The sequence below is a fragment of the Enterobacter sp. MGH119 genome, assembly GCF_001037675.1.
Classification (GTDB): Bacteria; Pseudomonadota; Gammaproteobacteria; order Enterobacterales; family Enterobacteriaceae; genus Enterobacter; species Enterobacter hormaechei_C.
Genome location: NZ_KQ089929.1, coordinates 193,866 through 250,482 on the forward strand (window position 1 = coordinate 193,866; position 56,617 = coordinate 250,482).

58 protein-coding genes and 1 tRNA gene (1 of these 59 running past the window's edge) are annotated in these 56,617 nt (G+C 53.8%); 46 read left to right on the top strand and 13 right to left on the bottom strand.

Going from position 1 to position 56,617, the window contains the following annotated elements; genetic code table 11:
• The first annotated feature begins 341 nt into the window (after positions 1-341).
• The 10 genes from SK53_RS22375 to SK53_RS23275 all read left to right on the top strand — a co-directional run bounded on the left by SK53_RS22375 (position 342) and on the right by SK53_RS23275 (position 9,963).
• The gene (locus SK53_RS22375; RefSeq protein ID WP_042713604.1) at positions 342-572 is read left to right on the top strand and encodes a helix-turn-helix transcriptional regulator; all 231 of its coding nucleotides are present in this window, start codon (positions 342-344) and stop codon (positions 570-572) included.
• A 10-nt stretch (positions 573-582) separates the two neighbouring features.
• The gene (locus SK53_RS00895; RefSeq protein WP_048208286.1) at positions 583-1,449 is read left to right on the top strand and encodes a hypothetical protein; all 867 of its coding nucleotides are present in this window, start codon (positions 583-585) and stop codon (positions 1,447-1,449) included.
• A gap of 11 nt (positions 1,450-1,460) precedes the next feature.
• A complete protein-coding gene (locus SK53_RS00900; protein WP_048208287.1) occupies positions 1,461-2,465 on the top strand; it encodes a P2 family phage major capsid protein in 1,005 nt (334 codons plus the stop codon).
• Between the two features lie 107 nt (positions 2,466-2,572).
• Positions 2,573-3,145 carry a host cell division inhibitor Icd-like protein gene (locus SK53_RS00905; RefSeq protein WP_074184667.1) on the top strand — a complete coding sequence of 191 codons (573 nt, stop codon included), beginning with the start codon at positions 2,573-2,575 and terminating at the stop codon, positions 3,143-3,145.
• Positions 3,142-3,381 carry a hypothetical protein gene (locus SK53_RS00910; RefSeq protein ID WP_048208288.1) on the top strand — a complete coding sequence of 80 codons (240 nt, stop codon included), beginning with the start codon at positions 3,142-3,144 and terminating at the stop codon, positions 3,379-3,381. Before SK53_RS00905 ends, SK53_RS00910 begins: the two co-directional genes overlap by 4 nt.
• Positions 3,371-3,781, top strand: a complete 411-nt coding sequence (locus tag SK53_RS00915; protein WP_042713599.1) for a hypothetical protein — start codon at positions 3,371-3,373, stop codon at positions 3,779-3,781. The genes SK53_RS00910 and SK53_RS00915 overlap by 11 nt, the downstream gene beginning before the upstream one ends.
• Positions 3,778-6,465 carry a DUF927 domain-containing protein gene (locus tag SK53_RS00920; protein WP_047721610.1) on the top strand — a complete coding sequence of 896 codons (2,688 nt, stop codon included), beginning with the start codon at positions 3,778-3,780 and terminating at the stop codon, positions 6,463-6,465. The genes SK53_RS00915 and SK53_RS00920 overlap by 4 nt, the downstream gene beginning before the upstream one ends.
• 277 nt (positions 6,466-6,742) lie before the next feature.
• The gene (locus SK53_RS00925; RefSeq protein ID WP_044158864.1) at positions 6,743-7,015 is read left to right on the top strand and encodes an Ogr/Delta-like zinc finger protein; all 273 of its coding nucleotides are present in this window, start codon (positions 6,743-6,745) and stop codon (positions 7,013-7,015) included.
• A gap of 723 nt (positions 7,016-7,738) precedes the next feature.
• Positions 7,739-8,923 (top strand): reverse transcriptase family protein, encoded by a 1,185-nt coding sequence (locus SK53_RS00930; RefSeq protein ID WP_023330997.1) that lies wholly within the window; start codon positions 7,739-7,741, stop codon positions 8,921-8,923.
• Positions 8,923-9,963: a retron Ec48 family effector membrane protein gene (locus SK53_RS23275; RefSeq protein WP_053070158.1), complete on the top strand. Its 1,041-nt coding sequence runs from the start codon at positions 8,923-8,925 to the stop codon at positions 9,961-9,963. The genes SK53_RS00930 and SK53_RS23275 overlap by 1 nt, the downstream gene beginning before the upstream one ends.
• Before the next feature lie 2 nt (positions 9,964-9,965).
• Here SK53_RS23275 and SK53_RS00940 read toward each other — a convergent pair whose 3' ends face one another.
• The 3 genes from SK53_RS00940 to SK53_RS00950 form a co-directional block, all read right to left on the bottom strand.
• On the bottom strand, positions 9,966-11,132 hold the full coding sequence (locus SK53_RS00940) for a tyrosine-type recombinase/integrase (protein ID WP_048209370.1): 1,167 nt from the start codon (positions 11,130-11,132) through the stop codon (positions 9,966-9,968).
• A 160-nt stretch (positions 11,133-11,292) separates the two neighbouring features.
• Positions 11,293-11,367: transfer RNA gene (locus SK53_RS00945), tRNA-Arg, on the bottom strand.
• Between the two features lie 75 nt (positions 11,368-11,442).
• Positions 11,443-12,372 carry a formate/nitrite transporter family protein gene (locus tag SK53_RS00950; RefSeq protein WP_048208289.1) on the bottom strand — a complete coding sequence of 310 codons (930 nt, stop codon included), beginning with the start codon at positions 12,370-12,372 and terminating at the stop codon, positions 11,443-11,445.
• Positions 12,373-12,686: 314 nt separating this feature from the next.
• On the opposite strand from SK53_RS00950, the gene mlaA reads away from it, so the two are divergent.
• A complete protein-coding gene (mlaA, locus tag SK53_RS00955) occupies positions 12,687-13,439 on the top strand; it encodes a phospholipid-binding lipoprotein MlaA (protein WP_003861365.1) in 753 nt (250 codons plus the stop codon).
• A 44-nt stretch (positions 13,440-13,483) separates the two neighbouring features.
• Here the strand turns inward: mlaA and fadL are convergent, their stop codons facing one another.
• Positions 13,484-14,767 (bottom strand): long-chain fatty acid transporter FadL, encoded by a 1,284-nt coding sequence (gene fadL, locus SK53_RS00960; protein ID WP_003861367.1) that lies wholly within the window; start codon positions 14,765-14,767, stop codon positions 13,484-13,486.
• Positions 14,768-15,139: 372 nt separating this feature from the next.
• On the opposite strand from fadL, the gene SK53_RS00965 reads away from it, so the two are divergent.
• From SK53_RS00965 to sixA, 4 genes are all read left to right on the top strand, one after another.
• On the top strand, positions 15,140-15,424 hold the full coding sequence (locus tag SK53_RS00965) for a YfcZ/YiiS family protein (RefSeq protein WP_003861368.1): 285 nt from the start codon (positions 15,140-15,142) through the stop codon (positions 15,422-15,424).
• 228 nt (positions 15,425-15,652) lie between these two features.
• Positions 15,653-16,963: an acetyl-CoA C-acyltransferase FadI gene (gene fadI / locus SK53_RS00970; protein ID WP_032609764.1), complete on the top strand. Its 1,311-nt coding sequence runs from the start codon at positions 15,653-15,655 to the stop codon at positions 16,961-16,963.
• Positions 16,963-19,110: a fatty acid oxidation complex subunit alpha FadJ gene (gene fadJ / locus SK53_RS00975; protein ID WP_048208291.1), complete on the top strand. Its 2,148-nt coding sequence runs from the start codon at positions 16,963-16,965 to the stop codon at positions 19,108-19,110. Before fadI ends, fadJ begins: the two co-directional genes overlap by 1 nt.
• 209 nt (positions 19,111-19,319) lie before the next feature.
• On the top strand, positions 19,320-19,805 hold the full coding sequence (sixA, locus tag SK53_RS00980) for a phosphohistidine phosphatase SixA (protein WP_003861375.1): 486 nt from the start codon (positions 19,320-19,322) through the stop codon (positions 19,803-19,805).
• A gap of 46 nt (positions 19,806-19,851) precedes the next feature.
• Here sixA and smrB read toward each other — a convergent pair whose 3' ends face one another.
• Positions 19,852-20,403, bottom strand: a complete 552-nt coding sequence (smrB, locus tag SK53_RS00985; RefSeq protein WP_022651546.1) for an endonuclease SmrB — start codon at positions 20,401-20,403, stop codon at positions 19,852-19,854.
• A 145-nt stretch (positions 20,404-20,548) separates the two neighbouring features.
• On the opposite strand from smrB, the gene prmB reads away from it, so the two are divergent.
• Genes prmB through SK53_RS01015 form a run of 6 tightly spaced genes read left to right on the top strand, consistent with a single transcriptional unit; the run spans position 20,549 to position 25,100 of the window.
• Positions 20,549-21,481, top strand: a complete 933-nt coding sequence (gene prmB / locus SK53_RS00990) for a 50S ribosomal protein L3 N(5)-glutamine methyltransferase (protein WP_045331045.1) — start codon at positions 20,549-20,551, stop codon at positions 21,479-21,481.
• Between the two features lie 60 nt (positions 21,482-21,541).
• Entirely contained in the window at positions 21,542-22,627 is a 1,086-nt protein-coding gene (aroC, locus tag SK53_RS00995) for a chorismate synthase (protein ID WP_023314595.1), read from the top strand.
• Positions 22,628-22,629: 2 nt separating this feature from the next.
• Positions 22,630-23,454: a penicillin-insensitive murein endopeptidase gene (gene mepA, locus SK53_RS01000; RefSeq protein WP_048208293.1), complete on the top strand. Its 825-nt coding sequence runs from the start codon at positions 22,630-22,632 to the stop codon at positions 23,452-23,454.
• Positions 23,454-24,263 (top strand): sulfite exporter TauE/SafE family protein, encoded by an 810-nt coding sequence (locus tag SK53_RS01005; RefSeq protein WP_003861386.1) that lies wholly within the window; start codon positions 23,454-23,456, stop codon positions 24,261-24,263. Before mepA ends, SK53_RS01005 begins: the two co-directional genes overlap by 1 nt.
• Positions 24,263-24,808 carry an elongation factor P hydroxylase gene (locus tag SK53_RS01010; protein WP_023314593.1) on the top strand — a complete coding sequence of 182 codons (546 nt, stop codon included), beginning with the start codon at positions 24,263-24,265 and terminating at the stop codon, positions 24,806-24,808. Before SK53_RS01005 ends, SK53_RS01010 begins: the two co-directional genes overlap by 1 nt.
• Positions 24,809-24,821: 13 nt before the next feature.
• Positions 24,822-25,100: a YfcL family protein gene (locus tag SK53_RS01015; protein WP_003861391.1), complete on the top strand. Its 279-nt coding sequence runs from the start codon at positions 24,822-24,824 to the stop codon at positions 25,098-25,100.
• Positions 25,101-25,158: 58 nt separating this feature from the next.
• On the opposite strand, the gene mnmC is transcribed toward SK53_RS01015, so the two are convergent.
• A complete protein-coding gene (gene mnmC / locus SK53_RS01020; RefSeq protein WP_048208295.1) occupies positions 25,159-27,156 on the bottom strand; it encodes a bifunctional tRNA (5-methylaminomethyl-2-thiouridine)(34)-methyltransferase MnmC2/FAD-dependent 5-carboxymethylaminomethyl-2-thiouridine(34) oxidoreductase MnmC1 in 1,998 nt (665 codons plus the stop codon).
• A 158-nt stretch (positions 27,157-27,314) separates the two neighbouring features.
• Here mnmC and fabB point away from each other — a divergent pair, with 158 nt between their 5' ends.
• Positions 27,315-28,532: a beta-ketoacyl-ACP synthase I gene (gene fabB / locus SK53_RS01025; protein WP_003861395.1), complete on the top strand. Its 1,218-nt coding sequence runs from the start codon at positions 27,315-27,317 to the stop codon at positions 28,530-28,532.
• 68 nt (positions 28,533-28,600) lie between these two features.
• Positions 28,601-29,779, top strand: coding sequence for an MFS transporter (locus SK53_RS01030; protein ID WP_003861397.1), 1,179 nt, complete (start codon positions 28,601-28,603; stop codon positions 29,777-29,779).
• A gap of 87 nt (positions 29,780-29,866) precedes the next feature.
• Here the strand turns inward: SK53_RS01030 and flk are convergent, their stop codons facing one another.
• Positions 29,867-30,871, bottom strand: a complete 1,005-nt coding sequence (gene flk / locus SK53_RS01035) for a flagella biosynthesis regulator Flk (protein WP_045343749.1) — start codon at positions 30,869-30,871, stop codon at positions 29,867-29,869.
• 111 nt (positions 30,872-30,982) lie between these two features.
• Between flk and pdxB the strand changes: the two genes are divergently transcribed.
• The 15 genes from pdxB (at position 30,983) to hisP (ending at position 45,076) form a co-directional block, all read left to right on the top strand.
• On the top strand, positions 30,983-32,119 hold the full coding sequence (pdxB, locus tag SK53_RS01040) for a 4-phosphoerythronate dehydrogenase PdxB (protein ID WP_023314591.1): 1,137 nt from the start codon (positions 30,983-30,985) through the stop codon (positions 32,117-32,119).
• A gap of 66 nt (positions 32,120-32,185) precedes the next feature.
• The gene (locus SK53_RS01045; RefSeq protein WP_003861403.1) at positions 32,186-33,199 is read left to right on the top strand and encodes an aspartate-semialdehyde dehydrogenase; all 1,014 of its coding nucleotides are present in this window, start codon (positions 32,186-32,188) and stop codon (positions 33,197-33,199) included.
• Positions 33,199-34,011, top strand: a complete 813-nt coding sequence (truA, locus tag SK53_RS01050; protein ID WP_048208297.1) for a tRNA pseudouridine(38-40) synthase TruA — start codon at positions 33,199-33,201, stop codon at positions 34,009-34,011. Before SK53_RS01045 ends, truA begins: the two co-directional genes overlap by 1 nt.
• Before the next feature lie 28 nt (positions 34,012-34,039).
• Positions 34,040-34,699 carry a DedA family protein gene (locus tag SK53_RS01055; RefSeq protein ID WP_003861406.1) on the top strand — a complete coding sequence of 220 codons (660 nt, stop codon included), beginning with the start codon at positions 34,040-34,042 and terminating at the stop codon, positions 34,697-34,699.
• A 154-nt stretch (positions 34,700-34,853) separates the two neighbouring features.
• Entirely contained in the window at positions 34,854-35,759 is a 906-nt protein-coding gene (accD, locus tag SK53_RS01060; protein WP_003861408.1) for an acetyl-CoA carboxylase, carboxyltransferase subunit beta, read from the top strand.
• Between the two features lie 70 nt (positions 35,760-35,829).
• Entirely contained in the window at positions 35,830-37,098 is a 1,269-nt protein-coding gene (folC, locus tag SK53_RS01065) for a bifunctional tetrahydrofolate synthase/dihydrofolate synthase (RefSeq protein ID WP_017692992.1), read from the top strand.
• Positions 37,088-37,774 (top strand): cell division protein DedD, encoded by a 687-nt coding sequence (dedD, locus tag SK53_RS01070; protein WP_048208299.1) that lies wholly within the window; start codon positions 37,088-37,090, stop codon positions 37,772-37,774. Before folC ends, dedD begins: the two co-directional genes overlap by 11 nt.
• Before the next feature lie 253 nt (positions 37,775-38,027).
• Entirely contained in the window at positions 38,028-38,516 is a 489-nt protein-coding gene (gene cvpA / locus SK53_RS01075; RefSeq protein WP_000262116.1) for a colicin V production protein, read from the top strand.
• Between the two features lie 33 nt (positions 38,517-38,549).
• On the top strand, positions 38,550-40,067 hold the full coding sequence (purF, locus tag SK53_RS01080) for an amidophosphoribosyltransferase (protein ID WP_008502595.1): 1,518 nt from the start codon (positions 38,550-38,552) through the stop codon (positions 40,065-40,067).
• A gap of 89 nt (positions 40,068-40,156) precedes the next feature.
• Positions 40,157-40,726 (top strand): UbiX family flavin prenyltransferase, encoded by a 570-nt coding sequence (locus SK53_RS01085; protein ID WP_023314587.1) that lies wholly within the window; start codon positions 40,157-40,159, stop codon positions 40,724-40,726.
• 290 nt (positions 40,727-41,016) lie between these two features.
• Entirely contained in the window at positions 41,017-41,799 is a 783-nt protein-coding gene (gene argT / locus SK53_RS01090) for a lysine/arginine/ornithine ABC transporter substrate-binding protein ArgT (protein ID WP_015572255.1), read from the top strand.
• Between the two features lie 226 nt (positions 41,800-42,025).
• A complete protein-coding gene (hisJ, locus tag SK53_RS01095; RefSeq protein WP_023295090.1) occupies positions 42,026-42,808 on the top strand; it encodes a histidine ABC transporter substrate-binding protein HisJ in 783 nt (260 codons plus the stop codon).
• An 88-nt stretch (positions 42,809-42,896) separates the two neighbouring features.
• Positions 42,897-43,583 carry a histidine ABC transporter permease HisQ gene (locus SK53_RS01100; protein WP_015572256.1) on the top strand — a complete coding sequence of 229 codons (687 nt, stop codon included), beginning with the start codon at positions 42,897-42,899 and terminating at the stop codon, positions 43,581-43,583.
• Complete coding sequence (locus SK53_RS01105; RefSeq protein ID WP_003861424.1) at positions 43,580-44,293, top strand: ABC transporter permease; 714 nt, start codon at positions 43,580-43,582, stop codon at positions 44,291-44,293. Before SK53_RS01100 ends, SK53_RS01105 begins: the two co-directional genes overlap by 4 nt.
• A 9-nt stretch (positions 44,294-44,302) precedes the next feature.
• Entirely contained in the window at positions 44,303-45,076 is a 774-nt protein-coding gene (gene hisP, locus SK53_RS01110) for a histidine ABC transporter ATP-binding protein HisP (RefSeq protein WP_003861426.1), read from the top strand.
• Between the two features lie 140 nt (positions 45,077-45,216).
• On the opposite strand, the gene SK53_RS01115 is transcribed toward hisP, so the two are convergent.
• From SK53_RS01115 to yfcG, 4 genes are all read right to left on the bottom strand, one after another.
• On the bottom strand, positions 45,217-45,717 hold the full coding sequence (locus SK53_RS01115; RefSeq protein WP_048208302.1) for a GNAT family N-acetyltransferase: 501 nt from the start codon (positions 45,715-45,717) through the stop codon (positions 45,217-45,219).
• Between the two features lie 44 nt (positions 45,718-45,761).
• Positions 45,762-46,655, bottom strand: coding sequence for a TIGR01777 family oxidoreductase (locus tag SK53_RS01120; RefSeq protein ID WP_003861430.1), 894 nt, complete (start codon positions 46,653-46,655; stop codon positions 45,762-45,764).
• Positions 46,656-46,668: 13 nt separating this feature from the next.
• Entirely contained in the window at positions 46,669-47,037 is a 369-nt protein-coding gene (gene folX, locus SK53_RS01125; protein ID WP_003861432.1) for a dihydroneopterin triphosphate 2'-epimerase, read from the bottom strand.
• A 75-nt stretch (positions 47,038-47,112) separates the two neighbouring features.
• On the bottom strand, positions 47,113-47,742 hold the full coding sequence (gene yfcG, locus SK53_RS01130) for a GSH-dependent disulfide bond oxidoreductase (RefSeq protein WP_003861434.1): 630 nt from the start codon (positions 47,740-47,742) through the stop codon (positions 47,113-47,115).
• Positions 47,743-47,882: 140 nt separating this feature from the next.
• On the opposite strand from yfcG, the gene yfcF reads away from it, so the two are divergent.
• From yfcF to yfcD, 3 genes are read left to right on the top strand one after another with little or no spacing between them, the layout of a single operon-like run.
• Complete coding sequence (gene yfcF, locus SK53_RS01135; protein ID WP_003861435.1) at positions 47,883-48,527, top strand: glutathione transferase; 645 nt, start codon at positions 47,883-47,885, stop codon at positions 48,525-48,527.
• 56 nt (positions 48,528-48,583) lie between these two features.
• Entirely contained in the window at positions 48,584-49,135 is a 552-nt protein-coding gene (yfcE, locus tag SK53_RS01140; protein WP_017692997.1) for a phosphodiesterase, read from the top strand.
• A gap of 55 nt (positions 49,136-49,190) precedes the next feature.
• Positions 49,191-49,757 (top strand): NUDIX hydrolase YfcD, encoded by a 567-nt coding sequence (yfcD, locus tag SK53_RS01145; RefSeq protein ID WP_003861439.1) that lies wholly within the window; start codon positions 49,191-49,193, stop codon positions 49,755-49,757.
• Positions 49,758-49,760: 3 nt separating this feature from the next.
• Here yfcD and SK53_RS01150 read toward each other — a convergent pair whose 3' ends face one another.
• Entirely contained in the window at positions 49,761-50,780 is a 1,020-nt protein-coding gene (locus SK53_RS01150; protein WP_003861441.1) for a LacI family DNA-binding transcriptional regulator, read from the bottom strand.
• Between the two features lie 236 nt (positions 50,781-51,016).
• On the opposite strand from SK53_RS01150, the gene SK53_RS01155 reads away from it, so the two are divergent.
• From SK53_RS01155 to SK53_RS01175, 5 genes are all read left to right on the top strand, one after another.
• Positions 51,017-51,460 (top strand): PTS sugar transporter subunit IIA, encoded by a 444-nt coding sequence (locus SK53_RS01155; protein WP_022651541.1) that lies wholly within the window; start codon positions 51,017-51,019, stop codon positions 51,458-51,460.
• Between the two features lie 79 nt (positions 51,461-51,539).
• The gene (locus SK53_RS01160) at positions 51,540-51,812 is read left to right on the top strand and encodes a PTS sugar transporter subunit IIB (RefSeq protein ID WP_003861447.1); all 273 of its coding nucleotides are present in this window, start codon (positions 51,540-51,542) and stop codon (positions 51,810-51,812) included.
• Positions 51,813-51,833: 21 nt separating this feature from the next.
• Positions 51,834-53,225, top strand: coding sequence for a PTS ascorbate transporter subunit IIC (locus SK53_RS01165; protein ID WP_022651540.1), 1,392 nt, complete (start codon positions 51,834-51,836; stop codon positions 53,223-53,225).
• Entirely contained in the window at positions 53,222-54,052 is an 831-nt protein-coding gene (locus SK53_RS01170) for a transketolase (protein WP_022651539.1), read from the top strand. Before SK53_RS01165 ends, SK53_RS01170 begins: the two co-directional genes overlap by 4 nt.
• Positions 54,045-54,998 (top strand): transketolase family protein, encoded by a 954-nt coding sequence (locus SK53_RS01175; protein WP_003861452.1) that lies wholly within the window; start codon positions 54,045-54,047, stop codon positions 54,996-54,998. Before SK53_RS01170 ends, SK53_RS01175 begins: the two co-directional genes overlap by 8 nt.
• A gap of 107 nt (positions 54,999-55,105) precedes the next feature.
• On the opposite strand, the gene pta is transcribed toward SK53_RS01175, so the two are convergent.
• Positions 55,106-56,617, bottom strand: partial view of a phosphate acetyltransferase gene (gene pta / locus SK53_RS01180; protein WP_022651538.1) — the 3' portion only. It continues 630 nt past the right edge of the window; the window shows 1,512 of its 2,142 coding nt (coding positions 631-2,142); its start codon lies beyond the right edge, outside the window — the gene reads right to left on this strand; the stop codon is at positions 55,106-55,108.

Consider the following 56,617-nt stretch of genomic DNA (forward strand, 5'->3'; position numbering starts at 1 on the left):
CCTCCAGCCTCCAGCCTCCAGCCTCCAGCCTCCAGCCTCCAGCCTCCAGCCTCCAGCCTCCAGCCTCCAGCCTCCAGCCTCCAGCCTCCAGCCTCTATTTTACAAAATGTTACAAATGCATTCGTCAAATTTGATGATTATCAGTAGTTAACAACCGTTTTCAATGGTTTTCGCTCGTTAACATTCAGTACTCCTCAATATTATTCACCACTTATTCTTATTCAATAAATTTGAATCAATCATCATGGGGCTAACTTTACGAATAAATTCATCTGTGTAAGTATATAAATATCCAATCGAGACCAATAAAGAAGAAATAGTAATTAATAAGTGGGGGAGTTATGAGTTTTATGCTTAACAGTGAACCATCCTATAAAAAATTAAGACTTTTACGGATGTCAGATGTAATTGATTTAACGGGTCTTCCAAAGTCAACTATTTATTTAAAAATGAAAAGCAAAGAGTTTCCTAGACAGGTGTCTATCGGTGCTCGATCTGTAGCATGGGTCGAAGCCGAGATTAATGACTGGATAGAGAAGAATATTCAGAACAGGAAAGATAATTGCTCATAAGAGGTATGAAATGATTAACCCAAGGAATGCTAATAAAATACTCTCAATCAAGAATGAAAGCACATCACTATTAGAAGCATATCAGGTAAGTATATTCAAAGATGGATATAGTGATGCTGCATGTATCGCAAGAATGATTGAGATTTATTTTTTGAATAAACTTCGCAGTAAAGGACAGAAACTATGTTCTTTAACTGGTCTAATGATCCCAGATACAGAGGCGACTGCCGAAGAAACTAATCTCTTACTGAGCCGATTTGAGGTGCTCTGTCACCGTGAAGAAGAAGAGTTATCCTTCCGACAAAGAGAGGTTAAAACTGCCGAGTACGCATTAAAAAATGCAGGGTTGAATGTTAACTCCAGAACAGTTTCTGAAGTAAAAAACAAAAATGCCGTTAAAGGGGCGCGTGATGCTTATGAACGACAGTACCATTCTGCATTTTTACGGCAGAAAGAGCAGCAAACGCGAGTAAGTCTCTTCAGAGGATTCGGAAGTTTGTTACTTGAAGAGGCTGAACATATCGGGAAGAACGTTAGTAAAAAATATCTTAACTCGTTTTCCAGACCGTTAACTTCTCCCGATGAGTTTATTAACGTTTTAAACGATGCGACTTTAGTTCGGGATGTGAGATTTATCTTGGATGCTCTATGCGCACTGGATAATGCTGTTGAGCACATTCTTAAATGTTGCGCATACCCAAATGACCGTTACGAACTGGAAAGAGGTGGGATATGTCGAACTATGGCCTATCGGGAGTACTACCGCGCTGAAAATGCCATTCTTCGCTCCGTAGTAAGCGATCGAGAGTATGCAGAGCATGCTGTGAAATTTAATCAGCTCTCTGAACATAAGAAAAAAATATTTCGTAAACAATAAAAGGATAAATCATGTACGCATTCAAAGCCGAAAGGCCGGACGCTGCACGCCGTTATCACAGTAAATTCGTATCTGGTACAAATTACCAGGAATCTTCAAACAGAAGATTTGCATTAAGTAAACCAACGGAAAATATTTTGCGAAGCTCAATTCTTGAGTCTGGTTGGTTAATCAATAATATCACTTTGCGTGACGTTAATGCTGTTTCAGGTAATGCCATTAATATTGGAGCCAGCGAGTTACATACAGGACGAGTTCATGGTGGCAGATTCAGTAAGATGTTAGCGATAAATGGCACTGAATTTTTTCTGTCCGAAACTGACACGTGTGCACGAATCAGCTATTTAGATATGTCACATATTTTTCATACAGGCGCTCAGGGCGAATTTGATAAATCGGTCAGTGCGTTTTTTAGTCAGGCTTATGCACTTGATATGTTGCGGGTTGGTTTTAATGGAGAGTCTATTGCCGATACGACTGATCCTGAGATCAATAAAAAAGGTGAGGACGTAAATATCGGTTGGCATGCTCTGGCAAAAGATTATCGAGATGGTCAGCAGGTTTTAAGCACCCCTCTAACTCTTGGAGATACCGGGGAATGGAAAAACCTCGATCTGCTTGCTAATCACCTCATTACTGAGTTGATTGCAGAGCCCTATCGGGAAGATCCGCGTCTGGTGGTTCTCGTGGGTGCCGAGCTTGCTGCTAAACAGCGTCTTAAGCTCTTCAACGCGGCTGATCGCCCGGCTGATGTGGAAGCTGCGCAAATGGCAGTCAGTTCGGTTGCCGGACGGTTTGCTTTTATCCCGCCGTTCATGCCGGGAAAACGTCTTGCGGTCACTACGCTGGATAATCTGCACATTTATACCCAGTCCCGAACACGATCATTTCGCGCTGAGTTTGATGATGAGAAAAGTGAATACGTTAATTCTTATCTGCGGAATGAAGGATATGCGCTGGGTGAACCAGAGCTTTATGCGGCTGTTGATGAGAGTGCAGTGACTTTTTCTGACTGAGACTGAAAAACAAAAAGACCCGCAAAAAGCGGGTCTTATGCACAGCAACAGGATAATGAAAAACCGTAACTTCGGTCTGAGGTTCAAGAATGCCTGGGTTTATCTTTATGTTCAACAAACAAAATTCGGTTATAAAATTCTTGCGCCATGCTAATTGCTCGGGCTATATTTGCAGCGTTGTCGCAAAATCGGCAACCGGGCGTAGGAACCCGAGTAATCTAACGGCGACACCACACGCGCCAGGCGTGTTTTTTTGTGTCGTAGCTTTGACTCACCCTTATTTTATGGTGTGGTGGTTAACCGTATCTATTCGTTATTTACGCCACATCATCCAAATTATGGTAGTCCAGGCGGGGCAGCTTTCGGGCTGGCCGGTATCCGTTAGAGCCGGTATTCCTACCCCCGTCTGGGCTACCACCCATGAGCGTAGGAACTCCGGTGGTAGCGTTACCCGCTATCTAACGGAGATTGCCGCCATGGCTACGATCCCTGCTTTGTCTCACCCCCAATATACCTTTGTATTTCTCGCTGTTCGCCGTACTGATTATGCCGCGCGTCCATTCGCTGTGCGTACTGTTGCAACCTGCGAGCGTGCTGCCCGCATGAAACTCGTTGCCGATTTTGTACTGAGCTTCGCCGCACGTATTCCGATGAACAAACTCGGGGAGGTGAGCGCATGAGTCATTTACCCATCCCTAACCACGGTTGCACCTTGACTGAAGCAGGCGAGAACCGTCTTTTACGGGCTGCGCTGGCGAGCGAGTTCCTGGCCGAAGTTCTGTCATTTCCTGCGATGAGTGGGCAGAGAACAGTTTCTGCTGAGGGAGTCGCAGCAATCATGGCCTGTATTGCAGAACAGCTGGAGGGTGTGGTGAGAGAAACTAGTACCATTAAAGGAGAAAAGCATGAACGCTAATCTCGTAGTCCATTCACCTGAGTTTCGGGCGGCATTTCTGCGTTCCTGCATTGCTGATGCCTATATTTCCCTGATGGTGCGAATTAATGGGGAGGCTGTGTATATCGAGGATGGCGAGCGTATCGAGCTTACACCTGATCGCGTGGCCATGAATATTCTTTATCACATTGAAGCGCCATGGATTAACGAATTCGGCCAGGAAGAGGGGCATCGTCTGGCGTGTGACGTTCTGGAGCGAATGCTGTCACCTGGTTACATGGCTGAAAATATTCGCCTTTCCGCATTTGGTGTCTCTGAGCTACGTGAAGTGTACCGGGACATCGTTTTCGGTGCGCCAGATGGAGAAGTACCTCCGGGTTTCAGCATTACCACTGCGGGAGTCGGGGAGGTACTGCTATGAAAGTTCAGTCTGTATCTGCGGTTTCGGGGGCAGCAAACGGGCGCTGGCCACACATCCTTTCCGCGTTAGGGATTAATGTTCCTTCCGCCCGACGCCACGGTGCCTGTCCGGCCTGCGGCGGAAAAGATCGCTTTCGTCTTGATGACAAAGAGGGGCGCGGAACATGGTTCTGTAATCAGTGCGGCAATGGCGATGGCCTTGATTTAGTCCGTCTGGTGACTGGGCGCTCAGTGAAGGAGGTCGCGGGAATGGTCTCTGAGGTTCTGGCCTTGCCTGAAGTACAGGATAAACCCGCTATGCCAGCCAGGAAAAAGGTGGCGGGAAAAGAGACCGGAGCAGACCGCTATCAGAAACTTAAAAAGTTGTCTCAAAACGGTGAATCAGCCTATCTGACCGGAAAGGGATTGCAGGGGTACTCTTTACCGCTTCTTACTGCTGCCATCAATCTGGCGGGGATGACTTTTCCAGCCGGGTCGCTGCTGCTGCCTTTAACTGACATCACCGGGAATGTTACAGGCGGTCAGCTTATTAACTCTGATGGTGATAAAAGTCTTTTACCCGGCAGTCAGCTGTCAGGTGCTTTTATTGCCGTGGCTGATGTTCCGTCTGATGCTCCAGAACAGGTCATTATCACTGAAGGATATGCCACTGCGTTGACGGTCAGCCTCCTGGCTGACGGTTGGATCGTTGCTGCCATTGCGGCCACAAATTTGGTGAAGGTTGCGGAGCAAATCCGCATTCGATGGCCTGACACCCGGATTATCCTGGCTGGAGATAACGATCTTGTTGACGGGAAAGAGAACACTGGCCGGGTATGGGCTGAAAAAGCCGCGAAAGCCGTAGATGGTTGGGTAACGCTTCCTCCGGTACGTCATAAAGCCGACTGGGATGATTATCGTCAGGAAACCGGGAAGGAAAGGGCGCGTGAAGCCTTCAGGGAGGAAATGACGTTGCACGGAAAAGGGCAAACCAGATTGCCGCAGGGGTTCAGGCTCACGAAAGAATATTTGTGGTACGACAAGCTGGTGAACAAATCAGATGGTGATACTGAGATCCGTAATATCAAGATTTGCAGTCCGCTGCGTGTGACTGCTATCACCAGCGATGCTGACGGCAGCAACTATGGCCGACTGCTGGAATGGGAGGACACCAACGGCATTAGCCGAAAATGGGCAATGCCGATGGAAATGCTGGGTGGTAGCGGAGAGGAACTGCGGCGCGTACTGCTGGTCAATGGGCTTTCTTATATCAATATTAACGGGATGGCCAGAGCGCACCTGATGGAATACATCTCCCTGTGCAAGCCCGACAGAAAAGTGACCTGCGTGAATAAAACAGGCTGGCATGGCGGCGTTTATGTTCTTCAGGATGAAGTGATCGGCAGAGAGTCACAGTCTGTCATTCTTCAGACTTCCAGCGTTCAGGGGCGTGATTTTCGTGTTATGGGCACTACGGAAGAATGGCGGGAAAATATAGGCCGCTATTGCGTCAATAATGCCCGACTGGCGTTTGCTGTAAGCCTGGCATTCGCCGCGCCGCTTCTGAAGCTGGTTGGTATCAGTGGCGGCGGTTATCACCTGAAAGGTGAATCTACAGACGGTAAAACCACGACCATGAAAGTTGCCGCTTCGGTGTGTGGCGGCACGGATTTCTGGCACACATGGCGCGCTACCGGGAACGCGCTGGAAGGAACGGCCAGCCGCCGCAATGATGCCACGCTGATGCTTGATGAAATCCGCGAAGTGGACGGCAGAGAGGCGGGAAATATAGCTTACATGCTGGCGAACGGCCAGGGTAAAGCCCGCGCCCGAACAGATGGATCGGTACGTGAAACAAACCGCTGGAATTTGCTGTTTCTCTCCACAGGAGAGCTCTCACTGGTAGAGCACGCCGCCAATGCCGGGGAGAGAACCTATGCTGGGGTTGAAGTGCGCATGATCCAGATCCCGAGTGATTCAGGTAAACATGGTGTATTTGAAGAACTGCACGGCTTCAGCGGTGGTAAAGCACTGGCGGAGCATCTGGAACACGCCGTTATTCATCATCATGGATCACCCTTCCGGGACTGGCTGCATTGTCTGACAGCCGATCTCCCGGAACTGACCAGCCAGGCGAAAGCGCTGCTGAAAGACTACACCCGCAGGCTGACGCCAGCAGATGCAGGAAATCAGGTTGGGCGTGCCGTTACCCGTTTTGCGCTGGTTGCAATGGCCGGAGAACTGGCCACACAAGCCGGGATAACCGGATGGCCTGAAGGTGAGGCGTTCAGGGCTGCTGAATGCTGTCTGGCTTCATGGATGGCTGACCGTGGGCATACTGCGAACCAGGAGGATAAAACCGCGCTGGAGCAGGTTCGGGATTATATGACCCGTAACCAGTTCAGCCGCTTTGCTGACTGGCACGACGACAAGAACCGTCCACTGTCGATGATGGGGTTCAGGAAAGTGGACAAGGGCGACAACGTGACAGAATCCACTGTGACCTTCTACGTATTGCCATCTGGCTGGAAAGAAATTTGTAAAGGGTTCGATTCGCGAAAGGTAGCCAGATTATGTGTCGAGGCGGGCTGGCTGAAAGCCGGGGAAGACGGAAGAACGCAAAACAGCGTTCGCCTGCCAGAAATAGGGCTTAAGCGCGTGTACCAGTTCAATACGCAAGTACTGGGTAGCGCCGATCCCGAATAGTTATCGCGTGAGTCTTATTTTTATGAGGTAACACTGGTAACAGAGGTAACAGGCAGTAATGACGAGGCTTGCCACTGTTACCAGTCAGAAATATCCACTGGTAACAGTGGTAACAAAAATCAGTGTGTTACCACGCGTTACCTCTTGATTTGGCTCACTGGTAACAGATTAATTTCAATTAAATCAACGATGTTACGCGTGTTACCAGTGTTACACGTTCAGAACAAGAGGGAGGGAACCAAAATCCCTTCTTCTGGGAGGCAACAGAGGTTTAGCTATGCGAGTGATGAAAATTTACTGCCCGGAGTGTATGTCTGCGGCAACGGTGAGGAAAACAAACCGAAAGCACCCTAAATTATCAGATGTGTACTGTTATTGCTCAAATGTGGAATGTGGGCATACGTTTGTGATGAACGTTTCCTTCTCACACACGATTAGTCCCAGCGCTTTGAGCGGCCAGGGACGGATTAAAGAGCTAATGGATGCCCTGCCACCGGACGAGCGACAAAAAGCATTAGAACTTCTGTTGGCAGCCAAAGAGAGCCACTGAACGGTTCGCCGGGAGTAACTAAAATTTTCCCGGCTTCGGTTCATTAAATTTCAGTTGCTTAAGAAAAAATGTCTATAAGAATCAGTTTGTTAAATTTTAAGTGTGCCGTCAGTTCCCATGAAAAATCTCACCTAAAATTTTAAATCTCTTTACTATCATTAGCTTAATTCAAGTGGTTACGATGTTTGAGTAAAGCTAAACTGAAAAAAGCTGAAATTCTTTTCACTCTTTTCAGTTCACTGCTCGCTGTAAATCCCCAGTTGTGGCGCGGTCTGGTGCTATCATTTGTAAAAAATCCCAACTGAAAAATTTTTGCGATCTGAAAACCGCAGGCGGGTGCGGTGTAGTGCGATTTTGGTGATCCGATCACAATTTTGGTAGGTACTGAGAAAAATAACTGCAAACCCTTGAAACTCATAACGTCAATGATAATATCTTATCAGCGCAAACGTACCGTTTGCCTGCGGCAGTCAAAGTTTATAGTTTCTTAGCTTCCGCTCTCGCAGTGTACATGTGAGAGCGCCTGTGCAAACGTACAGGCTGGAACGGAACCCCCACAAAGCCTGGCCGGCAACGATGGGGCTGTAGCCGTCCTCAATTGCGTCCGGTCAAAGAATAGGGGCAGTTGCTAAGGGCTTTTGACGAAAGCATCCCTATTCTTTTGCCCTCTTGAGCATGAGGGAGGCCGGATGTAATTTTGATTTCTGAGCATGGAAAGTTATCATGATTACTGATATTCCGATAAAAAAACCAAACACAAATTCTTTGCGATCTTTGCACTCTTTAAGTTCTTGCTTGAATATTTCTCTTTCAGATTTAAATGAAGCTCGTGAGATGCCTTCACATTTGAGATATAAAAAGAAACAAGTAAAAAAAATAAATGGAGATTCTCGAGACGTTTATGACCCTCATCCTTTAATTAGACGTATACAAAAAAGAATTAACAATAGAATATTTAAAGAACTGATCATTTGGCCTGGCTTTATATATGGCTCAGTCCCAACCAACAAAGAAGAGAAAAAAGCAGGCATTGAACGGCATTATATTGCATGCGCAAAACAACATTGCAATGCTAAGACCATACTTAAAGTAGATATTAAGAATTTTTTTGATAACATACATAGAGATATTGTTTATTCCATATTTCAGCGTGTTTTCAAATTTAAAGGCGAAGTTCTTAACTATTTGACGGATATCTGTTGCTATGATCATAAAATCGTTCAAGGAGCGTTAACCTCAAGTTATATTGCTTCATTGTGTCTTTTTGATCTTGAGCATAATGTTGTAAATCGGGCCAGAAGAAAACAATTAGTTTACACTCGGTTGGTTGATGATATTACTGTTTCTTCAAAGTTAGTTGGTTACAATATGAATCAGATATTGGAACATATCAAATCCATGTTGGACGAAAAAGATTTGCCTTTAAATGAGGATAAAACTCAGGTTCATAACATTTCTACTGAGTCTTTGAAAGTTCATGGGTTGCGTATTTCTTTTAATGAACCTCGTTTACCTTCTGATGAGGTAGGGCGAATTAGAGCTTCTGTCCATAATTTAGAGCAGTTAGCGAAAAAAAATAACTCCATTACAAGCATAGCATATCGACTTGAATACAATAGGTGTGTGGGTAGGGTAAATAAGTTAGGGCGAGTCAAGCATGGGAAGTATAAAATACTTTCCGCGAAGTTAAAATTGATACAGCCCAAGGCAGCAAAAAGGGATATTGATAAAATTGAAAGGGCTGTACAATTCTTAGAAAATTCTTATAAAGGTGGGAATTCTCAGAAAGACTATTATAAAAAGAAGTATGACCTGGCATTTTTTAATTTAATCATTCTAAGAAGAACTGCGGGGTTCGTTTCAATCGCAGATGGTTTTAAAAAACGACTTGAAAAGGTTAAGTATTAATGATTGGCTTTAATAAGCTCAGGGATGACTTTAAAGCTATGAATATGTCGTTCTATTTTCTTTATAGAGACATTTCTAGCGTAATATCACAATTACTTAGCAGCATTTGGGGATTTGTCACTTTAATCTTCAAAAGAGGTACAAACCAAGGTTCTTTGATAAGTCTTGAAAGAAGTTGGATTAGAGTCATTAAAAGATTTAAATGTGTATTTAAACGCGTCATAGCGCTCTTTATCACTTTGGTTATTTTTATAGTTAGTACACCTTTGTTTTTGATTAAGTTACCATTAGTATGGCTCGGCAAACTACTTGATCGTATACCATTGGGTGACTTTGGCCGGGATAAAGAGATAAGAGGATTGATTTTAACTATTATCTCTGTATTTGTTATAGTTGTTTTTTGTAGTGCAGTTGTTTCTGTTCTCACTATTTATAGTGAAAAACTCTATCAGAAAGACATTTGTTTTACTGATAAGTGTGTAACAACTTTTTTGACGCATTTTAATAGTGTGTCTATTATTCTTCAGTCTGCTGCATGGTTAATTACATTAATTAGTACTATTGGCGGTATTGGTATTGCATTAATGACTTATAAAACTGGTGTGAAAAACAGTAACTTGACTAATCATATTTCACATTTGAATATGTTCAGGGATTACGTAAATGCTGAAATATCGAAAAGGAAATTTATATCACCAGACAAAGTAAATATATATAAGTGGTACAGTCTGATTTTTCCTTATTCAAAAAAAGGCGATGTCTCTATATCGCTCCAGTATAAAAATAAGATTGAGAAAATAATTGAGGTCATTACTGATGCAAATAATAAGATAACAGATCCATCTGGAAAATATGTCTATACTCATCATCAAGTCAGTATGTTGGATGCTATTGGATTGCTTGGGGTGAAGATTAGTACAGGTCCAAAGAATGAGTTTGTTTTAATAGAAGAACAGGTGTTTGAGTTAATAGATTGTATAAATTTAACATTCACAGATATAAATATTGAATTATCCAGTGTAAAAAGAGCATATGTTTGAAGCTATTTATAAATAGAATCAGCATAAGATTGGAGCATCCTTCGTCTTGCTACTAAATATTGCGCATGATTATAGGTCCCACGTATAGAGTTTTTATCAACATGCGCAAGCTGCATTTCTATCCAGGCGCTTTCAAAACCATGCTCATGCAAAATAGTGCTCATAGTATGTCTAAAACCGTGGCCCGTTAAGCGGCCATGATAGCCGAGTAACTTTATCACTTTGTTGATGCTCGCTTCACTTATTGGTTTCCTGGCATCATTGCGGCCAGGAAAAACGAGGCTGTAATTCCCAGTAATGGCTTGCAACTGCTTCAGAATACCCAGTGCCTGAGTAGATAATGGAACCAGATGAGGACGGCGTTTCTTCATGCGCTCTTTGGGGATTTCCCATAAGGCATTTTCTAAATCAAATTCAGCCCATTCTGCTGCACGCAGTTCGATTGTACGTACACCTGTTAGCATCAGCAGCTGTGTAGCGTACTTGGTTACTAAACTGCCTTGATAGTTCTCCAGATCGCTAACAAAAGCAGGCAATTCACTTTCTGTCAGGAACGGGAAATGTTGCTTTTGGGGCTTGTTGAGCGCAATGGCTAAATCAGGTGCAAAGTTATATTTGGCCCGGCCAGTGGCGACGGCATAACGTAAAACCTCACCACAACGGCGGCGGATCTTACTGGTTTGCTCCAAAGCACCCCTTTTCTGAATCTTTTGCAGAACGGTAAGCAGCTCCAGCGGTTCAAGCTGTTCGATTGGACGTTGGCCGATAAAAGGGAAAATGTCCTTTTCCATGCAATTGAGAACTTCTTTTGCGTACCCTTCTGACCACGTGGCTTTTTTTGAACCATGCCATTCCCTTGCTACAGATTCAAAGCTGTTCTCATGTGCAAACTGCAACGCAATTTTTTCAGCCTTTCTGGCCTCGCTAGGGTTGATCCCTTTGGCCAACATCGAACGAGCTTCATCACGTTTAGCACGCGCTTGTGCAAGCGATACATCGCCGTATACGCCGAAGGAAATCATCTTGGGCTTTCCTGCAAAGCGGTAACGATAGCGCCAACCTTTACTGCCAGTGGTGTCAATAAGTAGTGATAAACCCATACCATCGTTCAATGTGTAGGGCTTATCCTTTGGTTTTGCGCGTTTTATTTGGATGTCAGATAGCTGCATGTGTATAGAAAAAAGATCGAACTCAGTTATACACAATCTTATACGCAAAAATGTATAGATTCCATTAGAGATAATGGCACCTTATTGGACGAGTGATATTAGCTATGGGGTTTTAAATCAGTGAGTTATGGAGTTTCTTAGACTTACTGAGAGTTGGAAATGGTGTCCCCTGCAGGAATCGAACCTGCAACTAGCCCTTAGGAGGGGCTCGTTATATCCATTTAACTAAGGGGACGAAGCGGCAAGAGTATAGCGTTATTTACACTTTTCGTTAAGCGCATTGCCGCCTGACTGGTCAAAGAGTCACCGTTCACGCCGATTTTTCGGCAGTTTTATCCTTTTTTTCCTGAGCCTTAAACTCGGCCTTACGCTTGTTGGACATGTCGTTACGGATTTGCGCATGGCTCAACAGCGCAAAGATAAAGGTCCCGCCACAAATGTTGCCTGCGAGGGTTGGCAGGGCGAACGGCCAGAAAAAGTCGCTCCAGTGGAGTGTGCCGTTAAATACCAGATAAAGGATTTCAACGGTTCCGACAACAATGTGCGTGGTATCGGCGAGTGCGATAAGCCAGGTCATCAGGATAATCACCACGATTTTCGCGCTGCCCGCTGAGGGGAACATCCACACCATAGTGGCGATGATCCAGCCGGAAATTATAGCATTAGAGAACATTTCAACCGGCGTGTTTTTCATCACATCCATGCCAATTTTCACAAATGCGTCGCGGGTCGGTTCATCAAATATTGGCATATACTCGAACGCCCAGGCGGCTATACCCGTACCGATGAGGTTCCCCAGCAGCACGACGCTCCACAGGCGCATCAGTAAACCGAAATTACCGAGGGTCGGATTTTGCATGACGGGCAGTACGGCAGTGACGGTATTCTCCGTAAAAAGCTGCTGTCTCGCCATAATGACGATAATAAAGCCGAACGTGTAGCCTAAATTTTCCAGCAAAAACCCGCCCGGTACGCCTTCCAGCTGAACGTGAAATATCCCTTTGGCGAGCAAAGAGGCGCCCATTGACAGACCGGCTGCAATGGCTGACCACAGCAGGGCCATCGCGTCGCGCTCCATCTCTTTTTCCCCGTCCTGGCGAATATGCTCATGAATAGCCATGGCGCGTGACGGCAGGCGATCTTCATCGACTTCTATCTCTTCTCCCCGGTCTTTCTCCTCACTTTCAATCTCAAGTTCTTCATTGTTCTCGCCAATTTTTTCTTCGTTAATGTCTTTCATAACAGCTCCTTCGGGGTAATTGCTCATTTAAGCGTAGCGGCTTTTAGCGCCTTGCCCGTGGGGATGCTCTTAAATTGCTGTAAATGGCAATAAAGGTGAGACATCTCTTTCAAAGCCAATATAAAATTGCCAGCGAAACGAATTCTGAAAGACAGGCTATGCTGAAATTAGCGTGATGACGCGAGCGGGTCGTCATTGTCCTCGTAGACATCGGTAAGCGTGCTGTTACAATCACTTGCACGTTTCAGGCGGAGCATCACCGGCTCCGTCACAGATGGCATTCAACGATAGCCATATTGAACAGGGAGAAATTTATGAAGCTTCGGCTGTCGGCGCTTGCGCTGGGCGTAACAATGCTTGTGGGCTGCGCCAGCTCTGGCGAGCAAACGGGACGCTCCGATCCTCTCGAAGGATTTAACCGTTCAATGTACAGCTTTAACTATAATGTGCTGGATCCGTATCTGGTTCGTCCGGTTGCCGTGGCATGGCGTGACTACGTTCCGCAGCCGGCGCGTAACGGGCTGAGCAACTTTACCAGTAACCTGGAAGAGCCAGCGGTTATGGTCAACTACTTCCTCCAGGGCGACCCGTATCAGGGGATGGTGCATTTCACCCGCTTCTTCCTGAACTCCCTGCTGGGTATGGGCGGCTTAATTGATGTCGCGGGCATGGCGAACCCGAAATTACAGCGTGAACAGCCGCACCGTTTCGGCAGCACGCTGGGGCATTATGGCGTAGGTTATGGGCCGTATGTGCACCTGCCATTCTACGGCAGCTTTACCGTGCGTGATGATGGCGGCGACATGGTGGATACGTTGTATCCGGTGCTGTCATGGCTCACCTGGCCGCTGTCGATTGGTAAATGGACCGTGGAAGGAATTGAAACACGTGCGCAACTGCTGGACTCTGACGGTCTGCTGCGTCAGTCTTCCGATCCGTACATCATGGTCCGCGAGGCCTACTTCCAGAACCATGACTTTATAGCCAACGGCGGTAAGCTGAAGCCGGAAGATAATCCGAACGCGAAAGCCATCGAGAACGAATTAAAAGATATCGATTCGGAATAAATAAAAAAGGTGAGCGATGCTCACCTTTTTTAATCGTGTTGGAATTAGAACGCGTAGTTGAAGTTGGTACCAAACAGCCAGGCTTTACCTTCAGAGGTAAACTCGTAAGGGCCTTCCTGGAAGGTCACTTTCTGTCCATGCATGTACGACACGCCCGCGTCGATAGAGGCATTCTCGTTGAACGCGTAGGTTGCCCCCGCACTCACCCAGAAACGGTCCTGATCCGGAATGGAGATAGAACGCTTATCTGCCGGTACCGGGCTGTCATCAAATGCCACGCCAGTACGGAACGTCCAGTTGTCATCCATATAATAGGTCGTACCAAGTGCGATACGGTAAGCATCGTGGAAGCTTTCGTCTTTATAGAACAGCGTCTGGCCGTTGCTGCCGGTGGCTTTCAGCTCCTGGAACTGGCTCCAGCTGGTATACGCGAGGCTATAGTGAATAGCCCACTGCGGCGCAACGCGGTTATAACCTGACACTTCCCACATTTCTGGCAGATGCAGTGACAGTGAACCCGGTACGGTTTGATTCGAGGTACCCCATGGAATGGTGGTGCCTGCGCCCGGTACCATACCGTTGACTGGGCTCAGGATGCCGCTTTTGTAATCGCCATCGAAGTCAATCTTCACTTCTGAGCGGTAGGTCAGACCCCAGCGGTTGTTTTTATCCAGTTCATACAGGATACCGGCGTTCCAGCCGTAGCCCCATTCATCGCCTTTCAGGCTGGCAATTTTATTGCTGTTTTTCGGCAGCGCAGCAGTTTGCTCCCCGGAGTAACGCTCGATTTTTGCATCGGCGTAGACAGCATCAAAGCCCAGACCAAAGCTCCAGTTATCGTTCAGACGATATGCGCCGCTCAGGTTGAGGTTCAGGGTCGTCAGGTCGGTTTTACCGCCGTATTCCCCGGCCGGATAGTTGTTATTGAACTCCGTTGCCAGGCCATAGTTAGAGGTGACAGAGGCACCCCAACCAAACTGTTCATTGATTGGCGCAACAAAGTGCAGGTTAGGCACCCACGCGGTCGGCGCAATGTTATCCGCCTTCAGATCTGCGCCGGTGAACTGAGATTTGCCAGAAATATTGACATCAGGATCGATGTAAACCGCACCGGCAGAGAAGGTAGGGCGATCAAACATCATGATCAGCGCCGGGTTACGGCTCGCGTTGCCTGCGTCATCGGCAATCGCACCTTCCCCGGAATACGCACGGCCAAGGCCAGAGGAAGAAAATTCGTTTAACTGGAAGCCCGCTGACCAGGCGGACGTTGAGACGATTGCCACTGCAACTGCTAAAGCAGTTTGTTTGAACAGGGTTTTCTGGCTCATGACCATAACCTCATTGAGTTATTTTTATTCAATAATTGTTACATACCGTAACAGGAGCGCGAAGTGTAGGGTCTGAGGTATGACTTACAAATCAGACCAGTGGCGAGAGTATAGGTCTGACCAGCTGGGATGTTGCAAGTTTGTTTATTAATATTTTCAGATATGTTTCTTGAAACGAGATCTGGTTGGCAAAATTGTGACCAGTGCGATTCCTCTGAAAAGGGGAATTTTGTTTTAGATCATTTTTTAGTGTGATATTGCTCACTTATCCGATTTTGCGCCATTAACGGCTGGAGGGGGCTCGTCCGGGGGCGTAAAATAGACGCATCGTGTTTATCTCGCGCCCTGCGCGAATACAGAGGAAATTGAGCTATGAGTAAATGCAGTGCTGATGAAACCCCGGTTTGCTGCTGTATGGATGTTGGCACCATTATGGACAACACCGATTGCACCGCCTCTTACAGCCGCGTATTCCCTAACCGTGCTGAAGCGGAAGAGACGCTGGCCGCGCTGAGCCAGCGCGCGCGTGAAGTCGAATCCGATCCGTGTGAAATCAAATCCACCTTCACGGAAGTGGAAGGCGGCGTGCAGCTGGATATCGACTTTGTGTTCGCCTGCGAAGCAGAAACGCTGATCTTCCAGTTAGGCCTGCGTTAATACTTTTTGCACGGGCCTATGATCGTGTAGGCCGGGTAAGGCAACGCCGCAACCCGGCAACAAATCTCACAAATGCCTCTGCCATGCAGGGGCATTTTCTTTTTCTTCTCTGTGCCTTAGCTCGCAATTTTTCGCTTCCCCGATTGGCTCAATGTAAAAAAATAGTTAAGACTGTTATCAGGTCAGACCACTTAATGTGCGCGCAAAATTTTTTTACAGGGGAGTGTTATGAGTCAGGCATTACCGCTTATCACCCGACACGGTGACCGCATTGCCATTATCAGCGGGTTACGTACGCCGTTTGCGCGTCAGGCAACCGCGTTTCACGGTATACCGGCAGTCGATCTGGGAAAAATGGTAGTGGGGGAGATGCTGGCTCGCAGCGAGATCCCGCCAGAGGTTATTGAGCAACTGGTTTTCGGCCAGGTGGTGCAGATGCCGGAAGCGCCCAATATCGCGCGTGAAATCGTGCTGGGCACCGGCATGAATGTTCATACCGACGCCTACAGCGTCAGCCGCGCCTGCGCCACCAGTTTCCAGGCGGTGGCGAACGTGGCGGAAAGCCTGATGGCGGGGACCATTCGCGCGGGGATCGCCGGCGGCGCGGATTCCTCCTCCGTGCTGCCCATCGGCGTCAGCAAACAGCTGGCCCGCATCCTCGTGGATGCCAACAAAGCTCGCACTACCGGTGCAAAGCTTAAACTCTTCTCGCGTTTACGCCTGCGTGACCTCATGCCCGTGCCACCTGCCGTTGCTGAATACTCCACCGGCCTGCGTATGGGCGACACTGCCGAGCAGATGGCAAAAACCTACGGTATTACCCGCGAACAGCAGGATGCACTGGCGCATCGCTCGCATCAGCTCGCTGCGAAGGCCTGGTCGGAAGGCAAACTTGCCGACGAGGTTATGACGGCTTATATCCCGCCTTTCCGCGAACCGCTGGTGGAAGATAACAATATCCGTGGCACCTCGACGCTGGAGGATTACGCAAAACTGCGCCCGGCGTTTGATCGTAAACATGGCACCGTTACGGCGGCCAACAGTACGCCACTGACGGACGGTGCCGCCGCCGTGATCCTGATGACGGAATCCCGGGCGAAAGAGCTTGGCATCACACCGCTGGGCTATTTGCGTAGCTACGCCTTTACCGCCATTGATGTCTGGCAGGACATGCTGCTCGGTCCGGCCTGGTCCACGCCCCTGGCGCTGGAGCGTGCGGGGTTGACGCTGGCTGACTTAACCCTGATCGATATGCACGAAGCCTTTGCCGCACAAACCCTGGCAAACATTCAGCTGCTGGCAAGCGAGCGCTTCGCGCGCGATGTACTGGGCCGCGCCCACGCGACCGGCGAAGTGGATCAGAGTAAGTTTAACGTGCTTGGCGGATCCATCGCCTACGGCCATCCATTTGCGGCGACCGGCGCGAGAATGATAACCCAGACTTTGCACGAGCTGCGTCGCCGCGGCGGCGGTTTTGGTCTCGTTACCGCCTGTGCGGCGGGCGGCCTGGGTGCAGCAATGGTTCTGGAGGCTGAATAATGGAAACGACATCTGCATTTAACCTGGCTGTTCGCCTTGATAACGTGGCTGTTATCACCATTGATGTACCCGACGAAAAGATGAACACCCTGAAGGCCGAGTTCGGCGTTCAGGTGCGTGCGATGCTCAGACAGATCCGCGAAAACAAAGCGATACGTGGCCTGGTATTTATCTCGGCAAAGCCGGATAACTTTATTGCCGGGGCCGATATCAACATGATTGCCCGGGCGAAAAGCGCTCAGGAAGCAGAAGACCTGGCGCGTCAGGGGCAGCAGGTAATGGCGGAGATCCATGCGCTGTCGATACCCGTTGTCGCTGCGATCCACGGGGCCTGCCTGGGCGGTGGGCTTGAGCTGGCGCTGGCCTGTCACAGCCGCATTTGTACCGACGATGCGAAAACGGTACTCGGACTGCCGGAGGTACAGCTTGGATTGCTGCCCGGTTCAGGTGGCACGCAGCGCCTGCCGCGTCTGGTGGGCGTCAGTACGGCGCTGGAGATGATTTTAACCGGTAAACAGCTGCGCGCCCGTCAGGCGTTAAAGGCGGGTCTGGTTGATGAGGTCGTTCCGCACGCCATCTTGCTTGAGGCCGCCGTTGAGCGGGCGCTGAAAGGTCGTCAGGCGAAACGCCCTCTGCCGGTGCGCGAGCGTATCCTCGCCGGGCCGCTGGGGCGCACGCTGCTGTTCAATATGGTGGGTAAAAAAACCGAGCAAAAAACCAAAGGGAACTATCCGGCAGCGACGCGCATTCTGAAGGTGATTGAAACCGGTTTATCGCAGGGCAGCAGCAGCGGTTATGCTGCGGAAGCGAAAGCCTTTGGCGAGCTGGCGATGACGCCGCAGTCGCAGGCGCTGCGCGGCATTTTCTTTGCCAGCACGGAGGTTAAAAAAGATCCGGGCAGTGAAGCTGAACCGGCTCCGCTGCGCGCCATTGGCGTTCTGGGTGGTGGGCTGATGGGCGGCGGCATCGCATTTGTCACCGCCAGCAAAGGCAAATTGCCCGTACGTATCAAAGATATCAACCCTAAGGGTATCAACCACGCGTTGCAGTACAGCTGGCAGAACCTTGATCGCAAAGTGAAACGCCGCCATATCAAGGCCAGTGAGCGCGATAAAACCCTCGCGATGATCACTGGCGCCACCGACTACAGTGGGTTTGCACACCGCGATCTGGTGATTGAAGCCGTGTTCGAAGATCTGGCCCTTAAGCAGCAGATGGTGGCGGACGTTGAACAGCACTGCGCGCCGCACACCATTTTCGCGTCAAATACCTCGTCTTTGCCGATCGGCGACATCGCGGCGAAAGCCGTGCGCCCGGAGCAGGTGATAGGGCTGCACTATTTCAGCCCTGTCGAAAAAATGCCGCTGGTGGAGGTTATCCCACATGCCACAACCAGCCCGCAAACTATTGCCACCGTGGTGAAGCTGGCGAAAAAACAGGGCAAAACCCCGATTGTGGTCGCGGACAAAGCCGGCTTCTACGTCAACCGCATTCTGGCGCCGTACATTAACGAAGCGATGCGGTTGCTGACGGAAGGGGAGAAAATTGAGCACGTCGATGACGCTCTGGTGAAGTTTGGTTTCCCCGTCGGCCCAATCCAACTTTTGGATGAGGTAGGAATTGATACGGGGACTAAAATTATCCCTGTGCTGGAAGCGGCTTATGGCGATCGTTTTGCGCCGCCTGCAAACTTTGTTTCTGCAATTTTGAAGGACGATCGCAAAGGCAGAAAAAATGAACGCGGTTTCTATCTTTACGCCGCGAAAGGGCGTAAAAGCAAGAAACAGGTCGACCCTTCGGTTTATGCGCTTATTCCTGTCACGGGTCAGGCAAAATTGTCGGCGGTTCAGTGTGCTGAGCGCTGCGTAATGATGATGCTCAATGAAGCGGCGCGCTGCTTTGGTGAGCAGGTGATCAAGAGCGCACGCGACGGCGACATCGGCGCCGTGTTTGGTATCGGTTTTCCGCCATTCCTTGGCGGTCCGTTCCGGTATATGGATACCCTCGGGGCGGGTGAAGTGGTTGCGATTCTGCAACGTCTGGCCTCGCAATATGGTCCACGGTTTACACCTTGTGACGAATTATTGCAGATGGCGGAACGGGGTCAGACATTCTGGCCCGTAAGGGAAACTGATTGCGTAAACTGAAGTCAAAGAAGGGTAAATCCTGAGGTGATGGAACCTGTTCTGGCGAAATTGTAAACAGAGATTGACTATACTTACGCCATTGAGGTAAAAAACAGCGTTTCATTCACCGAATGGATCAGGCACAATGCCCGGCCATCGGGTTTTCTACCTCAGAGCATTAATCGCGGGTAGTTAACGCCGGTGATTCTGGTTAACAAAAGCGGTGCAATATGCAAGTTTTTATCATGCGTCACGGCGACGCGGCACTCGATGCCGCTAGTGACTCAGTACGTCCTTTAACCGTCTGTGGCTGCGACGAATCCCGTCAGATGGCGACATGGCTTAAAGGTCAAAAAGTGGACATTGAACGCGTTCTGGTGAGTCCGTTCCTGCGGGCAGAACAGACGCTGGATGTGGTAGGGGAGTGTATGAACCTGCCATCCAGTGTGGATGTGCTCCCTGAACTTACGCCGTGTGGCGATGTTGGCCTTGTCAGTGCTTATCTTCAGGCGCTGTGCAATGAAGGTGTCGCTTCCGCACTGGTCATTTCCCACCTGCCGCTGGTCGGCTATCTGGTATCTGAGCTGTGCCCGGGCGAAACGCCACCGATGTTCACTACGTCCGCCATTGCCAACGTCACCCTCGACGAAACCGGCAAAGGGGTCTTTAACTGGCAAATGAGTCCGTGCAACCTGAAGATGGCAAAAGCCATCTGACGTGACGTGCGATATGGCGGGGTGCAGCGTGCCTCCCGCCATCCTGTCAGGGCAACTCTGGCGGCTGCCACTCCTCCACTTCAATCAATACCAGCAATGCGGCATCTCCGCCGTACTCTTTGGGTGCCTGATGAAACGCCATCACGTGCGGGTGCTGAGCCAGCCACAGCGGTGTCTGTTGCTTAAGAATATGTTTGCCGTGGCCGTGCATTACGCAGGTGCAAAAAACATGCTCGCGACGACATGCCGCGATCAACGCCCCCAGCTCCTGTTTCGCCTGCATCTGGGTCAACCCATGCAGATCGAGGAACAGCTCCGGCGAGTAATCTCCCCGGCGTAATTTTTTCAGTTCAAAATGGCTGACGTCTTCGCGCACGTATTTCACCGCACCCTGAGTATTGAGCAGCGGCTGAAACTCATCTGAAAAATAGTGGCTGTTATCGGCCTGCTCCTGGAGCAGACGTTTGACCGGAACCTCGCTGACTTTTTTACGCTGCGGGCGATGGACAATGGTGTCGTGCGTGATTTGACGCGTCCCGGTCATCAGCTGGCGGAAGAGAGCCTGATCCTCCTCGCTGAGCGATGTTTTCTTTTTCATTCGTCATTCTCATCTCGTATTTCCGATAGTGTACCCGACTAAACGCATTTTTTAACCTCAAGCGACACGCGTCATTGCTGATTTATCGCCGTCTTCATGGCAAACTAGCCGCCGAAAATTATGCGAGCATGCCCTGGAGGAAAGAGTGGATAAAATTTTTGTCGATGAAGCAGTAAACGAGCTGCATACCATACAGGACATGTTGCGCTGGTCGGTTAGCCGCTTCAGCGCCGCCAATATCTGGTACGGCCACGGTACGGATAACCCGTGGGATGAGGCCGTTCAGCTGGTGCTGCCGTCTCTCTATCTGCCGCTGGATATTCCGGAAGACATGCGCACCGCGCGCCTGACCTCCAGCGAAAAACACCGCATCGTTGAGCGCGTGATCCGTCGCGTGAACGAGCGCATTCCGGTGGCTTACCTGACCAACAAAGCCTGGTTCTGCGGCCATGAGTTCTATGTTGATGAACGCGTGCTGGTGCCGCGCTCGCCGATTGGCGAGCTGATCAACAACCACTTTGACGGCCTGATTAACCATCAGCCGCAGCACATTCTTGATATGTGCACCGGCAGCGGCTGCATCGCCATTGCCTGCGCGTACGCCTTCCCGGAAGCGGAAGTGGACGCCGTCGATATCTCCACCGACGCGCTGGCCGTCACCGAACACAACATTGAAGAGCACGGGCTGATTCATCACGTCACGCCTATCCGCTCTGACCTGTTCCGCGACCTGCCGACGCTGCAATACGACCTGATCGTCACTAATCCGCCGTACGTGGATGCAGAAGACATGTCCGACCTGCCGAACGAGTACCGTCACGAGCCGGAGCTGGGTCTGGCGTCCGGCTCTGACGGGCTGAAGCTGACCCGCCGCATCCTGGCGTGCGCGCCGGATTATCTGACCGACGACGGCATTCTGATTTGTGAAGTGGGCAACAGCATGGTACATCTGATAGAGCAGTACCCGGATGTGCCGTTCACCTGGCTTGAGTTCGACAACGGCGGTGACGGCGTCTTCATGCTGACCAAGGCGCAGCTGCTTGATGCACGCGAATACTTCAGCATTTACAAAGATTAATCCAGCGGGCTTCGGCCCGTTTCACAACGCTCAAACACAAACAACAACATCGGAGCCGTGATGGCAGGAAACAGTATTGGACAGGTATTCCGTGTGACCACCTTTGGCGAGTCGCACGGTCTGGCACTGGGTTGTATCGTTGATGGCGTCCCGCCAGGCATCGAACTGACCGAAGCCGATTTACAGCATGACCTTGACCGTCGGCGTCCGGGTACCTCTCGCTACACCACGCAGCGTCGCGAGCCGGACCAGGTCAAAATTCTCTCCGGCGTATTTGAAGGCCGTACCACCGGGACCAGCATTGGTCTGCTGATTGAAAACACCGATCAGCGTTCTCAGGACTACGGCGCGATTAAAGACGTCTTCCGTCCGGGCCACGCTGATTACACCTACGAACAAAAATATGGCTTTCGCGACTATCGCGGCGGCGGACGTTCTTCCGCACGTGAAACCGCGATGCGCGTGGCGGCAGGGGCGATTGCCAAAAAATATCTCCAGCAGAAATTCGGCATCGTTATCCGCGGTTGTCTGACCCAGATGGGCGACATTCCGCTGGCTATCAAAGACTGGGAGCAGGTAGAACTTAACCCGTTCTTCTGCGCCGATGCCGACAAGCTGGACGCGCTGGATGAGCTGATGCGTGGCCTGAAAAAAGAGGGCGATTCCATTGGTGCGAAAGTCACCGTGGTAGCCGACGGCGTGCCGGCTGGCTGGGGCGAGCCGGTATTTGACCGCCTTGACGCCGACATCGCCCACGCGCTGATGAGCATCAACGCGGTGAAAGGCGTTGAAATCGGCGACGGTTTTGACGTGGTTAAGCTTCGCGGCAGCCAGAACCGCGACGAAATCACGAAGGCGGGTTTCCAGAGCAACCATGCGGGCGGCATTCTGGGCGGCATCAGCAGCGGGCAGCAAATTATTGCCAATATCGCGCTGAAGCCCACGTCCAGCATTACCGTGCCGGGCCACACGATTAACCGCGCTGGCGATGAAGTTGAGATGATCACCAAAGGGCGTCACGATCCGTGCGTGGGGATCCGCGCGGTACCGATCGCAGAAGCGATGCTGGCGATCGTGCTGATGGATCACTTCCTGCGCCAGCGCGCGCAGAATGCGGATGTGACGACCACCATTCCACGCTGGTAACTATGAAAAAAACCGCAATCGCTCTGCTGGCGCTGCTGGTCAGTGGAGCAAGCCTGGCCGCTACGCCGTGGCAGAAAATCACCCATCCGGTAGCGGGGAGCGCGCAGTCCATTGGCGCTTTCTCCAACGGGTGTATCGTCGGCGCGCAGGAACTTCCGCTGCAATCGGATACCTATCAGGTGATGCGCACCGACCAGCGCCGTTATTTCGGCCATCCTGACCTGGTGCTTTTTATTCAGCGTCTTGGCAACCAGGTGCATAATCTGGGGCTGGGCACGATGCTGATTGGCGATATGGGGATGCCTGCCGGTGGCCGCTTTAACGGCGGTCACGCCAGCCACCAGACCGGACTGGATGTGGATATCTTCCTGCAATTGCCGAAAACGCGCTGGAGCTCAGCGCAACTGCTGAAACCGCAGGCGCTGGATCTGGTCTCGGCCGACGGTAAACGTGTCGTCGCCTCGCGATGGTCGCCGGAAATTTCCAGCATGATTAAGCTGGCGGCAAAGGATAACGACGTCACGCGGATCTTTGTTAATCCGGCCATCAAGCAGCAGCTTTGCCTGGATGCGGGAACGGATCGCGACTGGTTGCGTAAAGTGCGCCCGTGGTTCCAGCATCGTGCCCATATGCATGTTCGCCTGCGCTGCCCGGCGAACAGCCTGGAATGTGAAGATCAGCCGCTGCCACCGCCTGGCGATGGTTGTGGTTACGAACTGCAAAGCTGGTTTGAACCAGCCAAGCCTGGAATCTCTAAGCCTGAGAAGAAGACACCGCCTCCGTTGCCGCCTTCCTGCCAGGCGCTACTGGATGAGCATGTACTTTAATGGATAATTTCGTCGACCTGTTCATGGTGTCACCGCTGCTGCTGGCGGTGCTCTTTTTTGTTGCAATGTTAGCCGGATTTATCGATGCCCTGGCGGGCGGCGGCGGGTTGCTCACCGTTCCGGCGTTGCTGGCGGCAGGCATGAGCCCTGCCCAGGCGCTTGCCACCAACAAACTCCAGGCATGCGGCGGTTCGCTCTCCTCGTCGCTCTATTTCATTCGGCGTAAAGTTGTGAATCTCGCCGATCAGAAGCTCAATATCCTGATGACGTTTATTGGCTCAACGGCGGGCGCGCTGCTGGTCCAGCACGTACAGTCCGACATTCTGCGCCAGATCCTGCCGCTGCTGGTTATCTGTATCGGCCTCTATTTCTTACTCATGCCAAAGCTCGGGGAAGAAGATCGACAGCGTCGCCTTCACGGCCTGCCGTTTGCGCTGATCGCCGGTGGCTGCGTCGGTTTTTACGATGGCTTCTTTGGCCCGGGGGCAGGCTCGTTTTACGCGCTGGCATTCGTGACGCTGGCCGGGTTCAACCTCGCCAAATCCACCGCCCACGCCAAAGTCCTCAACGCGACCTCCAACGTTGGCGGTCTGCTGCTGTTTATCATTGGCGGCAAGGTTATCTGGGCAACCGGGTTTGTGATGATGGCAGGGCAGTTTTTGGGCGCGCGCGCAGGCTCGCGTCTGGTATTAAGCAAAGGGCAAAAGCTGATCCGCCCGATGATTGTTGTCGTCTCGGCGGTGATGAGCGCCAAACTTCTTTATGACAGCCATGGACAGGAGATCCTCACCTGGTTGGGGATGAACTAATGAACAGTACGCATAACTACGAACAGCTGATTGAGATCTTCGATAGCTGTTTTGCTGATGATTTTAATACCCGTCTGATTAAAGGCGACGACGAACCGATCTATCTTCCAGCTGATGACGAGGTTCCGTATAACCGCATCATCTTTGCCCACGGCTTTTACGCCAGCGGTTTGCACGAAATTTCGCACTGGTGTATCGCCGGGAAAGCGCGTCGCGAGCTGGTGGACTTTGGTTACTGGTACTGCCCGGACGGGCGCGACGCCGCCACCCAGGGGCAGTTTGAAGATGTGGAGGTGAAACCCCAGGCGCTGGAATGGCTGTTCTGCGTGGCGGCGGGTTTCCCGTTCAACGTGAGCTGTGACAACCTCGAAGGCGACTTCGAGCCAGACCGTATCGTCTTCCAGCGCCGCGTTCATGCGCAGGTGATGGAATATCTTGAGAAAGGCATCCCGGCACGTCCGGCACGCCTGATCGAGGCTTTACAGAATTATTACCACACGCCGGAGATCACGGCGGAACGCTTCCCGTGGCCGGAAGATCTTTAACAGAGGAAAGAAGATGATCGCAGAATTTGAATCACGCATTCTGGCGTTAATTGATGACATGGTGGAACACGCCAGTGATGATGAGCTGTTCGCCAGCGGTTATCTGCGTGGTCACCTGACGCTGGCGGTAGCCGCGCTGGAAGCCGGGGACGATCACTCTGCCGACGCCGTTCACGCGGAAGTCACTCGCAGCCTGGAAAACGCTATTCAGGCCGGGGAACTCTCTCCGCGCGACCAGTCTTTAGTGCTGGGCATGTGGGATAATTTGTTCCAGCAGGCGAAAGCGAAGTAAGTGTATCACCGCCCTCTCCCACAGGGAGAGGGCCGGGGTGAGGGCACCAGACCGCACCCTACTTGACCATTTTCCCCTTCAGCAATTTCCGCACCCACAGTCGGTTTGGATTCAGCCCCGCGAGCGTAACCCTGTCCAGCGGAACCGGCTCGTCGCTCATTTGCGCGGCTAACGCTTCAGCCAGCAGCGGCGCGGAGCACAATCCCCGCGAGCCTAAGCCACCCAGCATAAACAGCTCGGGGTGAACGGGCGCACTTACCGCCGTTTCTTTGCTGTCTGCAAGATCCTGATAGACTTCAAGCGTGGCGTCATAGTCCGGCACGTTTCCCGCCATCGGCAGGTGATCGCGGGTCGCGCAGCGTACGCCGCAGCGCGCCTGACCCTCACTGACATCAACCTCTTTCGCCCACGACGCATCCGGAAAACTGTCGACCAGGCGCTGGCGGTTTTGCTGCTGATCCGCTTCGCTGTAATGCATATCTGTTTCACCGCGATGGTAGCTGGCGCCGATGCAGTGATGGCCGTTGGAGGGATTTTGCGGCGTCAGGTAGCCGTCGTAACACAGCACCTGACGCAGTTTGCTCAGTTGGGGCGCGGTCGGGATATGGCTCACCTGGCCGCCGACTGGATAAACCGGCAATGATGCTGTCTGGGTAAACTGGCTGATATGATGTCCGTTGGCCAGCACAACGCTGGCATGCTGGGCCTCTTTACCGTCAGCGAAACGCAGTTCCCAGTGCGCAGTGCGGCTTAGCGATTGAACCTTATGGGCATAATGCACTGTCAACCCACGCGACTGCCCGAGGGCTATCGCCGCAGAAGTCAGTTCAGCCGGACACAGCCAGCCGCCGAGTGGATACTGAATACCCCCGCAGCCGGTGTCGACGCCAGTGGTCTCTGTAACCTGCTGTGCCGTCACTGCATGGGCGATGTCCTCCGGCAGCCCCAGCGACAGCATTTGGGTGATTTTCTGCTGGCTCTTCTCGTCCCAGCCGAGCTGCGTCACGCCGCACCAGTCGTGGTCGAACGCAACCGGCAGGCTGTCGTAAAGGCGGCGAGCAAACGTAAACGCCGCCGGGAAGAACTGGAACAGTGCCGGATCGTGTGCACTTAATAAGGGATAAAGCGCGCCCTGACGGTTGCCTGATGCGCCCGTCGCCGGCCCCTCGTCAGCGCAGTAGAGCGTCACCTGCCAGCCACGGTGCAGCAGCGCCAGCGAGAGCAGAGCGCTGGCAATACCCCCGCCCACAATAGCGACCTCACGCGAGGTGCTGGCGCGGCGGGCAAACCAGGGGGCCTGCGCCGGGATCGCCAGATCCTGTTCCATCACCCCGACCAGCATGTCGCGTTTGCGGCCAAAGCCTTTGGTTTTCCGCATGGTAAACCCCGCCTCCTGCAACCCACGACGGACAAAGCCCGCGGAGGTGAAGGTAGCAAGCGTCGCGCCCGGGCGCGCCAGACGTGCCATGGCGCTAAACAGGTGCGGGCTCCACATGTCCGGGTTTTTAGCGGGCGCAAAACCGTCCAGGAACCAGGCGTCCACTTTCTGATTCATTGAGTCATCAAGCTTATCGGTCAGGTCGTTAATATCGCCCAGCCACAGGTCGAGGGTGACGCGTCCGTCATCCAGAATCAGACGATGACAGCCGCCGATAGCCGGTGGCCACTGGGTCTGAAGCTGTTCCGCCCAGTGGGCAAGCTCCGGCCAGCTCTGATGGGCAAGCCGCAGATCGTGCGCGGTAAGCGGAAATTTTTCGAAACTGATGAAATGTAATCTTTGTAAGGTAGCCTCGGGGTATGCAGCGCGAAAACAATCGAATGCCTGCCAGAGGGTCAGAAAATTCAGCCCGGTGCCGAAACCGCTCTCCGCCACGACGAACAGACTGCGCGGATGCTCAGGGAAGCGGGTGCCGAGATGATTTCCGTCGAGGAAAACATAGCGCGTCTCTTCCAGTCCGTTATCATTAGAAAAGTAGACGTCATCAAAATCTCGGGAAACAGGTGTACCCTCAGCGTTGAATTCGAGGTTGGCAGGTTGTATGGCGTTTTGTTTCACGTAAGTTACTCGTCCGACAGGCAGTGGCACGATCTTAGCGATGTGAGCCCATCGGTGCAAATTTCCACAGAAAATGGCTGATCGGACTTGTTCGGCGTACAAGTGTACGCTATTGTGCGACTCGAAACTTTTTATAGTGCGACTTACAGAGGTATTGAATGAAACGTGCAGTGATTACTGGCCTGGGCATCGTTTCCAGCATCGGTAATAACCAGCAGGAAGTCCTGGCATCTCTGCGTGAAGGACGCTCCGGGATCACTTTCTCTGAAGAGTTTAAAGATTCTGGAATGCGTAGCCACGTATGGGGTAACGTTAAACTGGACACCACCGGTTTAATTGACCGTAAAGTGGTTCGTTTCATGAACGATGCCTCTATCTACGCCTATCTTTCCATGCAGGAAGCGATCAAGGATTCTGGTCTGAGCGAAGACGTTTACCAGAACAACCCACGCGTGGGCCTGATTGCAGGTTCCGGCGGTTCTTCTAAAGCTCAGGTGTTCGGTGCTGACGCCATGCGCAGCCCGCGCGGCCTGAAAGCGGTCGGTCCATATGTTGTGACCAAAGCCATGGGTTCAGCGGTTTCCGCGTGCCTGGCAACGCCGTTCAAAATCCACGGTGTGAACTACTCCATCAGCTCCGCATGTGCGACCTCCGCACACTGTATCGGTAATGCGGTTGAGCAGATCCAACTGGGCAAACAGGACATCGTATTTGCTGGCGGCGGCGAAGAGCTGGGCTGGGAAATGGCCTGTGAGTTCGACGCGATGGGCGCACTGTCCACTAAATACAACGAAACGCCAGACAAAGCGTCCCGTACTTATGATGCACACCGCGACGGTTTTGTTATCGCTGGCGGCGGCGGTATGGTTGTGGTTGAAGAGCTGGAACACGCGCTGGCGCGTGGCGCGCACATCTATGCTGAGATCGTGGGCTACGGCGCAACGTCTGACGGCGCTGACATGGTTGCTCCATCCGGTGAAGGCGCGGTGCGCTGCATGAAGATGGCGATGCACGGTGTTGATACTCCAATCGACTACCTGAACTCCCACGGCACCTCAACGCCGGTAGGCGACGTGAAAGAGCTGGGTGCGATCCGTGAAGTGTTCGGCGACAACAGCCCGGCTATCTCTGCAACCAAAGCCATGACCGGTCACTCTCTGGGTGCGGCGGGCGTGCAGGAAGCGATCTACTCTCTGCTGATGCTGGAAAACGGCTTTATCGCGCCAAGCATCAACATCGAAGAGATGGACGAGCAGGCGGCTGGCCTGAACATCGTGACTGAAACCACCGAACGTGAGCTGACGACCGTTATGTCCAACAGCTTCGGTTTCGGCGGCACTAACGCCACGCTGGTGATGCGTAAGCTGAAAGCGTAAGCGTTTGAAGGTATAGTAGAAGGGAGCCGCGCGGCTCCCTTTTTTTATGCCTGAGCACGGAGTTATGCATGAAGGCTGTTACCCCTGAGAAGAGCGCTCCTTCCGGGAACCTTTCCCTTTTCCGCATCGCCTTTGCGGTGTTTCTGACCTATATGACCGTTGGCCTGCCGCTGCCGGTGATCCCCTTGTTCGTTCACCAGGAGCTGGGCTATGGCAACACCATGGTCGGCATTGCGGTGGGCATTCAGTTTTTAGCGACAGTATTAACCCGGGGCTACGCCGGTCGCCTGGCGGATCAGCACGGCGCAAAACGCTCGGCGTTGCAGGGCATGTTTGCCTGCGGGCTGGCGGGGGGAGCCTGGCTGCTGGCGGCGCTGTTGCCAATAGATGCAGCGTATAAATTCGCGCTGCTGGTGGTAGGGCGCCTGATCCTCGGCTTTGGCGAAAGCCAGCTGCTGACCGGCACCCTGACCTGGGGAATGGGGCTGGTGGGACCTGCGCGTTCCGGAAAAGTGATGTCCTGGAACGGGATGGCGATTTACGGCGCACTGGCGGCAGGCGCGCCGCTGGGGCTGCTGATCCACAGCCAGTTTGGTTTTGCGGCGCTGGCAGGCACCACCATGGTATTGCCGCTGCTGGCGTGGGCGTTTAACGGTTCGGTGCGTAAGGTGCCCGCCCATAAAGGCGAGCGTCCTTCGCTGTGGAGCGTGGTGGGGCAAATCTGGCAGCCGGGGCTTGGGCTGGCGCTTCAGGGGGTGGGCTTCGCGGTTATTGGTACCTTTGTCTCCCTCTATTTCATGAGCCGCGGCTGGGCGATGGCGGGCTTTACGCTGACGGCCTTTGGCGGCGCGTTTGTATTGATGCGCGTGCTGTTTGGCTGGATGCCGGATCGCTTTGGCGGCGTGAAGGTGGCCGTGTCGTCACTTGTCATTGAGACCGTGGGTCTGGTACTGCTCTGGCAGGCGCCCTCTGCATCCGTTGCGCTGCTGGGTGCGGCGTTAACCGGCTGCGGCTGCTCGCTGATCTTCCCGGCGCTGGGCGTTGAAGTGGTGAAGCGCGTGGCTCCGCAGGTGCGCGGCACGGCGCTGGGCGGCTATGCGGCGTTTCAGGATATCTCATACGGCATCACCGGGCCGCTGGCGGGGCTGCTTGCAACGTCGTTTGGCTATCCTTCCGTATTTCTCGCCGGTGCGGTGTCAGCGGTGGTGGGGATTGTGGTGACGATGGTGGCGTTTCGCAAGCGGTAGTATGTTGCCGGGTGGCGGCTTCGCCTTACCCGGCCTACGGTTCGAGCCGTTGTAGACCCGGTAAGCGAAGCGCCACCGGGCAAATCCTCACGCAACCAGCCAGAAAATCGCCAGCGCAATCACCAACGCGATCAACATCAATCCCGGACGGGCAGAAAGCGTTTTGAACGTATCAACTACGGGGGCAAACAGCGGGTTGTAGATCGGCTGAATGTTTCTTACCTCCGGCACGCCGCCTTCCCGCTCGGCGCGGCGAACGAAGATCTGATTGAGCACATCCTGCACCTGGGCGGTGGTCAGCACCGTTTGCGGCGTAGCCTGCCAGCTCTGCTGAGCGTAATCCCGGATCGTATCGAACTCGTGCGGTTCCAGCGGTTGTTTCAGCGCCGCCTGTACGCTGTGCAGGGTCGGGGCGCTCTGGGTGCTGAGCGTCTGACGCGCCTGGAGCCAGGTGACCAGATGGGTAAACTGTTTTGCCGGGATCATCTCGCCCGCTTTCACACCGGAAAGTTCCAGCATGGATTGCCAGATAAGCTTTGTTGGTTCGCCGGTTGCGGCAGCCAGCTTAGTGACCATCTGCTTGAGCGTATTATGCTCCGCAGGCTGCAATGGCCGTTCTGTAGACGGGCGCTGTTGCGGCTGCGGGATAGAAAGCTGATTGCTTTGCAGCAGGGTCAACACGGTTTTCAGCTGTTCCGGCGAAAGCTGGCTCAGGGCGGTATGACCGTACTGTTGACGGATAAAATCACTCACCGCCTGACGATTATTCCCCTGGCCCAACAGCTCGGTCAGCTGCGAGATAATCTGGCGGGTGGTATGTTGCTGCTGTGCGCTGGTAAGACGCTGGTTCAGGTTTTGTTCGGCGGCAGGGAAATGGCGCGACTGTAGCTGCGCATCGTTTCTGACGCCCAAATCGTGCTTCACGCCGGCCCACACCTCTGCGTTTTGCTGTGAGGTCAACGCAATAAGACGCGTGATCAGACGCTCCAGTACGGTGCGTTGCTGCGTGGAGAGCGGTTGTTCGCCTGGCGTGTTGGGCGTTACGGGGCCTTCACCCGGAGGGCGCGGAGGCGTACCTGAAATGGGCTGCATCGTCAAAAATCCTTAAAGTCAAACTCTGCGTAACCGGGCGGAGATATATGCCCGGCGGCGAGATTATGGCACACTTGGTAGGTTTACTTCCTCTCAAACAGGTACTCAGACGTGAAAATCCTCGTTGATGAAAATATGCCTTACGCCCGTGAGCTGTTCAGCCGCCTGGGTGAGGTTAAGGCTGTCCCTGGTCGCCCGATTCCGGTCAGCGAACTGGACGATGCAGACGCCCTGATGGTGCGCTCGGTGACTAAAGTAAATGAGGCGCTGCTCACCGGCAAAGGGGTTAAATTTGTCGGGACGGCAACGGCCGGGACCGATCATGTGGATGACCAGTGGCTTAAGCAAGCGGGGATTGGTTTTTCCGCGGCGCCAGGCTGTAACGCCATTGCCGTCGTGGAATATGTTTTCTCCTCGCTATTGATGCTGGCCGAGCGCGATGGTTTTACGCTGAAAGACCGCACCGTCGGGATTGTGGGGGTGGGCAACGTGGGCGGACGTCTGCAAAAGCGTCTGGAAGCCTGGGGAATCCGCACCCTGCTGTGCGATCCGCCGCGTAAGGATAACGGTGATGAAGGCGACTTCCGCACACTGGATGAGCTGGTCGACGAGTGCGACGTCATCACCTTCCATACGCCGCTCTTTAAAGAGGGGCCGTATAAGACCCTGCACCTGGCCGACGAAAAGCTGATCCGCCGTCTGAAGGCTGGCACTATTCTGATAAATGCCTGCCGGGGACCGGTGGTGGATAACGCGGCGCTGCTGGCATGTCTCGACGAAGGACAAGAGCTTAGCGTCGTGCTGGACGTCTGGGAGCCAGAGCCTGATCTCAACGTCGCATTGCTGGATAAGGTAGACGTGGGTACCGCACATATCGCGGGTTATACCCTTGAAGGCAAAGCGCGTGGCACAACCCAGGTGTTTGAGGCTTACAGCGCCTTTATCGGCCATCCGCAGCAGGTGGCGCTGGATACGCTGCTGCCCGCCCCGGAATTTGGCCGCATTACCCTTCATGGCCTGCTGGATGAGGCAACGCTGAAAAGACTGGTGCATTTGGTGTATGATGTGCGCCGCGATGACGCGCTGCTGCGTAAAGTGGCGGGTATTCCGGGTGAGTTTGACAAGCTACGCAAAAATTACCTTGAGCGCCGCGAGTGGTCTTCCCTGTATGTCATGTGCGATGACGCGTCAGCGGCGGGGCTGCTGCATAAACTGGGATTTAACGCCGTTCACCACCCGGCACGTTAATGTCTTCTTAATGCTCCCTGTCGGATGTTCCGGCAGGGACGCTTTTTATTTCTGGAGTAAACCACCATGTCTGAAGGCTGGAACATTGCCATTTTGGGTGCCACTGGCGCCGTGGGCGAAGCCCTGCTTGAAACCCTTGCTGAGCGTCAGTTCCCGGTGGGTGAGATTTACGCACTGGCGCGTACCGACAGCGCAGGAGAACAGCTGCGTTTCGGCGGGAAATCCTTGATGGTGCAGGACGCCGCCGCGTTTGACTGGACGCAGGCTCAGCTGGCGTTTTTTGCCGCAGGTGCGCAAGCCACGGCGTCTTACATTGAAGAAGCGACAAATTCAGGCTGTCTGGTGATCGACCTGAGCGGCCTGTTCTCCCTGGAGCCGGATGTGCCGCTGGTGGTGCCGGACGTCAACCCGTTTGTGCTGGCTGACTACCGCAACCGCAACATCATTGCAGTACCGAACAGCCTCACCAGCCAGCTGCTGACCGCGCTGAAGCCGCTGATCGACGACGGTGGCCTGTCGCGTATTTCCGTGACCAGCCTGCTGTCAGCCTCCGCTAACGGCAAAAAAGCCGTAGACGCACTGGCAGGGCAGAGCGCGAAGCTGCTGAACGGTATCCCGATCGACGAAGATGATTTCTTTGGCCGCCAGCTGGCGTTCAACATGCTGCCGCTACTGCCGGATCGTGAAGGTTCGGTGCGGGAAGAGCGTCGTATCGTCGATGAAGCACGCAAAATTTTGCAGGATGACGGGCTGATGATCTCCGCGAATGTCGTGCAGTCTCCGGTCTTTTACGGCCACGCGCAGATGGTCGGGTTTGAAGCCCTGCGTCCGCTGGCGGCTGAAGAAGCCCGCGACGCGTTTGGCCGCGGAGAGGACATTGTCCTGTCCGAAGAGAGCGAATTCCCGACGCAGGTGGGCGACGCCACCGGCAGCGCGCATCTCTCTGTGGGCTGTGTGCGTAACGATTACGGTATGCCTGAGCAGGTGCAGTTCTGGTCTGTTGCCGACAACGTGCGTTTCGGCGGCGCGCTGATGGCGGTCAAAATCGCGGAAAAACTGGTGCAGGAGTATCTGTACTGATGTCAGATGTGGAACAAAAGCCGGTCCACAGAATTGCCCTCGGCATTGAATACGATGGCAGTAAATACTATGGCTGGCAGCGGCAGAATGAGGTGCGCAGCGTCCAGGAGAAGCTGGAGAAAGCGCTCTCTCAGGTAGCGAATGAACCGATAAGCGTCTTCTGCGCGGGCCGCACCGATGCCGGCGTTCACGGCACGGGGCAGGTGGTGCATTTTGACACCACCGCCGTGCGCAAAGACGCGGCCTGGACGCTGGGTGTAAATGCGAATTTGCCTGGTGACATTGCCGTGCGTTGGGTGAAAGCTGTGCCGGATGATTTTCACGCGCGTTTCAGCGCGACGGCGCGGCGCTACCGTTATGTCATCTATAACCAGCGCCTGCGCCCGGCGGTGTTAAGCCTGGGCGTGACGCATTTTTATGAACCGCTGGATGCAGAACGTATGCAGCGTGCGGCGCAGTGTCTGATTGGAGAGAATGATTTTACGTCGTTTCGTGCGGTGCAGTGTCAGTCCCGTACGCCGTGGCGTAACGTCATGCACATTAACGTCAGTCGGTATGGCGCGTATGTGGTGGTGGATATCAAAGCCAATGCCTTTGTACATCATATGGTGCGGAATATTGTGGGCAGCCTGATGGAAGTGGGCGCCGGACACCAGCCGGAGAGCTGGATTGCAGAACTGCTTGCAGCGAAGGACAGAACGCTTGCGGCAGCAACGGCGAAAGCGGAAGGGCTGTATCTGGTTTCGGTGGATTATCCGGACCGGTTCGACCTGCCAAAACCGCCAATGGGCCCGCTGTTTTTAGCGGACTAAACAAAGGTGCAATTAGGGCTTAGACAATATGGACGTAATACGTTTTCTGATTGATTTCATCCTGCATATTGATGTTCACCTGGCGGAGCTGGTCGCGCAGTACGGCGTCTGGGTTTACGCCATTCTGTTCCTCATTCTGTTCTGTGAAACCGGCCTTGTGGTTACGCCGTTCCTGCCGGGAGATTCACTGCTGTTCGTGGCGGGCGCGTTATCCGCACTGCCAACGAATGACCTCAATGTCCATCTGATGGTTGTCCTGATGATCATCGCCGCGATTGTTGGTGATGCGGTCAACTACACCATCGGGCGGGTGTTTGGCGAGCGGTTGTTCAGTAATCCGGACTCGAAGATTTTCCGCCGCAGTTATTTAGATAAGACCCATGCGTTCTATGAGCGCCATGGCGGTAAGACCATTATCCTTGCCCGTTTTGTGCCTATTGTGCGTACATTTGCACCGTTTGTGGCGGGAATGGGTCACATGTCCTATCGTCATTTTGCTATGTACAACGTGGTGGGCGCGCTGCTGTGGGTGCTGCTGTTCACCTATGCAGGCTATCTGTTTGGCGATCTGCCGGTGGTTCAGGAAAACCTTAAGTTACTGATTGTAGCGATTATTGTGCTTTCCGTACTGCCTGGCGTCATCGAAATTATCCGTCACAAACGCGCGGCGGCAAAGCAAGCGAAGTAAATGCACGCTGGCGGTTCGACCACTTTTTTATCCAAAGTTTCGGGCTGTTATGTTTTAATGTGCAACATTCATGGTCTGTTGGAGGCAAAAATGGCATTATTCGCCTCTTACAGCAAAACTGGCATACGACCAGGTTCAGGCAGAAAGGTTATCAATGAGCTGGATTGAACGAATTAAAAGCAACATTACCCCAACGCGTAAAGCGAGCATTCCTGAAGGGGTATGGACGAAGTGTGATAGCTGCGGCCAGGTTCTGTATCGCGCAGAGCTGGAACGCAATCTTGAGGTGTGTCCGAAGTGTGACCACCACATGCGTATGTCGGCGCGCAACCGCCTGCATAGCCTGCTGGACGAAGGTTCTCTGGTAGAACTGGGCAGCGAACTGGAGCCAAAAGATGTGCTCAAGTTCCGCGACTCCAAAAAATACAAAGATCGTCTGGCCTCTGCGCAGAAAGAGACCGGCGAGAAAGACGCGCTAATCGTCATGAAGGGCACCCTGCATGAAATGCCGGTGGTTGCCGCTGCGTTTGAGTTCTCCTTTATGGGCGGCTCAATGGGCTCCGTGGTCGGCGCGCGTTTCGTGCGTGCCGTTGAGCAGGCGCTGGAAGACAACTGCCCGCTGATCTGCTTCTCCGCCTCCGGTGGCGCACGTATGCAGGAAGCGCTGATGTCCCTGATGCAGATGGCGAAAACCTCTGCGGCGCTGGCGAAAATGCAGGAGCGCGGTCTGCCGTACATTTCGGTACTGACCGACCCAACCATGGGCGGCGTTTCTGCAAGCTTCGCCATGCTGGGCGACCTGAACATCGCGGAGCCAAAAGCGCTGATCGGCTTTGCCGGTCCTCGCGTTATCGAGCAGACCGTACGTGAGAAACTGCCGCCGGGCTTCCAGCGCAGTGAGTTCCTCATTGAGAAAGGCGCTATCGATATGATCGTCCGCCGTCCGGAAATGCGCCTGAAACTGGCCAGCATTCTGGCGAAGCTGATGAATCTGCCAGCGCCTAACCCGGACGAGCCGCGCGAAGGCGTGGTGGTACCGGATCAGGAACCCGAGGCCTGATAACTGAAAAGGGCAGGGCCGAATGGCGCTGCCCTTTTGCTTTCTAAACCGTTAATGACAACCGGGCATCATGGAAAATAAAAGCATTCCTCAAGCCACGTCGCCCCTGGCCGCGTGGCTTTCTTATCTGGAAAACCTGCACAGTAAAACTATCGACATGGGTCTTGAGCGCGTAAGCCAGGTTGCCGCGCGTCTTGACGTGCTGAAACCCGCGCCTTTCGTGTTTACCGTCGCCGGCACTAACGGTAAAGGCACCACCTGCCGCACGCTGGAATCTGTCCTGATGGCGGCGGGGTACAAAGTTGGCGTTTACAGCTCGCCGCATCTGGTGCGCTATACCGAGCGCGTGCGGGTGCAAAACACCGAGCTGGCGGAATCGGCCCATACGGCGTCGTTTGCCGCTATCGAAGCGGCGCGCGGCGAAACCTCATTAACCTATTTCGAATATGGCACCCTGTCGGCGCTGTGGCTGTTTAAGCAGGCGCAGCTGGACGTGGTGATCCTGGAAGTGGGGCTGGGCGGGCGTCTGGATGCCACCAATATGGTGGATGCGGATGTCGCCGTCGTCACCAGCATCGCGCTGGATCACACCGACTGGCTGGGCCCGGACCGCGAGAGCATTGGCCGTGAGAAGGCCGGTATTTTCCGGGCCAATAAGCCTGCCGTGGTAGGCGAACCGGACATGCCACATACCATCGCTGAGGTAGCGAAAGAGAAGGGCGCTCGTCTGCTGCGTCGCGGCGTGGACTGGCAGTATGAGGTGCAGGACAACGGCTGGCGCTTCAGCGATGCGCAGGGCGTGCTGGAGAGTCTGCCCCTGCCGCAGGTGCCACAGCCTAACGCGGCGACTGCGCTGGCAGCCCTGCGCGCCAGCGGATTAGCGGTAAGCGAGCAGGCAATCCGCGATGGCATTCAGAACGCACTGTTACCAGGACGTTTTCAGATTGTGAGTGAGTCACCGCGTCTGATTCTGGATGTTGCACATAACCCGCATGCGGCGGCGTACCTCGCAGGACGTCTCAAATCGTTACCAAAAACCGGGCGCGTGCTGGCGGTTATCGGTATGCTTCATGATAAAGATATCGGCGGCACGCTGGCCTGCATGGAGAGTGTGGTCGATAGCTGGTATTGTGCTCCTCTGGAAGGGCCGCGCGGCGCGACTGCTGAGCAGTTGATGGAACATCTCGGCAAAGGCGAAATCTACAGCAGTGTGGTTTCGGCCTGGCGTGCCGCGATGGCGGAGGCTAAACCAGAAGATACCGTGCTGGTGTGTGGGTCATTCCACACGGTGGCACATGTCATGGAAGTAATGGACGCGGGGAGAACCGGTGGCGAGTAAGTTTCAGAACCGTTTAACAGGAACCATTGTGCTGGTCGCGCTCGGGGTGATTATTCTCCCGGGATTTCTCGACGGGCAGAAAAAGCATTACCAGGATGAATTTGCGGCCATTCCGCTGGTACCCAAACCGGGCGATCGCGACGAGCCCGATATGTTGCCAGCGGCAACGCAGGCGCTGCCTGCCCAGCCGCCAGAAGGCGCAGCGGAAGAGGTGCGCGCAGGTGATGCAGCCGCGCCGTCGCTCGATCCCTCGCGCCTGGCGACGAACAATAACATCGAGATTGATCCGGTGCCGGTAGAACAGCCTAAGCCTGTTGAGAAGCCGAAACCGGTGGAGAAGCCGCAGCCGAAACCGCAGCGGGATAAAGCGGCCGAGCAACTGGCAGCCGCTTCAGAAACGCCACCGCAGGCAAAACAGGACGCGGCCCCTACCGGCAAAGCCTATGTCGTTCAGCTCGGTGCGTTGAAAAATGCAGATAAGGTCAATGAGATCGTGAGTAAACTGCGCGGCGCGGGATACCGTGTTTATACTTCACCCACCACGCCGGTACAGGGTAAAATTACGCGTATCCTCGTGGGGCCGGATGCGTCGAAAGATAAGCTAAAAGGTTCGCTTGGCGAGCTGAAGCAAATCTCCGGCCTGAGCGGTGTGGTGATGAACTACAGCGCCAACTGATAGAAATTATCCCCTCACCATGGCCCTCTCCCCAAAGGGGCGAGGGGTCGGTTTACTCCCTCTCCCTTGAGGGAGAGGGCCGAGGTGAGGGGGAGGCAGACGTTCACAGAAACGTCAAAGGTGCGGGGCGTTGAGCATTTTTTCAGCGCCTTTTTTATTTACGCGTGGGAAGGAAATCCCTACGCAAACGTTTTCTTTTTCTGTTAGAATTCGCCCCGAACTGGATGACAGGGCGTTTAATCGTGGGACACATATGGTCTGGATTGATTACGCCATCATTGCGGTGATTGGTTTTTCCTGTCTGGTTAGCCTGATCCGTGGCTTTGTTCGTGAAGCGTTATCGCTGGTAACCTGGGGTTGTGCTTTCTTTGTTGCCAGTCATTACTACACTTACCTGTCTGTCTGGTTCACGGGCTTTGAAGATGAACTGGTCCGAAACGGAATCGCCATCGCGGTGCTGTTTATCGCGACGCTGATTGTCGGCGCTATCGTCAATTATGTGATAGGTCAGCTGGTCGAGAAAACCGGTCTGTCAGGAACGGACAGGGTACTCGGCATCTGTTTCGGCGCGTTGCGAGGCGTGCTCATTGTGGCCGCGATCCTGTTCTTCCTGGATACCTTTACCGGGTTCTCCAAAAGTGAAGACTGGCAAAAATCGCAGCTCATTCCGGAGTTCAGCTTCATCATCAGATGGTTCTTTGACTATCTGCAAAGCTCGTCGAGTTTCTTGCCCAGGGCATAAACCCTGAGATGTGGCTTAACGAGGAAAAGACGAATGTGCGGTATTGTCGGTATCGCCGGTTTCATGCCGGTAAACCAGTCGATTTATGACGCGTTAACGGTGCTTCAGCACCGTGGGCAGGATGCTGCGGGTATCATCACCATTGATGCTAACAACTGCTTCCGTTTACGCAAGGCGAACGGCCTGGTAAACGATGTATTTGAAGCCCGCCATATGCAGCGTCTGCAAGGTAATATGGGGATCGGTCACGTTCGTTATCCTACTGCTGGCAGTTCCAGCGCCTCTGAGGCCCAGCCTTTTTACGTTAACTCTCCGTATGGCATCACGCTTGCCCACAATGGCAATCTGACCAATGCCCACGAGCTGCGTAAAAAGCTGTTTGAAGAGAAACGTCGCCACATTAACACCACCTCTGATTCTGAAATCCTGCTCAATATCTTTGCCAGCGAGCTGGATAACTTCCGCCATTATCCGCTGGAAGCAGACAACATTTTTGCTGCCGTTGCCGCGACTAATCGCCAGATCCGTGGCGCGTATGCTTGCGTGGCGATGATCATCGGTCACGGCATGGTAGCCTTCCGCGATCCAAACGGCATTCGCCCGCTGGTGCTCGGCAAACGTGATCTCGGCGATGGCCGTTCCGAGTACATGGTTGCCTCCGAAAGCGTGGCGCTGGATACTCTGGGCTTCGAATTCCTGCGTGATGTCGCGCCAGGCGAAGCGGTCTACATCACTGAGAAGGGCCAGCTGTTTACCCGTCAGTGCGCCGACAATCCGGTGAGCAACCCGTGCCTGTTCGAATACGTTTACTTCGCGCGTCCGGACTCGTTCATCGACAAGATTTCCGTTTACAGCGCGCGCGTCAATATGGGGACGAAGCTGGGCGAGAAGATTGCCCGCGAGTGGGACGATCTCGACATCGACGTCGTCATCCCAATCCCTGAAACCTCCTGTGATATCGCGCTGGAGATTGCCCGTATTCTGGACAAGCCGTACCGTCAGGGCTTCGTGAAAAACCGCTACGTGGGCCGCACCTTTATCATGCCGGGCCAGCAGCTGCGTCGTAAGTCAGTACGTCGTAAGCTGAACGCTAACCGCGCCGAGTTCCGCGACAAGAACGTGCTGCTGGTGGACGACTCCATTGTGCGCGGCACGACGTCTGAGCAGATCATCGAGATGGCGCGTGAGGCCGGGGCGAAGAAAGTGTATCTTGCCTCCGCAGCGCCGGAAATTCGCTTCCCGAACGTGTATGGCATTGATATGCCAACCGCTAACGAGCTGATTGCTCACGGTCGTGAAGTAGACGAAATCCGGCAGATCATCGGTGCCGACGGTCTGATTTTCCAGGATCTGAACGATCTGATCGACGCGGTGCGCGCCGAGAACCCGGATATTCAGCAGTTCGAATGCTCAGTATTCAATGGGATCTACGTGACGAAAGACGTTGACCAGCAGTATCTCGACTATCTGGATTCTCTGCGTAACGACGATGCGAAAGCCGTCCAGCTGCAAAACGATCTCGAAAGCTTAGAGATGCACAACGAAGGTTGATGCGTATGCAGGTGAGGGCGCTCGCCCTCACTTGCAACTCCCAGTAAAATCCTGCACAGTCTGCCCTGAAATCAGCAAGGGCGAAAATCATGAAACGACTCATTGTAGGGATCAGCGGTGCCAGCGGCGCGATTTATGGCGTCCGTCTGTTACAGGTGCTGCGTGACGTTGCAGGCGTAGAAACCCATCTGGTGATGAGCCAGGCGGCGCGTCAGACCCTCTCTCTTGAAACCGATCTCTCTCTGCGCGACGTTCAGGCCCTGTCTGACGTTGTCCACGATGCCCGCGATATCGCCGCCAGCATCTCTTCGGGCTCGTTTAAAACGGCCGGCATGGTTATTTTGCCCTGTTCGATTAAAACCCTTTCCGGCATTGTAAACAGCTATACCGACACGCTGGTGACGCGTGCAGCGGATGTGGTGCTGAAAGAGCGTCGTCCTCTGGTGCTCTGCGTGCGGGAAACGCCGCTGCACCTGGGACATCTGCGTTTAATGACGCAGGCAGCCGAACTGGGTGCCGTGATTATGCCGCCGGTCCCCGCGTTCTATCATCGTCCGCAAACGCTGGATGATGTCATCAACCAGACCGTTAACCGCGTGCTGGATCAGTTCGATATCGACCTGCCGGAAGATCTCTTTACCCGCTGGCAGGGGGCGTGAAGCTGTGCACAAACAAGGTGCATGAAAAGACAATTTGCCCTGTTTCAGGGCAAAACTGCAACCGCGATCATATCCTCGACATTTAATTCGCTTTTTCCCTTTTTCTCTTTCCGGTTCGTTCGGCAGACCTGCTATCTTTCACCATTAAGGCAGTATCGCAACGTTTTATTAACATATTTAACGTCGTAGTTTTATCCCGACGACAATGTGGCATAAGACCTGCAAGAGCAGCCTGTAACACAACACACAACATAAACCATAATAAAATCACGGTTCTTGAGGGTAAATGTATGAAGAAGACGGTTCTGGCTCTGTCTTTGCTCGTGGGCTTGAGTGCGGCAGCAAGTAGCTATGCAGCGCTTCCACAGACAGTTCGTATCGGTACAGACGCAACCTACGCGCCATTCTCTTCCAAGGATGCGAAAGGCGACTTCGTGGGGTTTGATATCGATCTGGGAAATGAGATGTGCAAACGCATGGAAGTGAAATGCACATGGGTGGGCAGTGACTTTGACGCGCTGATCCCGTCGCTGAAAGCCAAGAAAATTGATGCCATTATCTCTTCTCTCTCCATCACGGAAAAACGTCAGCAGGAGATTGCCTTCTCTGAGAAGCTCTACGCTGCCGACTCACGTCTGATTGCCGCGAAAGGCTCGCCAATCCAGCCGACCATCGACTCGCTGAAAGGCAAACATGTTGGCGTGCTTCAGGGCTCGACCCAGGAAGGTTACGCCAATGCTAACTGGCGCGAGAAGGGCGTCGATGTTGTGGCTTACCAGAACCAGGATCTGATCTACTCTGACCTGGCGGCAGGCCGTCTGGATGCCGCGTTTCAGGATGAAGTCGCCGCGAGCGAAGGCTTCCTGAAACAGCCTGCGGGTAAAGAGTACGCCTTTGCCGGCCCGTCGGTAAAAGACAAAAAATACTTTGGCGACGGTACCGGTATTGGCCTGCGTAAGGATGATACCGAGCTGAAAGCCGCCTTCGACAAAGCGTTTAATGAGCTGCGTAAAGACGGTACCTACGACAAACTGGCGAAGAAATACTTCGATTTCAACGTCTACGGTGATTAATGCCTGAATGAGATGCACTGAAGTGGTGCATCTCTGTGGGGTTGTGTTCCAGTATGGTGCAACGCATGCACCATGCTGGATCGCTGTGTGCATAGTTAAGCATTTATAATGCAAAAATTCCCGTACAAAGGCATTAATCTTTGCCTGAATGAGGGGATTAATGGCACATTAACAACACCCCGTCGTCGTAAAAATCTCGTATTAAGACAGTTTGTTGAGGACAGATATGAAAAAACTGGTGTTGTCACTTTCTCTGGTACTGGCTTTTTCCAGCGCCACCGCGGCATTCGCAGCAATTCCGCAGAAAATTCGTATTGGAACTGACCCAACCTATGCACCTTTCGAATCGAAGAATGCGAAGGGAGAACTGGTCGGTTTTGACATCGATCTGGCTAACGAGCTGTGCAAACGCATTAAAGTGCAATGTACCTACGTTGAAAACCCGCTGGATGCGCTGATCCCGTCCCTGAAAGCGAAGAAAATTGACGTGATCATGTCCTCCCTGTCCATCACTGAAAAACGTCAGCAGGAGATTGCCTTCACGGACAAACTCTACGCGGCGGACTCACGTCTGGTGGTGGCGAAATCCTCTGACATTCAGCCAACCCTTGAATCTCTGAAAGGCAAACGCGTGGGCGTGTTGCAGGGTACTACGCAGGAAACCTACGGCAACGAGCACTGGGCGCCAAAGGGGATTGAAATTGTCTCTTACCAGGGCCAGGAAAACATCTACGCAGACCTGACGGCAGGCCGCATTGATGCAGCATTCCAGGATGAAGTGGCGGCAAGCGAAGGTTTCCTGAAACAGCCTGTGGGTAAAGATTACAAGTTCGGCGGTCCGTCCATTAAGGACGAAAAACTCTTTGGCGTTGGCACCGGTATGGGCCTGCGTAAAGAAGACAACGAACTGCGTGAAGCCCTGAACAAAGCGTTCGCCGAGATGCGCGCGGACGGCACCTATGACAAGCTGGCGAAAAAGTACTTCGATTTTAATGTTTACGGCGGCTAATCGCCCCGTCTGATAACGTGCGGCCCCTCCCGTTCCGGGAGGGGAAAAGACACGGTTCCACCACTCACGAGACGACAGGGCACGCGGTATGCTGTACGGATTTTCTGGCGTTATTTTACAGGGCGCGCTTGTCACCCTTGAGCTGGCTATCAGCTCCGTGGTGCTGGCGGTGCTGATAGGCCTGGCGGGCGCGGGGGCTAAATTATCCGCCAACAGACCGCTGGCGCTGATATTTGAAGGCTATACCACGCTGATTCGCGGCGTGCCTGACCTGGTGCTGATGCTGCTGATCTTTTACGGCCTGCAAATCGCACTTAACGGCGTGACGGATGCCATCGGCATGGAGCAGATCGATATCGACCCGATGGTGGCCGGTATTATTACCCTTGGTTTTATCTACGGTGCCTATTTCACTGAGACTTTCCGCGGCGCTTACATGGCCGTGCCGAAAGGGCATATTGAAGCGGCGACCGCCTACGGTTTTACCTCCTCACAAACGTTTCGCCGGATCATGTTCCCGGCCATGATGCGCTACGCGCTGCCGGGCATCGGGAACAACTGGCAGGTTATTCTCAAGGCAACGGCGCTGGTCTCCCTGCTGGGTCTGGAAGATGTGGTGAAGGCCACGCAGCTGGCAGGTAAAAGCACCTGGGAACCGTTCTATTTTGCGGTGGTTTGCGGCGTAATCTATCTGGTCTTTACGACCGTCTCCAATGGTGTGCTGCTTCTGCTCGAACGTCGCTACTCCGTGGGTGTGAAGAGGGCTGACCTGTGATTGAGATTATTCAGGAGTACTGGAAATCCCTGCTTTGGACAGATGGCTACCGCTTTACTGGCGTGGCGATCACGCTGTGGCTGCTGATCTCCTCGGTGGTAATGGGCGGCATTCTGGCGGTGTTTCTCGCCATTGGCCGCGTGTCGAACAATAAATTTATTCAGTTCCCTATCTGGCTGTTCACCTACGTGTTTCGCGGTACGCCGCTGTACGTACAGCTGCTGGTGTTCTATTCCGGGATGTACACGCTGGAGATCGTGAAAGGCACCGAGATGCTGAACGCGTTCTTCCGCAGCGGTCTGAACTGTACGGTGCTGGCACTGACCCTCAATACCTGCGCCTATACCACCGAGATCTTCGCCGGGGCCATCCGTTCTGTGCCGCACGGTGAGATCGAGGCGGCGCGCGCGTACGGCTTCTCGTCCGTGAAGCTCTACCGCTGTATTATTCTGCCTTCGGCGCTGCGTATTGCGCTGCCGGCGTACAGCAACGAAGTGATTTTAATGCTGCATTCGACGGCACTGGCGTTTACCGCCACGGTACCGGATCTGTTAAAGATTGCCCGCGATATTAACTCTGCCACCTACCAGCCGTTTACGGCGTTTGGCATTGCAGCAGTGCTCTATTTGATCATTTCTTACGTCCTGATCAGCCTGTTCCGTAAGGCTGAAAAACGCTGGTTGCAGCATATAAAACCGTCGACGCACTGAGAATTTATGATGGCTGAGAACAAATTAAACGTAATTGATTTGCACAAGCGCTACGGCGAACATGAAGTGCTGAAAGGGGTGTCGCTGGAGGCTAACGCGGGCGACGTGATCAGTATTATCGGCTCATCAGGTTCGGGTAAAAGTACCTTCCTGCGCTGCATCAACTTCCTCGAAAAGCCGAGCGAAGGGTCGATTGTGGTGAGCGGACAGAACATCAACATGGTCCGTGATAAAGACGGCCAGCTTAAAGTGGCGGATAAAAACCAGCTGCGCCTGCTGCGTACACGCCTGACGATGGTGTTCCAGCACTTCAACCTCTGGAGCCACATGACGGTGCTGGAGAACGTGATGGAAGCGCCGGTTCAGGTGCTCGGCTTAAGCAAGCAGGAAGCCCGCGAGCGTGCGGTCAAATACCTGGCGAAAGTGGGTATCGACGAGCGGCAGCAGATCAAATATCCGGTGCACCTGTCAGGGGGGCAGCAGCAGCGTGTTTCTATCGCCCGTGCGCTGGCGATGGAGCCGGAAGTGTTGCTGTTTGACGAACCGACTTCCGCGCTGGATCCTGAACTCGTTGGCGAAGTGCTGCGCATCATGCAGAAGCTGGCGGAAGAGGGCAAAACGATGGTGGTGGTGACGCACGAGATGGGCTTCGCCCGTAACGTTTCTAACCACGTTATCTTCCTGCATCAGGGCAAGATAGAAGAGCAGGGGCATCCGGACGAAGTGCTGGCGAACCCGCAAAGCCCGCGTTTGCAGCAGTTCCTGAAAGGCTCGTTGAAGTAGGTTTGGCCTTTCTCCCTCTCCCTGTGGGAGAGGGCCGGGGTGGGGGCATCAGGCCGCAGAGCCGCCCAATTGCCCGGTGGCGCTTCGCTTACCGGGCCTACAAAAACCGTAGGCCGGGCAAACGCAGTGCCGCCCGGCATTCAACACTTGAGCCGATACACCCAGTCGTCATACCGTACGCCGTTAATCTCGTACGCCTTCTCCAGCACCTGCGTGCGCACAAAACCCGCTTTCTCAAGGACCCGCACCGACCCGACGTTATCCGCCAGCACGTACGCGTTTATCGCCTTCACGCCCGTCTGGTTAAATGCATACTCACACACCGCGCGCAGCGCTTCGCTGGCAATGCCTTTTCCCTGCGCGGCAGGCACAACCGTGTAGCCAATATCCGCCTCTTCACGGTTCGCCGCACTGATTTGCAGGCCGATATCCCCGAGCGGCTTAACGTCGTTATGCAGACGGATTACAAAGACATGCTCCGCCATCAGGCGTGCGGCAAATACGCGGCGCGTCTCTTTTTCCGGTGTAATAGCGGCCATATAGCGCATGATGGCGGGGTCTTCGCGCAGAGAGCGGAAGAATGCCCAGTCAGAAGGTTCGAAAGGGGTGAGGTTAAGCCGGGTTGTGGTGATGGTTGCCATAGTTACGCCATATCATCCAGACATGGCGTATAACTCTAACATATTCACTGCACCACATCCCCCAGCGCCTCTTCCAGGTCATACCAGCGGAACGTAAACCCGGCCGCTTCCAGCCGTTTTGGCAGCGCGCGCTGCCCGCCCAGTACCAGCACCGAAGACTCACCCATCAGCAGACGAATCGCCGTCGCAGGCACGCGCAGCACCGCCGGGCGATGCAGGGCATGACCCAGGGCATGAGCAAATTGCTCATTACGTACCGGATACGGAGAGACCATGTTAAACGGCCCACGCAGGTCGTTATCCAGCAGCCAGAGAATACCGTTGACCATATCGTCGATATGGATCCACGCCAGATACTGACGACCGTTTCCGATGGGCCCGCCAAGCCCCATTTTAAACGGCGGCAACATTTTACCGAGAATACCGCCTTTCGGAGCAAGCACCACGCCGGTGCGCAGCAGGCAGACGCGGGTGTTATCGCTCTGCGCCCCGCAGGCGATACGCTCCCATTGGGCGCAGAGTTTATGGGTAAACTCGTTGTGCGGCGGCTCTTCTTCGGTCACCACCACTTCACCAAGATCGCCATAGTAGCCTGTAGCAGAGCCTGAAATCAGCACCGAGGGCGGCGTCTCGCTGTTGCGAATCAGCTCAACCAGCCTTTCGGTCATATTCCAGCGACTGCTGCATAAACGCTGTTTTTGCTCTTCGGTCCAGCGTTTATCGGCGATTGGTTCGCCTGCAAGGTTGATGACGGCGTCAAAGCCGTTCAGATCCTGCCTTTCCGCCAGGCCTTTCCAGATCTCAACGCCGGTGCCCAGCACCTGGCGCGCTTTCTCCGGGCTGCGCGTGACCACGGTAATGTCGTGATGCAACGCCTGCAAACGTGGAATGAGATGGCGACCAATCAGGCCCGTACCGCCGGTGAGCAGGATCTTCATACAACCTCCAGGTTTACGCCTGGCGCTGCCAGCTTAACGTCATGGAGACGGAGTCGGCGTAGCGCAGTGCGTGAAGTTTATCGATCTCCACTTCAGCATAAGTGACCCAGTGGTGTTCGCGTGCGATGTCGAGCACATCCTGAGTTAATTTTTCCAGTAGCGCAAAACGGTTGTTCTCTACGTACTGGATGATGCTTTTGGTGATCGTGCGATAGTTCAACGCGTCATTGATGTCTTCGCTGGCGCGCGCCTTGTCTGCCGGGTAGTGGATCACCACATTCACCACGATATCCTGGCGATTCGCGATCTCCTCCTCTTTGATACCAATGAACGTGCGTAAGCGTAAGTTTTTTATACGAATAATAGCGTCATGCTGGGACATTGCAGGTCTTCTCCGTGTCAGTATTTTCACCTCATCATACATGAGGAGAACACCTGCACCCAACGGGGCGCAGGATCAAATCTGATGGATTTTTTGCATGGCGCGTTCGGTGGCCGGGCGGGTCCGGATGCGCTCAAACCAGTTGTTCACCGCCGGATAAGTGGCCAGGTCGATCCGGTGGCGTTCATGGGTGTTGATCCACGGCCAGCAGGCGATATCTGCGATGCTGTAATGCTCACCTCCCAGCCACGGTGATTTTTCCAGCCGACGGTTCAGTACCCCGTACAGGCGCTGGGTTTCGACCTGATATCGCTCAATGGCGTAAGGGATCGTCTGCGGCGCATAGGCCGTAAAGTGGTGATTCTGCCCCAGCATCGGCCCGAGGCCGCTCGACTGCCAGAATAACCATTGCAGCGTGTGATGACGCTCGCGCAACTCACCGCTCAGGAGCTTGCCGGTTTTCTCTGCCAGATAGAGCAAAATCTCTCCGGACTCAAACAGGCTTAACGGTTTGCCGCCGTCAGAGGGCAGGTTATCAATGATGGCCGGAATTTTATTGTTGGGCGAGATGGCCAGAAAAACGGGGCGGAACTGGTCGCCTTTACTGATATCCACGCGAATGATCCGGTAGTCCACTTCGGCTTCTTCAAGAAAGAGTGTGATCTTATGGCCATTAGGGGTGGGGGCATAATAGAGATCTATCATTCTCAACTCCTGTCAGTGCGAATAGTGTTGCCATGAAAAATCAGTATAGGTGCTTGTTGTAAATCGTGAGTTTTCATCAAGTGACAGCGAGGCAAAGAGATTATATGTTGAGTGAAAACCGATCAGCCGAAGAGGATGTTATGAGCCAGCCTGTAATAACGTTGTGGTCCGATGCGAACTTTTTTTCTCCTTATGTCATGAGCGTTTATGTGGCGCTGGCAGAAAAGGGGCTTACTTTTACTCTGAAAACCGTTGACCTGGACAGCGGCGAACACCTGAAGCCTCAGTGGCAGGGCTACGCGCTCACTCGCCGAGTCCCTGTGCTGGAGATCGACGGTTTTGAGTTGAGTGAATCTTCGGCGATTGACGAGTACCTTGAGGACCGCTTTGCCCCGCCTGAGTGGGAACGCATCTATCCTCACGATCTGCAAAAGCGCGCCCGCGCCCGCCAGATCCAGGCGTGGCTGCGTAGCGACCTGGTGCCGATTCGCACAGAACGCTCTACGGACGTGGTGTTCGCTGGCGTCAAAAAGCCCGCCCTCAGTGAGGAAGGCTTATCCAGCGCCCGGAAGCTGATCGAAACTGCGTCATCGCTGCTGGCGCAGGGTAACCCCAACCTGTTTGGCGAGTGGTGTATTGCCGACACCGATCTGGCGCTGATGCTCAATCGCCTGATCCTCAACGGCGATGACGTCCCGCAGCTGCTGGTGGATTACGCCACATTCCAGTGGCAACGCGCGTCGGTACAGCGCTATCTGGCACTCTCTGCTAAGCGCGCGGGCTGATAAGACGGGACGCTTGAGGTATGATAGGGGCAGTCTGTATTCCCGAGGAGTAACTGATGAAACTGATGTTTGCGTCGGATATTCATGGATCGCTGCCCGCGACCGAACGCGTGCTTTCTCTGTTCGCCCAAAGCGGGGCGCAGTGGCTGGTGATCCTGGGCGATGTGTTAAACCACGGCCCACGCAATGCGTTGCCGGAAGGCTATGCTCCCGCGCAGGTGGCGGAAAAACTTAATCATTTTGCCTCGCGCATTATCGCCGTTCGCGGCAACTGTGACAGTGAAGTTGACCAGATGCTGCTGCATTTTCCCATTACCGCTCCCTGGCAACAGGTGTTGATGGAAAACAGCCGTTTGTTCCTGACCCACGGGCACCTGTTCGGCCCGGATAACCTGCCGTCACTCGCCGCTGGCGATGTCCTGGTTTATGGTCATACTCATATTCCGGTGGCGGAAAAGCGCGGGGCGTTTTATCACTTTAACCCCGGGTCTGTCAGCATTCCTAAAGGCGGCAACCCGGCAAGCTACGGCATGTATGAAGACGGGACATTAAGCGTTATCGCACTTAATGATCAGCAAGTTATTGCGCAGATAGCGATTAATCCGTAAGTTACACCACAACTGCAAACGCGCCGAAAGAGCGCTTAGACGAGAAGGTTTCCCGATGGTGGAGCAGAATCATTTGGCAAGTACTGAATGGGTTGACATTGTCAGCGAAGAAAATGAAGTGATCGCGCAGGCCAGCCGCGAACAAATGCGTGCGGAGCGTCTGCGTCACCGCGCGACGTACATCGTTGTTCATGACGGCATGGGCAAGATTCTGGTCCAGCGTCGCACCGACACCAAAGATTTTCTTCCTGGTATGCTGGATGCCACAGCGGGTGGCGTCGTGCAGGCCGATGAAGTGCTGCTGGATTCCGCGCGTCGTGAAGCGGAAGAAGAGTTAGGTATCGCTGGCGTGCCGTTTGCCGAGCACGGGCAGTTTTATTTCGAAGATGAGCATTGCCGCGTCTGGGGCGGGCTGTTTAGCTGCGTTTCCCACGGTCCGTTCGCCTTGCAGGAAGAGGAAGTGAGCGAAGTCAGCTGGATGACGCCGGAAGAGATCACCGCGCGTTGCGACGAATTCACTCCGGATTCCCTTAAAGCACTGGCGCTGTGGATGACCCGCAACGCCAAAAACGAATCCGCTAAACCGGAAAATAAGGCGGAAAAAGAGGAAGAGGCTGAGTAAGCCTTAACAGCTTTCCCGCAGACACAGGCTGGACGCGATGGGTTTATGGTCGCGCCAGTCTCCGTCATTAAGACGTTCCAGTAACGCTTTCCCGGCTTCAATCCCAATCTTGCGATGCGGTACTGCCATCGTCGTCAGCGGCGGCTGACAGACGCGGCTGACGTCGCTGTCGCCAAAACCTACGACCGCTAAATCGTCCGGCACCTTGATGCGCCGACGCTGGCACTCATATAGCGCGCCGCAGGCCAGTTCATCTGATACGCACACCAGCGCATCCAGCTCCGGCCACGCCAGCAGGAACTCTGGCAATTGTGCCGCGCCGGTGGAGAAGTTCGGCGGCATGGCGGCATTAATCACTCTGTTCGGCGCCAGGTGGTGGCGCAGCATCGCCTTGTACCAGCCCTGCAAATGCTGCTGAAAAATCCACTGTTCCTGGTTAGCGCACAGCAGGCCGATATTCTGGTAGCCGCGCTGAATCACCATCTCGGTAAGTTCATACATGGCGGCGACGTTATCAATCCCGATATTCATATCAATCGGATCGGCACGCATTGCACCCATTTCCATCACCGGGATAGAGGCGTTTTTTAGCCAGTGTCGCACGGTATCGGAGTGCTCGACGCTGAGCAGTATCGCCGCGGCGATGTTCGAGGCCAACAGCGTTTCAAGCAGTTTCTCTTCCTGTTCAAGACGATGCTGAGATTCCGCCAGCATGATCTGATATCCGGCTGGCTGGAGCACCTGCTGTAGCCCGGCGAACATCTCGGAACAGCCAGCTTCGGAAAGATTGGGTACAACCATCGCAATCGTCCATGACGATGCCGATGCCAGTGCGCTGGCGGCAAGATTGGGCATGTATCCCAGCTCCTGCACCGCGGCTTCAATTTTTTCACGCAGTTTATCGGAAACCTGTTCGGGCGTGCGGAGGGCACGGGAAACAGTCATCGTGCCGACGCCGGCAAGCTGCGCGACATCCGCGAGCGTTACTTTTCCGGTACTGCGCCGTTTTCGGGTTAAAGACATACATCTTCCTGCTGACAGGACGCGATTCAGTTTCATCCTTCATTTTACGTGACAGGCAGTATACGCCTTAAATCCCTTTTTTTGCTGTGATTTCGCACCATGATAGTAAATTGATAGCGCTATCACAGTTCTGCATGTTAGTTGTTGGTAGCGCTATCTTTGTGATCGCGATCGCAGTCATTAATTGATGGGTTGAATAGAGTTTGCCCATGTCTTGTCTTTAGCGGGAGTGAAAAATGCTCAAAAAGTGGATATATGATACAACCATCATCCTACAGGATAGCGTTGAAAGCTGGCCCCAGGCGCTGGAACTGTGCGCGAAACCGCTGCTGGATTTGCAGGTCATTGCGCCGGAATATGTCACGGCTATCATCGAGCAGCATCACACGTTAGGTCCCTACTATGTGCTGGCTCCAGGGCTGGCAATGCCCCATGCGCGACCGGAAGAAGGGGCGAAAGGACTTGGCCTGTCATTATTAAAACTGAAACAGGGTGTCTCTTTTGGTGCCGGTGAGTTTGACCCCGTCGATGTGATTGTGATGCTGGCGGCGCCGGACAAGCATAGCCATATCGAAATGATCTCAGCCTTAGCGGAATTATTTTCCAGCGACGAAGATATGGCTGAATTACATCGGGCGAATACGCTGGAGGAGATAAAAACCATCATCGATCGCTTCTGATTTAATTATTTAACCCGATTCATCTCAACATTACGCATCAGCGTGATGGGGCGTACTCTACTCAAAAAAGGGGATAACAATGAAAATCATGGCTATTTGCGGCTCCGGCCTGGGCAGCAGTTTTATGGTCGAAATGAATATTAAAAAGGTGCTCAAAAAACTGGAAATTGAGGCCGAGGTTGAACACTCCGATCTCTCCTCGGCTACGCCGGGCGCGGCGGACCTGTTTGTAATGGCGAAAGACATTGCCGCCAGCGCCAGCGTGCCGGAAAGCCAGCTGGTGGTGATCAACAATATCATCGATATTAACGAACTCGAAGCGCAGCTGCGCGCCTGGTTCGAAAGACAATAATCCTGATAAGGCGAGGTGGATATGTTTATCCTTGAAACGCTGAACTTCGTTGTTGATATTTTAAAAGTCCCTTCAGTGCTGGTCGGTTTAATTGCCCTGATTGGTCTTGTGGCGCAGAAAAAAGCCTTTTCGGATGTGGTAAAAGGCACAATTAAAACCATTCTCGGCTTTATTGTACTGGGCGGCGGCGCAACCGTGCTGGTGGGCTCATTAAATCCGCTCGGCGGTATGTTTGAGCACGCCTTTAATATTCAGGGCATTATTCCCAACAATGAAGCTATTGTGTCGATTGCCCTGGAAAAATATGGCGCTTCCACCGCGCTCATTATGGCCTTCGGGATGGTGGCGAATATTATTGTTGCGCGCTTTACCCGCCTGAAATACATCTTCCTCACCGGGCATCACACCTTCTACATGGCATGCATGATTGGCGTGATCCTGACGGTTGCAGGCTTCGAGGGGGTCGGGCTGGTCTTTACCGGCTCGTTGATCCTCGGCCTGATTATGGCCTTCTTCCCGGCGATTGCGCAGCGCTATATGAAGCGTATTACCGGCAACGATGAGATCGCCTTCGGTCATTTCGGCACGCTGGGCTACGTGCTGTCCGGCTGGATTGGCAGCAAGGTCGGTAAAGGTTCGCGCTCCACCGAAGAGATGAACCTGCCGAAGAACCTTAGCTTCCTGCGTGACAGTTCAATCTCCATCTCCCTGACCATGATGATTATCTACCTGATCATGGCGGTGAGCGCCGGACGTGAGTACGTGGAGGCCACCTTCAGCGGCGGCCAGAACTACCTGGTGTACGCCATCATTATGGCCATCACCTTCGCGGCAGGCGTGTTCATCATCTTGCAGGGCGTGCGCCTGATTCTGGCGGAAATCGTCCCGGCCTTTACTGGCTTCTCGGAAAAACTGGTGCCCAATGCGCGGCCTGCGCTGGACTGTCCGGTAGTCTACCCGTATGCGCCAAACGCGGTGCTGATTGGCTTCCTGTTTAGTTTCCTCGGCGGGATTGTGGGCTTGTTCATCTGCGGTCAGTTTAGCTGGGTGCTGATCCTGCCGGGCGTCGTGCCGCATTTCTTCACCGGTGCAACGGCGGGCGTGTTTGGTAACGCCACCGGTGGACGCCGCGGGGCAATGATTGGCGCCTTTGCTAACGGCCTGCTGATCACCTTCCTCCCGGTCCTGCTGCTGCCTGTTCTGGGCGCAATTGGCTTTGCGAATACGACCTTCTCGGACGCTGATTTTGGTGCGGTCGGGATTGTGCTGGGCAACCTGGCGCGCTTCCTGTCGCCGTTTGCCATCACCGGACTGGTTGTTGTGTTGTTCGCGCTGCTGGTGGCCTACAACGTCTTCGCTAAAAACAAACCTGCCAGCGGTAACGCGCAGGAAAACCCCGGAGCCAAATCATGAATGAGAATGAAATAACCGAACTGGCGCGTCAGATTCGCCTTGAGACGCTGAAATCCCTTACGCAGCTGGGTTTTGGGCACTACGGCGGCAGCATGTCAGTCGTTGAAACGCTGGCGGTGCTGTACGGCGCGGTGATGAAAATTGACCCGGCCGATCCGGACTGGCCAGAGCGCGATTACTTTGTGCTGTCGAAAGGCCATGCGGGCCCGGCGCTGTACAGTACGCTGGCGATTAAGGGCTACTTCCCGATTGACGAGCTGAGCACGCTGAACCAGAACGGGACGCGTCTGCCAAGTCACCCGGATCGCCTGAAAACACGCGGCGTGGATGCCACCACCGGATCACTGGGGCAGGGGATCTCCATTGCTGGCGGCATGGCGCTGTCGCACAAGCTGGCAGGAAGGCCAAACCGGGTGTTCTGCATCGTCGGTGACGGGGAGCTGAACGAAGGACAGTGCTGGGAAGCCTTCCAGTTTATTGCTCACCATCGACTGAACAACCTGACGGTATTCGTGGACTGGAACAAACAGCAGCTCGACGGCGAGCTGGACGAAATCATCAGCGCCTTCGACCTGGAAGGCAAATTCCGCGCCTTTGGTTTTGACGTGGTAACGGTGAAAGGGGATGACATTCCGGCGCTGCTGGAGGTGACCGCGCCGATCCCTGCGGCCGATGCGCGTCCGCGGGTGGTGATCCTCGACAGCATCAAAGGGCAGGGGGTGCCATACCTGGAACAGCTCAGCAACTCGCATCACCTGCGATTAACTGAGGAGAGCAAAGCGGCGCTCAACGAGACGATTCGCCAACTGGAGGCTTCACATGATTAAGGTTGCACCGACAGGACAGAAAGATGCCGTTGAGATGCGTAAGGTCTACGCGGGTTTTGTGGCAAAACAGATTGAGGCCGGGAGCGAGATTATTGCGCTCGAAGCGGATCTGATGAGTTCGATGGCGATGGACGGCGTAGCGCGTGATTATCCACAGCACGTCATCAACTGCGGCATTATGGAGGCTAACGTGATTGGGACGGCCGCCGGGCTGTCGCTCACCGGACGTAAGCCGTTCGTCCATACCTTTACCGCCTTTGCCAGCCGTCGCTGCTTCGACCAGCTGTTTATGTCCCTGGACTACCAGCGCAATAACGTGAAGGTGATTGCCTCGGATGCGGGCGTGACGGCCTGCCACAACGGCGGGACGCATATGTCGTTCGAGGACATGGGCATCGTGCGCGGTCTGGCGCATTCAGTGGTGCTGGAGGTGACCGATGCGGTGATGTTCGAAGATGTGCTGCGTCAGCTTATCGACCTGGAAGGCTTCTACTGGGTGAGGACCATCCGTAAACAGGCCCCGAGCGTGTATGCCCCGGGGTCAACCTTCACCATCGGCAAGGGCAACGTGCTGCGCGAGGGAACCGATATTACCTTGATTGCTAACGGCATTATGGTGGCGGAAGCGCTGGAGGCGGCGCGCCAGCTGGAGCAGGAGGGGGTAAGCGCAGCGGTCATCGACATGTTTACCCTGAAGCCTATCGATCGGATGCTGGTGAAAAACTATGCCGAGAAAACCGGGCGTATTGTGACCTGCGAAAACCACAGCATTCACAACGGGCTGGGGTCGGCGGTGGCGGAAGTGCTGGTGGAAACCTGTCCGGTGCCCCTGCGTCGGGTGGGGGTGAAGGAACGATATGGTCAGGTGGGCACGCAGGACTTCTTGCAAAAGGAGTATGGCCTGACGGCACATGACATTGTGTCGGCGGCGCGGGAGCTGTTGTAATAAAAAAAGGCGACCGTGTGGTCGCCTTTTTGTTGCCCGGTGGCGCTGGCGCTTACCGGGCCTACGGTCCTGTAGGCCGGATAAGCGAAGCGCCATCCGGCAAAACATTACTGCTGCTGCGAAGACTGGATCGCCGTCAGCGCGATGGTGTAGACGATATCGTCAACCAGCGCACCACGGGACAGGTCGTTCACAGGTTTGCGCATGCCTTGCAGCATTGGCCCGATGGAGATCAGGTCTGCTGAACGCTGTACCGCTTTATAGGTGGTGTTACCGGTGTTCAGATCCGGGAAGATGAACACGGTAGCACGACCTGCAACCGGCGAGTTTGGCGCTTTGGATTTCGCCACGTCAGCCATTACCGCGGCATCGTACTGGAGCGGGCCGTCGATCATCAGATCCGGACGTTTTTCCTGCGCAATGCGGGTCGCTTCACGGACTTTCTCTACGTCACTGCCTGCACCAGAGGTACCGGTGGAGTATGAGAGCATCGCGACGCGCGGTTCGATACCGAAGGCAATCGCGGAGTCCGCAGACTGGATAGCGATTTCTGCCAGCTGCTCTGCGGTTGGATCCGGGTTGATCGCGCAGTCGCCGTAAACATAAACCTGTTCAGGCAGCAGCATGAAGAACACGGAGGAGACCAGAGAGCTGCCCGGTGCGGTTTTGATCAACTGCAACGGTGGACGGATGGTGTTCGCGGTGGTGTGAACCGCACCGGAAACCAGACCGTCAACTTCGTCCTGCTCCAGCATCAGCGTACCCAGCACGACGTTGTCTTCCAGCTGCTCGCGCGCAACGGCTTCGGTCATGCCCTTGTTCTTACGCAGTTCAACCAGGCGAGCAACGTAGCTTTCGCGAACCACTTCCGGGTCAACGATCTCAATGCCAGCGCCCAGCTCAACGCCCTGAGACGCCGCAACGCGGTTGATCTCATCCGGGTTACCCAGCAGCACACAGGTCGCGATACCGCGTTCTGCACAGATGGCTGCCGCTTTAACGGTACGTGGTTCGTCGCCTTCTGGCAGAACCACGCGTTTGCCCGCTTTACGCGCCAGCTCGGTCAGCTGGTAACGGAAGGCTGGAGGAGACAGACGACGGCTGCGCTCGGAGGTCGCCGTCAGGGATTCGATCCAGTCCGCATTGATGTAGCCCGCAACGTATTCCTGAACTTTCTCGATACGCTCGTGGTCATCAACCGGCACTTCGAGGTTGAAGCTTTGCAGGCTCAGGGAGGTCTGCCAGGTGTTGGTGTTCACCATGAAGACTGGCAGGCCAGTGGCGAACGCACGCTCGCACAGCTTGCTGATACGCGCGTCCATTTCATAGCCGCCGGTCAGCAGAATTGCACCGATTTCCACGCCGTTCATTGCAGCCAGGCACGCTGCAACCAGCACGTCTGGACGGTCAGCAGAGGTCACCAGCAGTGAACCTGCGCGGAAGTGTTCCAGCATGTGTGGAATGCTACGTGCGCAGAAGGTTACGGACTTCACGCGGCGGGTGTTGATATCGCCTTCGTTGATCACGGTGGCGTTCAGGTGACGCGCCATATCGATTGCACGGGTGGCAATCAGATCGAAGCTCCATGGCACCGCGCCCAGAACAGGCAGCGGGCTGGA

Excerpts from the sequence above, each read along its gene's own strand:
- SK53_RS22375 (WP_042713604.1), top strand. The coding sequence starts at position 342 with ATGAGTTTTATGCTTAACAGTGAACCATCCTATAAAAAATTAAGACTT.
- SK53_RS00895 (WP_048208286.1), top strand. The coding sequence starts at position 583 with ATGATTAACCCAAGGAATGCTAATAAAATACTCTCAATCAAGAATGAA.
- SK53_RS00900 (WP_048208287.1), top strand. The coding sequence starts at position 1,461 with ATGTACGCATTCAAAGCCGAAAGGCCGGACGCTGCACGCCGTTATCAC.
- SK53_RS00905 (WP_074184667.1), top strand. The coding sequence starts at position 2,573 with ATGTTCAACAAACAAAATTCGGTTATAAAATTCTTGCGCCATGCTAAT.
- SK53_RS00910 (WP_048208288.1), top strand. The coding sequence starts at position 3,142 with ATGAGTCATTTACCCATCCCTAACCACGGTTGCACCTTGACTGAAGCA.
- SK53_RS00915 (WP_042713599.1), top strand. The coding sequence starts at position 3,371 with ATGAACGCTAATCTCGTAGTCCATTCACCTGAGTTTCGGGCGGCATTT.
- SK53_RS00920 (WP_047721610.1), top strand. The coding sequence starts at position 3,778 with ATGAAAGTTCAGTCTGTATCTGCGGTTTCGGGGGCAGCAAACGGGCGC.
- SK53_RS00925 (WP_044158864.1), top strand. The coding sequence starts at position 6,743 with ATGCGAGTGATGAAAATTTACTGCCCGGAGTGTATGTCTGCGGCAACG.
- SK53_RS00930 (WP_023330997.1), top strand. The coding sequence starts at position 7,739 with ATGATTACTGATATTCCGATAAAAAAACCAAACACAAATTCTTTGCGA.
- SK53_RS23275 (WP_053070158.1), top strand. The coding sequence starts at position 8,923 with ATGATTGGCTTTAATAAGCTCAGGGATGACTTTAAAGCTATGAATATG.
- SK53_RS00940 (WP_048209370.1), bottom strand. The coding sequence starts at position 11,132 with ATGCAGCTATCTGACATCCAAATAAAACGCGCAAAACCAAAGGATAAG.
- SK53_RS00950 (WP_048208289.1), bottom strand. The coding sequence starts at position 12,372 with ATGAAAGACATTAACGAAGAAAAAATTGGCGAGAACAATGAAGAACTT.
- mlaA (WP_003861365.1), top strand. The coding sequence starts at position 12,687 with ATGAAGCTTCGGCTGTCGGCGCTTGCGCTGGGCGTAACAATGCTTGTG.
- fadL (WP_003861367.1), bottom strand. The coding sequence starts at position 14,767 with ATGAGCCAGAAAACCCTGTTCAAACAAACTGCTTTAGCAGTTGCAGTG.
- SK53_RS00965 (WP_003861368.1), top strand. The coding sequence starts at position 15,140 with ATGAGTAAATGCAGTGCTGATGAAACCCCGGTTTGCTGCTGTATGGAT.
- fadI (WP_032609764.1), top strand. The coding sequence starts at position 15,653 with ATGAGTCAGGCATTACCGCTTATCACCCGACACGGTGACCGCATTGCC.
- fadJ (WP_048208291.1), top strand. The coding sequence starts at position 16,963 with ATGGAAACGACATCTGCATTTAACCTGGCTGTTCGCCTTGATAACGTG.
- sixA (WP_003861375.1), top strand. The coding sequence starts at position 19,320 with ATGCAAGTTTTTATCATGCGTCACGGCGACGCGGCACTCGATGCCGCT.
- smrB (WP_022651546.1), bottom strand. The coding sequence starts at position 20,403 with ATGAAAAAGAAAACATCGCTCAGCGAGGAGGATCAGGCTCTCTTCCGC.
- aroC (WP_023314595.1), top strand. The coding sequence starts at position 21,542 with ATGGCAGGAAACAGTATTGGACAGGTATTCCGTGTGACCACCTTTGGC.
- mepA (WP_048208293.1), top strand. The coding sequence starts at position 22,630 with ATGAAAAAAACCGCAATCGCTCTGCTGGCGCTGCTGGTCAGTGGAGCA.
- SK53_RS01005 (WP_003861386.1), top strand. The coding sequence starts at position 23,454 with ATGGATAATTTCGTCGACCTGTTCATGGTGTCACCGCTGCTGCTGGCG.
- SK53_RS01010 (WP_023314593.1), top strand. The coding sequence starts at position 24,263 with ATGAACAGTACGCATAACTACGAACAGCTGATTGAGATCTTCGATAGC.
- SK53_RS01015 (WP_003861391.1), top strand. The coding sequence starts at position 24,822 with ATGATCGCAGAATTTGAATCACGCATTCTGGCGTTAATTGATGACATG.
- fabB (WP_003861395.1), top strand. The coding sequence starts at position 27,315 with ATGAAACGTGCAGTGATTACTGGCCTGGGCATCGTTTCCAGCATCGGT.
- SK53_RS01030 (WP_003861397.1), top strand. The coding sequence starts at position 28,601 with ATGAAGGCTGTTACCCCTGAGAAGAGCGCTCCTTCCGGGAACCTTTCC.
- flk (WP_045343749.1), bottom strand. The coding sequence starts at position 30,871 with ATGCAGCCCATTTCAGGTACGCCTCCGCGCCCTCCGGGTGAAGGCCCC.
- SK53_RS01045 (WP_003861403.1), top strand. The coding sequence starts at position 32,186 with ATGTCTGAAGGCTGGAACATTGCCATTTTGGGTGCCACTGGCGCCGTG.
- truA (WP_048208297.1), top strand. The coding sequence starts at position 33,199 with ATGTCAGATGTGGAACAAAAGCCGGTCCACAGAATTGCCCTCGGCATT.
- SK53_RS01055 (WP_003861406.1), top strand. The coding sequence starts at position 34,040 with ATGGACGTAATACGTTTTCTGATTGATTTCATCCTGCATATTGATGTT.
- accD (WP_003861408.1), top strand. The coding sequence starts at position 34,854 with ATGAGCTGGATTGAACGAATTAAAAGCAACATTACCCCAACGCGTAAA.
- folC (WP_017692992.1), top strand. The coding sequence starts at position 35,830 with ATGGAAAATAAAAGCATTCCTCAAGCCACGTCGCCCCTGGCCGCGTGG.
- cvpA (WP_000262116.1), top strand. The coding sequence starts at position 38,028 with ATGGTCTGGATTGATTACGCCATCATTGCGGTGATTGGTTTTTCCTGT.
- purF (WP_008502595.1), top strand. The coding sequence starts at position 38,550 with ATGTGCGGTATTGTCGGTATCGCCGGTTTCATGCCGGTAAACCAGTCG.
- SK53_RS01085 (WP_023314587.1), top strand. The coding sequence starts at position 40,157 with ATGAAACGACTCATTGTAGGGATCAGCGGTGCCAGCGGCGCGATTTAT.
- argT (WP_015572255.1), top strand. The coding sequence starts at position 41,017 with ATGAAGAAGACGGTTCTGGCTCTGTCTTTGCTCGTGGGCTTGAGTGCG.
- hisJ (WP_023295090.1), top strand. The coding sequence starts at position 42,026 with ATGAAAAAACTGGTGTTGTCACTTTCTCTGGTACTGGCTTTTTCCAGC.
- SK53_RS01100 (WP_015572256.1), top strand. The coding sequence starts at position 42,897 with ATGCTGTACGGATTTTCTGGCGTTATTTTACAGGGCGCGCTTGTCACC.
- hisP (WP_003861426.1), top strand. The coding sequence starts at position 44,303 with ATGGCTGAGAACAAATTAAACGTAATTGATTTGCACAAGCGCTACGGC.
- SK53_RS01115 (WP_048208302.1), bottom strand. The coding sequence starts at position 45,717 with ATGGCAACCATCACCACAACCCGGCTTAACCTCACCCCTTTCGAACCT.
- SK53_RS01120 (WP_003861430.1), bottom strand. The coding sequence starts at position 46,655 with ATGAAGATCCTGCTCACCGGCGGTACGGGCCTGATTGGTCGCCATCTC.
- folX (WP_003861432.1), bottom strand. The coding sequence starts at position 47,037 with ATGTCCCAGCATGACGCTATTATTCGTATAAAAAACTTACGCTTACGC.
- yfcG (WP_003861434.1), bottom strand. The coding sequence starts at position 47,742 with ATGATAGATCTCTATTATGCCCCCACCCCTAATGGCCATAAGATCACA.
- yfcF (WP_003861435.1), top strand. The coding sequence starts at position 47,883 with ATGAGCCAGCCTGTAATAACGTTGTGGTCCGATGCGAACTTTTTTTCT.
- yfcE (WP_017692997.1), top strand. The coding sequence starts at position 48,584 with ATGAAACTGATGTTTGCGTCGGATATTCATGGATCGCTGCCCGCGACC.
- yfcD (WP_003861439.1), top strand. The coding sequence starts at position 49,191 with ATGGTGGAGCAGAATCATTTGGCAAGTACTGAATGGGTTGACATTGTC.
- SK53_RS01150 (WP_003861441.1), bottom strand. The coding sequence starts at position 50,780 with ATGTCTTTAACCCGAAAACGGCGCAGTACCGGAAAAGTAACGCTCGCG.
- SK53_RS01155 (WP_022651541.1), top strand. The coding sequence starts at position 51,017 with ATGCTCAAAAAGTGGATATATGATACAACCATCATCCTACAGGATAGC.
- SK53_RS01160 (WP_003861447.1), top strand. The coding sequence starts at position 51,540 with ATGAAAATCATGGCTATTTGCGGCTCCGGCCTGGGCAGCAGTTTTATG.
- SK53_RS01165 (WP_022651540.1), top strand. The coding sequence starts at position 51,834 with ATGTTTATCCTTGAAACGCTGAACTTCGTTGTTGATATTTTAAAAGTC.
- SK53_RS01170 (WP_022651539.1), top strand. The coding sequence starts at position 53,222 with ATGAATGAGAATGAAATAACCGAACTGGCGCGTCAGATTCGCCTTGAG.
- SK53_RS01175 (WP_003861452.1), top strand. The coding sequence starts at position 54,045 with ATGATTAAGGTTGCACCGACAGGACAGAAAGATGCCGTTGAGATGCGT.